The organism is Aureimonas altamirensis (assembly GCF_001463885.1).
In the GTDB taxonomy this organism is placed as follows: domain Bacteria; phylum Pseudomonadota; class Alphaproteobacteria; order Rhizobiales; family Rhizobiaceae; genus Aureimonas; species Aureimonas altamirensis.
The window spans coordinates 1-56404 of sequence record NZ_BBWQ01000002.1; the positions used below are offsets into that span (position 1 = coordinate 1).

Consider the following 56404-nt stretch of genomic DNA (forward strand, 5'->3'; position numbering starts at 1 on the left):
TCCCGCCGTACCGGCGGGTTTTTTGTTTCAGGAGACAGATGGATGAAAATGAGTTCACGGGGCCTCGCCGAGCTTGCGGGGCACGAAGGCATCGTCACGTCGCCCTACAAGGATTGTGCCGGCGTATGGACGGTCGGGGTCGGCCATACCGCGGCAGCCGGGCCGCCTGACCCGAAGGCCCTGGTTTCGGCCCTGAGCGTCGAGGCGGCGCTGGATCTGTTCCGGCACGACGTTGCCCGCTACGAGGCCGAAGTCGACGCCGCGGTGACGGTTCCCCTAAGCCAGCATGAATTCGATGCGCTGGTCAGCTTTCATTACAATACCGGGGCCATCCGCTATGCCGGGCTGACGCGCGCATTGAACCGCGGGGACCGGTTGCGGGCAGCGGAGGGTTTTTCGCCTGGCGCAAGCCCGCCGAAATTCTGCCAAGACGCCGGCTGGAACGGAAGCTGTTCCTGGAAGGCGTCTACGGCCATGGCGGCGTTGCCAATGTCTACACGGCAACACGCGGCGGCGCCGTCCAGTGGGCCAGGGGCCGCTGCGTGGACGTGGCCGCGCTTCTTTCCGCGATGGCTGCATGACGGCCTTTCCCGACATTTTCTTCACAAGCAGCAAGGACCTCGCCATGCCCACACGATCGATCGCTCCGGCCATATCCGCCGCCCTGAAGCAGATTGCCGACAGCCCGTCGCTGTCCTTGACAGCCGCGGACGTGCCCGCCGCTGCCGAGGTGGTGACACGGCACATCCTGCCGGCGCTGGAGCACCTGAACAATGGTGAAAGCTGGTACCGCTCCCGGGTTACCTGGGGCGCCGTCATTTCTGCCATCGCACCTGTGTTGCCGCTTCTCGGCATGGGCGCGGACTGGTTCGACCCGACGGTGGGCGCCGCGCTTCTGGCGGCGACCGGTTCGGCCATAGGGGCGGCGTGCACGCTCTATGGGCGCTGGCGCGCCACACGCCCCATCGGGCGCTGATCCGATGGAAGAGGAAACGACGCGTTTCGCGGCGCTGGACCCTGCGATCCGGGATTACCTCGCGCATCTGACGGAAGAGGATGTCGTCCTGATACGCTCGGGGGTCGAACTCGTCCGCTCGGCCATGACCGTCAGCCGCTTCCTGAGGTGGCTGATCATCTCTCTGGCAGGAGCCTTCCTTGGGGCCGTCATGGTGTGGGATGCGGGAATCAAGCTGTCGGCCTGGATGCGAGGCCTGACCCGATGACGGGCGGCGCGTGCGGGTACGCCCGCACGCGCCCATCCATCGAATCGAATAGGACCATAATCCTTGTCGATGCCGTGGCTCTGGCGGGGATAAGCCTGTTGAAAAGAAACTATAAGTGGCAATTTTGCGCGGTGCGCGGCGAAAAACAATGCGACTCAAAATTCGAAATTGAAAATATGAAGGATATTGGTATCGAGGGTATGACTTCGATACGAGTGGAGTGGACGCATGGCTGAACTGAATGATGGTTACGGCGCCGGTCTTGTCGCCGACATTACGGCCGAGAGGGCGGCAGCGGGCTCGCGGCGTATGCCGGCCACCTTTCTCGACCCCACCCGCAGCCCGGGGCAATGGGCGCTGCAGACGCCATGGTATGTTTTCCTGCGATGGGCCGGCACGGTTGTCGCGCCGAAGGGCGAGCATGCCGCCTGTTGCGCCCTCTTGTCGGAGCAGACGCTCATAGAATTGGCCCGGTTCTGCGAAGGCGGGGCTGCTCCGGCCATGCTGCCGCTGCCTGGTTCCGTCATTGCCGGCCGGCGCTTTATCGGAGGCAATCCCGCCTTGCCGGAAAATTGGCCCTACATGGCCTGAGCCACAGCCTTCGACGCTCCCGACAAGGTGAATGATTCCCTTGCCGGCATCGTGGACAACCGCCCCAACTCACGTCACATTAACCAATGTTACCGAAGTGGATCGCATTCGGAACCTGGAGCGCGCGAGATGGCGGAAGCCGCAGTTGAAACCGCAATCCTTTCCACGCTTGCCGCAGATGCCGCCGTAACGCGGCTTCTGGGAGGGCCGAACGTCTTCGGCCGCTCGGTGCAAGGGCACGACTTCCCCTATGTCACGCTGGGGCGGACGGCTGTCGTGGACTGGACCTGCGGGCGCGACAATGCCGCCGAAGACGTGCTGACGCTGCATGTCTGGACCGGCGGCGGCAGCAAGGCCGCCACGTTCGAGATCATGGATCGGCTTTGCGAGGCCCTTCACGACAAGGCCCTGCCGGTGGCCGATAGCGGCGTCGTGCATCTGAAACTGCAGTTCGCCGAAGCGCGGCGGCAGCCGGAGGAACCCAACTACCACGGGCTGCTTCGCTTCCTGGCCGTCCGGCGGCCGCTGGCATGACGGGCCGCGCCGCTCGTTCATTCGACATTCAAGCTTTCTGCCTTATTCCATAAGGATGGTGGCTTGGCATGGGGCGCTTGCCACGGATTGACGATTGAACCGACGACACGGCCGGAACCTCACATGGGTATATTGAAGGGTCGACTGCGTATCGCCGGCCTGGTCGCCGCGCTGGCGGCGGGCGCTGCCGCAGTCCCGCCAGGCGACGCCATTGCGCAGGGCAGTTGTTCCGCAGCTGCTTCGCAGGCCGCCGCCCAATCGGGCGGGCAGGTTCTGTCGGTCACGACCGCCCAGCAAGGGGGGCGCACGGTTTGCGTCGTCACCGTGCTGGTGCCGGGGCGCGATGGCAGCCGGCCGCGCCGCGTAACGCTCACAATTCCGCAGTAAGGACGCCGCCATGCGTATCCTCGTGGTGGAAGACGACAAAGACCTGAACCGGCAGCTCACGGCTGCGCTGGCCAATTCCGGCTATGTCGTGGACAGCGCAAGCGACGGCGAGGAAGGCCATTTCCTCGGCGATACCGAGCCTTACGACGCCGTGATCCTGGATGTGGGCCTGCCGCTGATGGATGGCATTTCCGTGCTGGAGCGCTGGCGACGCGACGGACGCGCCATGCCCGTGCTGATTCTCACCGCGCGTGACCGGTGGAGCGACAAGGTGGCGGGCATCGATGCCGGCGCCGACGATTATGTCGCCAAACCCTTCCACATCGAGGAGGTGCTGGCGCGTGTCCGCGCCTTGATCCGCCGTGCGGCCGGCCACGCATCGTCGGAAATCCACTGCGGTCCGCTGCGCCTGGATACGCGCGCCTCCCGCGCGACGCTCGATGGCGCGCCGCTGAAACTGACCTCGCACGAATATCGGCTGCTGGCCTACCTGATGCATCATCAGGGCGATGTCGTTTCCCGATCGGAACTGACCGAGCATATGTACGACCAGGATTTCGACCGGGATTCCAACACGATCGAAGTTTTCATCGGCAGGCTTCGGCGCAAGATCGGCAGCGATATGATCGAAACCGTGCGCGGCCTGGGCTACCGCCTGTCCGCGCCGCACGGCTAGCGCATGGGAACCTTGCGCACCCTGCGCACGCGCCTGTCCGACAGTCTGGCCGTGCGCGTCGTCGCGCTGTCCAGCCTGTGGGCCATCGCAGCCTTCATCGTGGTTGGCGGGCTGATCTCCAGCTTCTATCGACAGACGGCCGAGGCCGGCTTCGAGGCCGTCGTGCGCGCCCAGCTCTTCAACCTCGTCAACACCGTCGCCGTTTCGGAGACGGGTGCCTTGTCCGGCTCTCCCGATCTCGGAGATCTCAGCTACTCGCAGCCTTTGTCGGGCTGGTACTGGGAGGTGCTTCCCGCCAGCGACAACACGTCCGGCCGGCTTGCGTCCTTTTCGCTGGGGCCGGGCGAGATCGCTGCCCCGACGACGGCGGAATCGCCGTTCGACGGCCAGTATCGGCGCTCCTACGAAGCGCCCGGTCTCGACGGTGAGACGGTCTATGTCGAAGAGGCCGAAGTCGTGCTGGACGGCGACAACCACGCGGCGCGGTTTCGCGTGATGGGCAATGCCGATGTCGTCGCAGCCGACGTCGCGCGGTTCAACCGCAGCCTGTCGATCTATCTCGGCGGGTTCGGCGCCAGCTCCATCCTGATCAACGCACTGGCCATCCTGTACGGGCTGTCGCCCTTGCGCCGTGTCCGCCAGGCCCTGGGCGAGGTGCGGGCCGGTCGCAGCGAGCGGTTGTCCGGCCGTCTGCCGGTGGAGGTGCAGCCACTTGCCGCCGAGGTGAACGCCCTGATCGACAGCAACAGGCGTATCGTCGAACGGGCACGCACGCAGGTGGGCAACCTTGCGCATTCGTTGAAAACGCCCATCGCGGTCCTGACCAACGAGGCGGCGTCGATCGGTGGCGAGCACGGACGCCTCGTGGCGGAGCAGAGCGAGCGCATGCGCGTTCAGGTGCAGCACTATCTGGACCGCGCGCGCCTTGCCGCGCTGGGGCAGGGCGCCGTCATCCGAACCCCGGTCATGCCGTCGCTGGAGCGCGTGGCCAAGGTTGTCTCGCGGCTGAACCCCGCGCTGGACCTGTCGCTTTCGAGCGATATGGATGGGGCCGTTTTCGCAGGGGAGCGCGAGGATTTCGAAGAGATGATCGGCAATCTCGTCGAGAATGCCGCCAAATGGGCGGCAGGCCGCGTGGAGGTGCGCCTGCATGCCGAGGGGAATGACCGATTCCGCGTCACGATCGACGATGACGGGCCCGGACTGTCGCCGGAGGAGCAGGCAGAGGCAACCAAACGGGGCCGCCGCCTGGATGAGGCGAAGCCCGGCAGCGGGCTCGGCCTTTCGATCGTGGCGGATACAGTTTTGCAATACCGCGGGGAATTTCGTCTCGGCAATGCCCCCATCGGGGGCTTGCGCGCAGAATTGCTCTTGCCACGGGCCGTAGAGGGAACAATGTCTTGAACGGGCGCAATGCCCGATATGTTCAATGTGCGTTCCTCGCCAGAGGTTTTCCATGCAAGGTCTTGCCCAAACCCTCGTTCTCGTGTCCGCCGCGCTCGCCTTGAGCGGCTGCCTTTCGGCGGGCGGTGCAGGCCAGGCCGCCGCGCCATCGATCGCCCAGGGCGCGCTCGGCAGCGAGCTGGTCGGGATGGGTCTCGGCGGGAGTGCGCAGCAGGCGGCACTGAAGGCAGAGTATCAGGCCCTTCAGTTCGGCGCCGTGGGCCAGCCCGTGCCCTGGCAGGATGGTGCCTTTGCGGGGCAGGTCGTGCCGACGCAGCTCTATCGTGTCGGCTCCCAGGATTGCCGTGGCTATACGCATACGGTTACGCGGCAGGGCCGGACGGTGCAGCAGGTCGGCTCGGCCTGCCGCACCGGCGACGTCTGGACGCCGGTAGCCTGAGCGGTCCATACTTCTTCCGTTGCAGATAGGCTCCGTCACTTCCTGATAGGGAAGTGACTGTGTTTTCGCGCAACACTTTGTTAAAGCGTCTGGAACGGTTCCAGGCGTCGGTCGGGCACCGTCAATGGATTCCTGTTTCGGATCGCCGGTCGCATCGGGTTGGAAATGCTGTTCTGGATCATCGCGGGCGCCCTGACGGTCGTTGTCTGTCTGGCTTGCGTCTGGCCCTTGCTACGCCGCGAGGCCGCCCCTGCCGCACACCGCGCCGAACACGACATGGTCGTGTACCGGGCGCAGCTCGACGAGCTGGAGGCCGATGTCCGCCGTGGCGTCATCGCCGCGCCCGAGGCGGCCATCGCCCGTGCCGAAATTGGACGGCGGCTTCTGAAGGCAGCCGATGCCGGCACGGCGCAGCAGGCGCCGCAACGCCGGTCGCGCTCCCGGTCTGTTGCGGCAATGCTGATGGTCGCAATTCCCGTTGCCGCCATCGCGGGCTATCTTTCCTTCGGTTCGCCGGACGCCGGCGACATGCCCTTGGCCGCCCGCGAAGCCACGCCCGATGGCGGCGACGTCGCCGCCCTTGTTGCGATGGCCGAGGCGCGACTGGCAACCAATCCGAACGAGGGCCAGGGGTGGGATGCGCTGGCGCCGATCTATCTGCGCAATGGCGAGGCCACAAAGGCCGTAAATGCGTACCGGCGCGCCATCGACATACTGGGGCCCACCCCCACACGGCTGTCCGGCTTCGGCGAAGCGCAGGTGATGGCGTCGGAAGGGCGTGTCACCGGGCAGGCGGCGGAGGCATTCAGCGCGGCTCTGGCGCTGGACCCGCAGGTGTTGCTGCCGCGCTTTTTCCTTGCCCTGCAGCTCATGCAGCAGGCGCGTTTTGCCGAGGCGGCAGACGCCTGGCAGGCGCTGTTGAACGACAGCCCGGCGGAGGCCCCGTGGCGTAGCTTCGCAGAGCCAGCCCTTGCCGAGGCGCGGGCCCGCTCAGGCACGAACGCCGCTCCAATGCCCGATGCCGCCGCAGCCGAAATCGCAGCCCTGCCGCCGGAAGAGCGGCGCCAGCGCATCGAGGGCATGGTGGCGGGCCTTGCCGCGCGGCTGGAAGCCGCGCCCGCCGATGTCGAGGGATGGAAGCGCCTGATCCGCTCCTATGCCATACTGGGCGACGACGCACGGGCAGGCGATGCCCTGCAGGCGGCCGGCCGGGCGTTCGAACCCGGCACGCCGGAGCGGGGCGACATCGCGGCGCTGGCGCAAGAGCTTGGGCTGGCCGATGCGCTCGGAGGGGAGGGGCAATGACACGCAAGCAGAAGCGGGCCGCCGGCCTGGCGGCGATGGTGGCCGTGGTGGCCGCGGCGGCCGGCCTTGTGCTGACGGCCTTGTCCGACAGTGTCGCCTTCTTCAATTCGCCTACGGACATCGTCGCGCGTGCGCCCGGCGACGGCCAGCGCATCCGCCTGGGCGGCCTGGTGGAGACCGGGTCCGTGGAGCGCGACGGAAACACCGTGCGCTTCCGGGTCACCGATACGGTGGAAAGCGTCGCCGTCACCTATACCGGCCTGCTGCCCGACCTTTTCCGCGAAGGGCAGGGCGTGGTGACCGAGGGTTTGCTAGGGGCCGACCGGGTGTTCGCCGCCGATACCGTGCTGGCCAAGCACGATGAAACCTACATGCCCAAGGAAATCGTCGACGACATGAAGGCGCGCGGCATCTGGCAGGAGGGCGAGCCGTTGCCGCCCGCCTCCACCGTCCGGGGGGCAGGCTCATGACGGTCGAGCTCGGCCATTTCGCGCTGGTTCTGGCGGCCTGCCTGGCGCTGGTGCAGTCCTTTGTTCCGCTGGTGGGCTCGCTGCGCGGCGATGTGCGCCTGATGGAAACCGGCTCGGCGACGTCCATCGGCATCTTCGCGCTTCTGTGCCTGTCCTTCGCGGCTCTCACAACGGCTTATGCGGGGTCCGATTTCTCGGTTCTGAATGTCGTCCAGAATTCGCATTCGCTGAAGCCGATGATCTACAAGATTACCGGAGTCTGGGGCAATCACGAAGGCTCCATGCTGCTGTGGGTGCTGATCCTGGCGCTTTTCGGCGCGCTCGTCGCCAGCTTCGGCCGCGATCTGCCGGCCACGCTGAAGGCCAATGTGCTGGCGGTGCAGGGGTGGATCACGCTGGCGTTCCTGGCCTTCATCCTGTTCACCTCCAACCCCTTCACCCGCATATTCCCCGCGCCGATCGAGGGGCAGGACCTCAACCCGATCCTGCAGGATATCGGCCTCGCCATCCATCCGCCGCTGCTGTATCTGGGCTATGTCGGTTTCTCGGTTTCCTTCTCCTTTGCCGTGGCTGCGCTGATCGACGGTCGCATCGACGCCGCCTGGGCACGCTGGGTGCGGCCGTGGACACTGGCCGCGTGGGTGTTCCTGACGGCCGGCATCGCGATGGGGTCGTACTGGGCCTATTACGAGCTCGGCTGGGGTGGCTGGTGGTTCTGGGACCCGGTGGAGAACGCCTCCTTCATGCCCTGGCTGTCCGGCACGGCGCTGCTGCATTCGGCGCTGGTGATGGAAAAGCGCTCGGCGCTGAAAATCTGGACCGTCCTTCTGGCGATCCTCACCTTCTCGCTATCGCTTCTCGGCACCTTCCTGGTGCGCTCGGGCGTGCTCACCTCCGTCCACTCCTTCGCGGTGGACCCGGAGCGCGGCGTCTTCATCCTTGCCATCCTGTTCGTCTTTATCGGCGGTTCGCTGGCGCTGTTCGCCTTCCGCGCCAGCGAGCTGGAGGGAGGAGGGTTGTTCGCGCCGATCTCGCGCGAGGGGGCGCTCGTCTTCAACAACCTCTTCCTCACCACCGCCACCGCCACGGTGCTGATCGGCACGCTCTACCCGCTCGGCCTCGAAGTCCTGACCGGCGAGAAGATCTCCGTCGGCGAGCCCTTCTTCAGCATGACGTTCGGCCCGTTGATGCTGCCGCTTCTGTTCGCGATGCCCTTCGGGCCGCTGCTGGCCTGGAAGCGGGCCGACCTGGCCGCCGCGGCCCAGCGCCTCTATGCCGTCGCGGGGGCCGCGATGGCCGTCACCATCATCACCCTTGCCCTGACGCACGGCACGCGCATCCTTGCCGCCTTCGGTTTCGGGCTGGCATTCTGGATCATGCTGGGCAGCCTGGCCGATCTCGGCTACCGCGCCGGCCTGCCCAAGGCGCCGTGGCGCGTTGCCCTTGCCCGCCTCAAGGGCCTGCCGCGCTCGGCCTTCGGCACGGCGCTGGCGCATTTCGGCATCGGCGTGACGCTGCTCGGCATCGTGGCCGTCAGCGCCTTCGAAACCGAGACGGTCACCGTGATGGCGCCCGGCGATACGGTGCAGGTGGGCGGCAATACGCTGCGTTTCGAACGGCTGGAACCGCGCAACGGCCCCAACTACCACGACGATGTCGGCATCTTCTCGCTGGTGCGCGATAACCGCCGCACGGTGACCATCGAAAGCGCCAAGCGCTTCTATCCGGCCCGGCAGATGCCGACCACCGAGGCGGGCATCTACACCCACGTCTTCAGCCAGACCTATGTGTCGCTGGGCGACGCGTCGGCCAATGGCGGGGCCAATGTCGTGCGTGTCTGGTACAAGCCGCTGGTGACGCTCATCTGGTACGGCTGCGTGCTGATGGCGCTTGGCGGGGCGGTTTCCCTTGCCGACAGGCGCCTGCGTGTCGGCGCGCCGGCGCGGCGGCGCAAGCCCGCGTCGCTGGAGGCGGGCGCATGAGGCTGCTGTTCGCCCTGATGCTGATGTTTGCGGCGCTGCTCCCCGCCCATGCCGTGCAGCCCGACGAGGTGCTTGCTGATCCGGCGCTGGAGGCCCGCGCCCGGTCGCTGTCGGCCGGGCTCCGTTGCATGGTCTGCCAGAACCAGTCGATAGACGACAGCGATGCGCCCCTGGCGCGGGATCTGCGCCTACTGGTGCGGGAAAGGCTGGAGGCCGGCGACAGCGACCGCCAGGTGATGTCCTATCTCACCGATCGCTATGGCGAATTCGTGCTGCTGCGCCCGCCCTTCCGCCTCGGCACCGCTCTCCTGTGGGGCTTTCCGGTGCTGCTGCTGCTGGCCGGGCTGGTCTTCCTTCTGGTGCGCGCCCGCGGCCGGCATCGCAGCGAGCCACGCCTGACGGAAGAGGAAGAGCGGGAGCTGAAGAACCTTACGAACATTTCATGAGGCGGCAAAGCTACCGTAATTCTGCCGCCACTATACATCGATGCGACAGGGACGGCGCAACGGCTGTCCCGACTGGTTTCAGCACTCTTGAGAGGTCGCTCGATGAAAACGCTCCTGGATACCCGCTTGAAGCGCCGTGTCAGCGCCGCCGCGCTTGCGGCCGGCATTGCCGGCTTTGCCTTCGGTGGCGTTCTGACCAACACCTATCCGTCCAATGCCCAGCCGGTGACGGTCGAGAACCCCAAGGAGCAGTTCGGCTTCGCCGATGTGGTAGACAAGGTTTCCCCGGCGGTCGTGTCGGTACGGGTGCGCGGCGAAACCCGCCCCGTCGCCTCGCGCGGGGAAAGCATGCAGTCGCCCTTCGACAACCTTCCCGAAGATCATCCGCTGCGCCGCTTCTTCGATTTCGGCAATCCGGGCCAGCCGGGCGGCCCGCAGGGCCGGCCGGGGCCGCGTGCGCAGCAGCGGCCGAGCATGGCTCAGGGCTCAGGCTTCTTCATTTCCGATGACGGCTACATCGTCACCAACAACCACGTTGTGGCGGACGGCGACAACTTCACCGTCGTGACCGACAAGGGCAAGGAATACAACGCCGAGCTGGTCGGTACGGACCCGCGCACCGACCTGGCGCTGCTGAAGGTCAACGAGGACGACGTCAAGTTCACCTATGTCGACTTCGCCGACGACACCCGCATGCGCGTCGGTGACTGGGTGGTGGCCGTGGGCAATCCGTTCGGCCTCGGCGGCTCGGTGACCGCCGGCATCATCTCGGCGCGCGGTCGCGACATCGGCGCCGGCCCCTATGACGACTTCCTGCAGATCGACGCGGCGGTCAACCGCGGCAACTCCGGCGGTCCGGCCTTCAACCTCGAAGGCAAGGTCGTGGGCGTCAACACGGCCATCTACTCGCCGTCCGGAGGCAATGTGGGCATCGCCTTCGCCATTCCGGCGTCCACCGCGCAGAACGTCATCAACTCGCTGCGGCAGAACGGCTCGGTCCAGCGCGGCTGGCTGGGCGTGCAGATCGCCCCGGTTTCCCAGGACATTGCCGACGCCGTCGGCCTTTCCGAGGACAAGGGCGCCATCGTCACCCTTCCCGACAACGAGACGCCGGCATCCAAGGCCGGCATCCGCACCGGCGACGTCATCACCGCGGTCAACGGGCAGACGGTGGATACCCCGCGCGAGCTTGCCCGCGACATCGCCAACTTCCGCCCGGGTGCCGAGGTGGACATCACCGTCTGGCGCAACGGCGCGGCGGAAGACCTCAAGGTCACGCTGGGCGATCTGTCATCGCTGGATGAGTCGGCTTCGGCCAACGGCACGCAGCGCAGCGTCCCCACCGATCCTTCGGCGCTGGCGGGCTATGGCCTCAAGCTGACCCCCTCCGACGATGGCGACGGCGTCGTGGTGACGGATATCGATCCGGACTCCGAAGCCGCCACCAGGGGCGTGCAGGTGGGCGATGTCGTCGTTGCGGTCAACGGTACGGAAGTCCGCAGCCAGGGCGATATCGAGTCGGCCATCAAGGCCGCATCCGATGCCGGCCGCAAGGCGGCGCTGTTCCAGATCCGCTCGGGCGATCAGAACCGCTTCGTCGCCCTGCCGATCGACGAGGGTTGATCGCGAAAGCTCAGCCATTGCGGCGCGGGGTTCGTCCCCGCGTCGCTTCGATTTGCACAGAGTGAGGGTCAGGGCGATGCAGATGGCCGGCACGACACAGTTTTCAGAGGCGCCGAACGGCGCTACATCTTCCCCCATGCGAATATTGCTTATCGAAGACGACAATGAAGCGGCGTCCTATCTGGTCAAGGCTCTGCGGGAGGCCGGCCACGTGGCCGACCGTGCCGCCGATGGCGATACCGGATTCAACCTTGCCGACACGCAGGGCTATGATGTCTGGATCGTCGACAGGATGCTGCCGGGGCGCGATGGCCTGTCGCTCATTTCGGGGCTTCGTGCCAAGGGCAACCAGACGCCGGCGCTGATCCTGTCGGCGCTGGGCCAGGTGGATGATCGCGTCACGGGCTTGCGCGCCGGAGGCGACGACTACCTCACCAAGCCGTTCTCATTTTCGGAGCTTCTGGCGCGGGTAGAGGTGCTGGGCCGCCGCCGTGGCGCCAAGGACCAGGAAACCACCTACCGGGTCGGCGATCTTGAGCTGGACCGGCTGTCCCACGAGGTTCGACGCGGCGGCAAGCCCATCATCCTGCAGCCGCGCGAATTCCGGCTTCTCGAATATCTGATGAAGCATGCCGGCCAGGTCGTCACCCGCACCATGCTTCTGGAAAATGTCTGGGATTATCATTTCGACCCGCAGACCAACGTGATCGACGTGCATATCTCTCGCCTGCGATCCAAGATCGAGCGCGAGTTCTCCTCGCCGCTGCTTCATACGGTGCGGGGCTCCGGCTACATCATGCGAACGGATTGACGCCGGTGCGGAAGTTGCGCGCCTTGATGCGGATGACGTCCGTCCGCCTCTCGGCGGTGTTCCTGACGCTGTTCGCCATCTTCGCCATCGTTCTCGTCGTCTATGTCACGGCGACGGCGGCCGGCATCCTGCAGCAGCAGAGCCGCGCGATCATCTCGGACGAAATCCGGGAGCTGGGCGGTGTCTACGGCCGCGGCGGCATCGTCGCGCTGGTGCGGTCCATCGACCAGCGGTCCCGCCAGCCGGGCGCTTCTCTTTACCTCGTCACGGACCCGACCGGGCGTATCCTGTCCGGCAACGTTCAGAGCCTCGATTTCGGCGTTCTCGACAAGACCGGCTTCATCGGCAGCCCATTCGGATACGAACGCTTCACCGAGGACGAATCCGACCGCTACCACATGGCCGTGGCCGAGGTGGTGACGCTTCCCAACGGCATGCGCGTGCTTGTCGGCCGCGATACGACCGACGTCGAACGCATCCGCACCGTCGTACGCGACGCGCTTGTGCTGGCGCTCGGCCTCATGGGCGCCGGCGCGCTGTTTGCCTGGTTGTTCGTCGGCCGTCACGCCCTTCACAGGCTCGACCTCATGTCTCGCTCGTCGCGCCGCATCCTCGCGGGCGATCTCAACGAGAGATTGCCGGTCACGGGCGCCGGGGACGAGTTCGACCGCCTGTCCGAAAACATGAACGCCCTCCTGGCGCGCGTTGCCCTGCTGCAGGAAGGACTGCGCCAGGTATCCGACAATATCGCCCACGACCTGAAGACACCGCTGACCCGTTTGCGCAACCGGGCCGAGGCTGCCCTGGTGGACCGCCAGGCCGAGCCGCGCCAGGCGCTGGAAGCTGCGGTGGCGGAAGCCGACCAGATGATCCGCACCTTCGACGCGCTTTTGATGATCGGGCGGGTGGAGGCGGGGTCTCATCCGGTGGAGAAGGTCAAGGTCGACCTGTCGGCCATGGTGGCCGATGTCGCCGAGCTGTACGAGCCTTTGGCCGAAGAGGCCGGCGCAACCTTGCGGGTAGATACCCCCGGCCCGGTAGAAGCGATGGTGAGCCGCGAGCTGATCGCGCAGACGCTTTCCAACCTGATCGACAATGCGCTGAAATACGGTGTTGCCGCCGGCGGGGCGTCGGAGGTTCTGGTATCCGTGACCAGGCGGGATGGCATCTGCCGCCTGGTGATCGCGGATAATGGGCCGGGTATCCCCGAGGCGCAGCGCGAACGTGTGTTCGAGCGCTTCTATCGGCTGGATTCCAGCCGGACGAAACCCGGCTCCGGGCTGGGCCTGTCGCTGGTGCAGGCCATCGCGCGGCTGCACGGCGGCGCGGTGCATATCGAAGATGGGGCACCCGGCTTGCGGGTTGTGATCGAATTCCCCGACGGGATAAGCTCCCCGGCGTAATGGGGAGGGGCATGGGCGTGACGGACAGTCTGATCGGCGGGCAGGCGGAGCTTGTTCCAATGGATGCGGCGCGGGCAGAGGCCTGGCTTGCCGATCTCGGCGCGGCAGCAGCGGAAGCCGGCTGCGAAAGGCTCGCCCGCTTCCTTGCGCGCGATACGGCAGACCGCCAAAGGCTGGGCGCCGTCATGGACCTGTCGACCTATCTGAACGGGCTGTTGCTCGCCCATCCCGAATGGCTCGAGCGTCTGTTCGCGGAATCGGCCCAGGCCCGTTTGTCGGATATCCTGCGCGAGCTTGCCCAACCGCTGGCTGCGGATGCCGGCGAGAAGGGCGAGATGGCGGCGATGCGCCTTGCCAAGTCCGAATTCAGCCTGCTCGTGGCTTTGCTGGATCTGTTCGGGGTCGAGGACGAGGACTATGTCACCCGCCATCTGTCGGCATTGGCAGAAGCCTGTACCAGCCGTGCGCTGCGCTTCTGCCTGACCGACCTGCACCGTCGCGGGCAACTGCAACTGCCAGACCCGGACAGGCCGGAACTTGGATGCGGGCTGTTCGTGCTGGGCATGGGCAAGCTGGGCGGGCGCGAACTCAACTATTCCAGCGACATCGATCTTATCCTGCTCTTCGATCCGGATGTGCCGGCCATCGTCGACCCGCCCGAATGCGTCGAGATGTTCTCGCGGCTGGCGCGGCGCATGGTCCGCATGATCGGCGAGCGCACCGGCCAGGGCTATGTGTTCCGCACGGATCTTCGGCTGCGGCCCGACCCCTCGGCCATGCCGCTTGCCATCCCGCTTCCGACGGCCCTCGTCTACTATGAAAGCGCCGGCCGCGACTGGGAGCGCGCGGCGATGATCAAGGCGCGCTGCATTGCCGGCGACACGGTCGCCGCGGACGAGTTCCTGGCTGCGATCACGCCCTTCGTCTATCGCCGCTATCTGGATTTCTCGGCCATCCGCGATATCCAGCACATGAAGGACAGGATGGACAGGCATCGCGGTTTCAGCGGTCTCGGCGTTGTCGGCCACAACGTCAAATTGGGGCGCGGCGGCATCCGCGAAATCGAGTTCATTGCCCAGACGCAGCAACTCATCGCCGGCGGGCGCGCCCCGGAGCTGCGCCAGCGGCGCACGGTGGATACGCTGCAGCGTCTGTCCGAAGGCGGCTGGATTTCTTCACAGGACAGCGCCGAACTGATCGAGAGCTACTGGTTTCTGCGGCATGTGGAGCATGTGCTGCAGATGATGGCCGACGAGCAGACCCATACCTTGCCCGACGCACCCCATGAGCTTGCCCGTGTGGCGCTTCTGGCCGGGTTTCCATCGCTCGACCTGTTCTCCCGCACCCTGCTGATGCATCTGGCGCGCGTCGACAAGCGGTTCGCCCGCCTGTTCGCCGGGCGGCAGGAGGCCTGCGACGTGCCGGCCGTGGTGGCCGCGCTCAGCGACGAAACGGACGAGGAAGCGTTGGAGTGGCTGCGGGAGGCCGGCTATCGCCGGCCGCAGGATATCGCCCACATCGTCTCCGGCTGGGGCGCGGCCCGCTATCGTGCGATGCGCTCGGAGGCGGCACGCGAGCAGCTCGCCAGGATGCTGCCCAACATCCTGTCCGCCTTTGCCGAAGGGCGGGATCCCGATGCCGCCATCGCGATCTTCGACCGGTTCCTTGCCGGGTTGCCGGCCGGCCTGCAATTCTTTGCCCTCATCACGTCCAACCCACGCCTGCTGGATCTCATGGCGCTGATCCTCACCTCCGCGCCGGGCCTGACGGAAACCATCGCGCGGCGGCCCCACGTCTTCGACGCCCTCATCGACCCGACCTTCTACGGAGAGCTGCCAACCCGCGCGCTGATGGGCGAAAGGCTGGATGCCTTCCTTGCGGATTCCCCATCGCACGAGGACCGGCTCGACAGGCTGCGCATCTTCGCCAACGAACAGAAGTTCCTGATCGGGGTGCGTCTCCTGTCGGGCGCAATCGAAGGGGAAGAGGCGGGCACCGCGCTGTCCGACCTTGCCGATACGATCATCCCGGCACTGCTGCGCACGGTGGAGGCCGAGTTCGCCCTGCGGCATGGCCGCGTGCGGGGTGGGCGGATCGGCCTTCAGGGGCTTGGCCGGCTCGGCAGCCACGAACTGACGGCATCTTCCGACGTGGACCTGATCCTCTTCTACGATCACGACGAGGATGCCGAGGAATCGGACGGCGAAAAGCCGCTGCCCGTGTCCACTTACTATACGCGGCTGACGCAGCGCCTGATTTCCGCGATGACGTCGCCGATGGCCGAGGGCGTGCTCTACGAGGTGGATTTTCGCCTGCGGCCGTCCGGCAACAAGGGGCCGCTGGCGACACATGTGGACGCCTTCCGCCGCTATCAGCGCGAAGAGGCATGGACCTGGGAGCGCATGTCGCTCACCCGATCGCGTCCGATCGTCGGCGGACAGATGCTCATGGAAGAGGTCGGCACCATCATCCGCGAAGCCATCGACGTGCATCGGCATGATGAGGGGCTTGCCGCCGATGTGGCGGCGATGCGCATGCGGATCGGCCGCGACAAGCCGGCCCGCGGTCCGCTGGACCTGAAGCTCATTCCCGGCGGCCTGATCGACCTGGAATTCATCGCGCAATGGGCGATCCTGTCCGGCACGGTCGCCGACACGCTGATCGGCGCCTCGACGGCCGACATACTCGATGCGCTGCAGAGTGCGCGTCCCGAGCTGATCGATCGCAAGCTGGCAGAGACGATGCGCCTGTTTACCCGGATCGTGCAGTTGAACCGGCTTGGCACAGGCAGTGCGCGCACGGTGGAAGATCTTCCACGGGGCCTTGCCGAGCGTATGGCGCGGGCGATCGGGCAGGAGGAGATTGCCGGCATAGAGCCCGAAATCGCCCGGCGCGCGGAAACGGTGCGCGCGGCCTTCGAAGAGCTGTTACCGCTGGCCGATGCCAAGGCAGGCTGATGGATTGGGCGGCATCGGTGCGCTCAGGCGTCCGTGCCGGCCGGCGACAGAAGCGGCATCCGGAACGAGACCACCGTTCCGCGGCCGACCCGGCTGGAGATGCGCATGGACCCGCCCTGCAACTCCACCAGCGAGCGGGCGATCGCCAGGCCAAGGCCCGTACCCTTGTTCGTGCGGGTCAGTTCGTTCTCGACCTGCTCGAAGGGGAGGCCCAGCTTCGACAGGGCCGACGCCGGAATGCCGATGCCGCTGTCGGCAATGGAGATCAGCGCATGGCCGCCCGCTATGCGCGTGCGCAGCCGTACCGTGCCGCCATCGGGCGTAAACTTCACCGCATTGGACATCAGGTTCAGCAGAACCTGCTTCATCGCCCGCCGGTCGCCTCTCAGGCGCATCTCGGCCGCAAGTTCGCGCTTGAGGGTCAGCTTCTTGGCTGCCGCCTGCACTTCGAGGATGCGGATGGCCTCGCCGGTGACGGCGCCGACATCGATTTGCTCGAGCGCCATGACCATGCGGCCGGCCTCGATCTTCGACATGTCGAGGATGTCGTCGATGAGCTTGAGAAGATAGTGCCCGCTCTGATGAATGTCGGACGCGTATTCGCTGTACTTCTCGTTGCCGATAGGCCCGAAGGCGCAATCGCGCATGATCTCTGAAAAGCCGATGATGGCGTTCAGTGGCGTGCGCAACTCGTGGCTCATATTGGCAAGGAAGGTCGTCTTGGCGCGGTTCGCCCCTTCCGCCCTGTCCTTTTCGACGATGTAGCTTTCGTTCATTTCCGAAAGGGCGCGCGCCTTGGCCTCGGCATCGCGCCGGGCGGCGGACAGGTCGTTGATGGTGGCCATCAGGCGCCGCTCGCTGTCGCTCAGTCTTTCCTGATGCACCTTGAGCTGCGTGACGTCGGTGCCGATGGACACATAGCTGCCGTCGCCCATCCGGCGCTCGGACACCTGCAGCCATCGGCCGTCCGCCAGCAGCGCCTCGGAGGCGCGCTCGCCCGCGACGAAGCTGGGGCTGGTGAGCTTGCGTTCGGCGATCGGCTTGCGCGACCTTGCCGAGATGCTGTCCTTCGTCGCGCCGGATGCGATGTCCCTGTCGGAAAGGCCGAAGACCTCCTGATACTTCGAGTTGCAGAGGACGAGCCGATCCTGGCTGTCCCACAACACGAAGGTTTCCGAGATGTTCTCGATCGCGTTTTGCAGGCGGGTGTTCGCCTCGTTCGTCATGCGCGCCAGCGTCTGGTTTTCGCTGACATCCACCGCCACGCCGATCAGATGGATATCGTTCTGCGCATTGCGCACGACTTCGGCGCGCGCGCGCAGCCAGATGAACTGGCCGTCCGAGCGGCGCATGCGGAAGGAGCGCTCCATATTGACCAGGCGTCCGGATGCGATCTGCCGCGCGATCTCGAAGAAGCTGCCGTCATCCGGATGGATCAGGCGCGATACCTCGCCGAACGAGAGGACGCCTTCCTGCGGTCGCATGCCGAGGATTTCGTACATGGACCGCGACCAGTACATGCGTCCGCGCGCCAGATCCCAGTCCCACAGGCCGCAACGGCCGCGCGACAGGGCGGTGTCGACGCGCTGATGCGCTTCGGCAAGCATGGCGTCCGTCATTGCCACCCGTGCCGACTGGCGAAAATAGGCGAGGAGAATTGTCAGAAGCACGATGCCGGTCAGCGCGAACAAGGTGACGTTGATCGAGGCAATGCGCCGCCAGTCGGCAAACAAAGCGCGCTCCGGCTGGATCAGAACGACGGCACCCAGCGGCGCATTGAGGATGCTTCCGGCGATCAGCGAAACCTCGCCGTCGATATCCGCACGCATGACGCCGGCCTGCTCGCCGAAGACCAGCAGTGCTTCCGCCTGGCCCAAGGATTCCGCTGCGTTCCGGCCTACCAGGGCGTCCGCACCATTGGTGGAGGCAACGATGCGGCCGGAAATATCCGTCACGACAGCCTTTGCGCCGTGGTCGGCGATGCCGAGGGGCAGCGCCTCGGACAGGAGGCGCCGGGCACTGGCCGCCGCCGTGGCGGCTCCCGCGCCGTCTTGCGCGTCGTCCAGCCGCAGCATGGTTGCCGTTATGGCAAGGCGCTCGCGCGCCGCGGTCTCGATCGCGCCGCGATGCTCCATCAGTGAGACGAAACGCACGAATGCCAGGATGATCAGGAACAGCACCGCAAGAAAGGGGATCGCCTTGCGCAGGCCCGGCTCCAGGCCGGCAAGATTGGCTTGCGGGTTGCTGAAAAAGCGCTTCAGCCACGTGCCGGCTTGCGACAGGCCGTCGAGCGTGGCGCGCACCGGCCTGAGGCGGCCTATGCCGCGCCTGGCCGGCACTCCCCCAGCGTCCGCCACCATGGCAATTGCCCCCGCTTGCCGTTGCCGCCGCGCCTACGCCGCCCGGCCCCCGAATCGGCCTCAATGAATCAGAGGCCGAATCACTTGTCCAGTGCGCCAAGGGCTAAAACCCTTGCGAAAGGGTTGATCTTTCAGCGCAGGGTGCGGTCCAGTATGTCGGCCAGGTCGCGCGACAGGCCATCCCGTCCGGCCAGTTCGCTCAAGGCTGCCTGTGCCGCCTCGCGGCGCTTCGGCTCCATCGACCGCCACGAGCGGAAGGCCGTGGCCATGCGCGCCGCGGTCTGGGGGTTCAGCGTATCGAGCTTGCCCAGCATATCCGCCATCCAGCGGTAACCGGCGCCGTCGGCCCGGTGGAAGACGTAGGGGTTCAGCCCTGCCAGGCCGGCCAGCAAAGCGCGGGCCCGGTTGGGGTTGGCAAGGCGAAAGGCGGGGTGCGCGGCCAACGCTACCACCTTGTCCAGCGTGCCGGCGTCCGGCGCGCTCGCCTGGAGCATGAACCATTTGTCCAGGACAAGCTGATCGTCCACGAAGCGTTCGTAAAAGGCGCCAAGCGCCGTCTCTGCGGCGGCGGACCCGGCAAAATGATGGGTCAGGACGGTCAGGGCGGCCAGGCGGTCGCTCATGTTGCGGGCCGTCTCGTATTGCGTCACCGCAACCGACGGATCGCGGGCGGCGGTGGCCAGCGGCGCCAGAAGCGTGTTCCTGAGTGCGCGCCGGCCGGCGGCCTGTGCCGAGGGGGAGAAAGCGCCCGTGTCGGCCAGCTCGCGGCGGAGCGCCTCGAACGTGCCCTGTCCCCGCCGGCCAAGGGCGGCCAGTGTGCTGACGCGCACCGCATGGATGACGTCTGTGTCCACATCCCTGGCAACAAGCCGCGTGAGCTCCGTTTCGCCGGGCAGGCTCACCATTTGGGCACGCAGGGCCGGCTCCAGCGTCTCGTCGGCCGCCGCCGCAACCATGGCGTCGAGGACACTGTCCGGGGCGGCGTCCTGTCCGTTGCGGATGGCCGCCACGAGCGCGTCGCCCACCATGTCGGTCAGGGCGCGCCACCGGCCGAACGGGTTGGGGTCCAGCCGGGCCAGCGCCAGCCTGTCGGCCTCCGCTTCGTTGTAGCGAAGATCCACGGGCGCGCTGAAATCGCGCAGGATGGACAGATAGGGACGTCCGCTGAGACCGTCGAACGTGACCGTCGCCTCTTCGCCGGTCAGGTGGATGAGGTCTCCGTCGACGCGCGCGTCGGTGCTGGCCCCGCTGACGTCGAGATCCTGTCCGTTGGCGCCCACCAGCCCGTAGCGAACCGGAATATGCATCGGCCGGGTGCCCGTGCCTGCCGCGCCCTTGTCGAGGGATTGGCGCAGGCGCAGCGTCAACCGACCCGCCGTCTCGTCGTAGATCTGCGAAACCTCCAGCTTCGGCGTCCCGGCCTGCTGATACCACAGGAAGAACTGGCTGAGGTCGATGCCACCGGCATCCTCGAAGCAGGTCACGAAGTCTTCGATGGTCGCCGCTTCGCCGTCATGGCGCTCGAAATACAGGTCCATCCCGGCCCGGAATTTCTGTTCGCCGAGGATGGTGGCGATCATCCGGACCAGTTCGCTTCCCTTGTCGTAGACCGTCGCCGTGTAGAAATTGTTGATCTCGCGGTACTGCGTCGGGCGCACCGGATGCTGCAGCGGCCCCTGGTCTTCCGGGAACTGGTTCGCCTTCAGCGTATGGACGCTGGCGATCCGCTTGACGGGGCGCGAGCGTTCGTCCGACGAAAACTCCTGGTCCCGGTAGACCGTCAGCCCTTCCTTGAGGCAGAGCTGGAACCAGTCGCGGCAGGTGATGCGGTTGCCCGTCCAGTTATGGAAATACTCGTGTGCGATGACGGTTTCGACGCCGGCGTAGTCGGCATCCGTTGCTGTGTCGGGGTCGAGGAGAACGTATTTGTGGTTGAATACGTTCAGCCCCTTGTTCTCCATCGCGCCCATGTTGAAATCCGAGATGGCGACGATGTTGAAGACATCGAGATCGTATTCGCGGCCGAAACGGCGCTCATCCCATCGCATCGATCGTTTCAGCGCATCCATGGCGTAGCCGGCACGCTCGCTCAATCCGCGCTCGGTATAGATGGTCAGGGCCACCTCGCGTCCGCTGCCGGTCACGAAGGTCTCGCTTACGGCGTCGAGCCGGCCTGCGACGACGGCGAAGAGGTAGGAAGGCTTGGGGTGCGGGTCGAACCATTCGGCGAAATGCCGTAGCTCGCCCAGCGGGCCGCCGCCGACGGGGTTGCCGTTGGCAAGCAGGATAGGGGCAGCCTCGCGGTCGGCCTCCAGCCGCACGCGATAGGTGGCAAGGCAGTCCGGCCTGTCGAGGAAATAGGTGATGCGGCGAAACCCCTCGGCCTCGCATTGCGTGCACCAGACCCCGTTGGACCGATAGAGGCCCATCAGCTTGGTGTTGCGCTCAGGCTCGATCCGCGTTCCGATCGCCAGCCTGAACCGCCCGCTCTGCGGCAGGCCACGCAAGGTGAGCCTGTCTGCGGCAGCCTCGAAGCCTTGGGCCGGCACCGCAACGCCATCCAGCGCCAGCGTCGTCAAGGTGAGTTCGTCGCCGTCGAGGCGCAGCTCCGCATCGGCCGGCGCGCCGGGCCGGCGCTCGAGCTCCAGCGTCGTGTCGATCTCCGCATGTCCTTCGAAAAGCCGGACCGTCATGTCCACATGGTGGATCTGGAAGTCGGCCGGGCGGTAATCCTCGAGCCTGATCGTAACGCCGTCTTCGTCGCGCATCGCGTCCTCGCTGGTCATGCCGCCGTCGCGCTCACGCTATGCCACCGCGACGGTGGGAACTTGATCCGTTTGCACCGCGCCGATGGGTCGACGCAAGCCGGTTGAGATAATAAGACTGGCGTAACATCCGTTACTTTCGTTCCCTCCGCGTCCAGTCCGGCCTCGTTTCCATGCCCAGCCTGCCCAAGCCATCGCATCAGGAGCCGCGCCCGCTCTACGGCATCGGCCTCAAGGTGCTGTCCGTCATGATCTTCGTCGGAATGCAGACCTGCCTGAAGGCGGTGGGCGACGATGTCCCGGCGGGGCAATTGGTATTCTTCCGGTCCTTCTTCGCGCTGATACCGGTGGTCATCTATCTCTGGTGGCTTGGCGATCTCAGGACGGCTCTCGCCACCGACGATGTCGGCGGCCATTTCATTCGCGGCATCGTCGGCGTCACCTCGATGGGGCTGGGTTTCTTCGCGCTGTCCCGGCTGCCCTATCCGGAATGGATATCCCTTTCATACGGGGCGCCGCTCCTGACGGTGGTCTTCGCAGCGATCTTCCTGAAAGAGGTTGTGCGCGCCTATCGCTGGGTTGCCGTGCTTGTTGGCCTGTGCGGCATCGTCATCGTGGCCGCGCCGAATTTCAGCCTGTCTTCGGGCGACATGGATTCGGCCCATGCGGTGGGCGCGCTGGCCTCGCTGGGCGGCGCCGCCATGGCGGCAATCGCGATGATCCAGGTGCGGCGGCTGGTGGCACATGAAAAGACGGCCACGATCGTCGTCTATTTTTCCATGACATGCAGCATCATCGCCCTGGTGACCGTGCCGTTCGGCTGGGTTGTGCCGGACGGGAGGCAGGCGATGCTGCTTGTCGGGGCGGGCCTTTGCGGCGGGGTCGGGCAATTGCTGCTTACGGCCTGCTACCGCTATGCCGACACGTCCACCATCGCGCCCTTCGAATACACGTCCATGATAGCGGCGGTGGTGATCGGCTACTTCGTCTTCAACGAAGAGGTAACGGCAACGACGCTACTGGGTGCCTGCATCGTCATATCCGCGGGCCTCTTCATTATCTTTCGAGAGCACCGGTTGGGGCTGGAGCGGCGGCGCGCCCGCAAGGTCAGCCCGCCGTCTCCCTGACGGTCGGCCCGGCCTCGGGCGGGAAACCCTCTTCGTCGTCGTGCTGCGCCGTGGCGATTTCGTTCGCCACTTCGGCGCGCGGGTCCAGCGCAAAGGTGGCCGGCGTCTGGGTGCGGGCCAGCGGCGTCGACTGGAAGTCGTCGCGGATCTCGGCCGGCAGCGACTGGCGCCGCGTCGTACGATACAGGGTGTAGGCCGCATAGGCCGCGTGGGCCGAGCCGGTGGCCACGAAGATGCCCATGGCGCCGTAGTTTTCCATCAGGAAGGCGGCGAAGAGCGGGCCCCCCATCGTACCGACGCCATAGAGAATCAGCATGCCGCCCGAAATCTTCACGAAATCGGCGGCGTCGGCAAAATCGTTCGCGTGGGCGACGGCCAGCGAATAGGCCGGATAGATCATGCCGCCGAGCAGAAAGGCAAAGAAGAACAGCACCGCCGGCGTGGTGGACGAAATGCCGATGGCCGCCGTCGCCACGACGACACCCATCGCGCCGATGCCCGTCATCACCATGCGTCGGTCGATGCGGTCCGACAGACGGCCCAGCGGATATTGGAAGACCATGCCGCCGGCCATGGTGGCCACCAGCAGCGTTGCGATGCTTGCCGTGGAAAAGCCGAGCTCCGTGCCGAAGACGGGCGCCATGTTGGACCATGCACCGGCCAGCACGCCCGCTAGGAACACGCCGACCGCCGCCGCCGGGGAGTTGCGGAACAAGGCCGGCAGGTCCAGCCGGACCTGGGTCAACGGCTTGGGGCTCTGCGCACGCGACAGGGCGTTGGGGATGACGGCAAGGCAGAAGAAGATCGCGCACAGCATGAACGGTATGGCCAGCAGCGGATTGCTCAACGGCAGAACGTACTGGCCGGACATCATCGCGGCCATCGATATCATCATGTAAAGCGAGAAGATGCGCCCGCGCGATTCATTGGTGACGCGCTCGTTCAGCCAGCTTTCGATGATCATGTACGAGCCGGCCAGCGCAAAACCCGATACGCCGCGCAAGAGGATCCAGCCGATCGGCGAAACGATCATCGCGTGAAGCAGGATCGCGATGGCCAGAAGGGCGGCCAGGCTGCAGAAGGTGCGGACATGCCCGGCGCTGCGCACGACGCGCGGTGCGATCAGGCAGCCGACCGTGAAGAAGATCGCGTAGCCCGTGCCCAGCCAGCCGATCTGATACGGAGACCAGTTCTCCAAAGAGCCGCGAACCGGCAGGAGGATGCCCTGCAGTCCGGCGCCGGCCATCAGGAAGAAAGTCGACGTCAGCAGAGAAATGATAGGCAGAAGTTGAGCGCGCATGTCGGGCCTTGCAGGTGTTCTGTCGATGGGCGCCAAACCGTCCGCCGGGCGCGAGCATCCGCACATGCTCTATTGGCACCGCACCGCCTTCGCCAGTCTCATAGCGACGGATCGTGTCGCCTTTCCGACATTCATCGGCCGAACCGACGCGATCCTGTCAGTCGCGGTGCAGCCTGTCCTTGACGGCCAGCAGGTCGCGCCAGGCCAATCGCTTCTGTGCGGGCTGGCGCAGCAGATAGGCAGGGTGCAGCAGGGCCGTTGCCTGGATCGGCGCCGGAAGGCCCGGCAACGAAAGCTCGTTCCAGCGACCGCGCAGTTTCATGATTCCGTCATTGCTGGACAGGATCGCCTTGGCCGACGGAGAGCCGAGGCACACGACGACCTTGGGTGCCACCAGCTCGATCTGCCGCAGGACGAAGGGCAGGCACATCTCGGTTTCGGCCGGCGTCGGCGAGCGGTTGCCCGGTGGCCGCCATGCGATGATGTTTGTCACGCGGACATCTGTCCGCTCCACGCCGATTGCCGCCAGCATGCGGTTGAGCAATTGCCCGGACCGGCCGACGAACGGCTCTCCGGCAATATCCTCCTCGCGCCCCGGAGCCTCTCCGATCAGCATCAGCGATGCGTTCTCCGCGCCATTGCCGAACACCAGCGATTTGGCCGTCGCCTTGAGCGCGCACCCCTCGAAGGCCGCGTAGGCAGCCTGCAGATCGGCCAGCGACGCGGCGTGCCGCGCCATGTCGCGCGCATCGTCGGCGGCCACGGTGCCGGGCACCGGAACGGTCCATGCGGGAATGGCCGCCGGTGTCGCCTGCCGCGCCTGCGCCTCTACGGGGGGCGGCGCCGCCGGGGCGGCCACGGACCGCGTCTGCGGCGGCCTTGTCGTCGCCTTGCGCGCGGCATTTTCCACCGCCGTTTCCTCGAAGCGGTTGCGCGCGGTTTCGCCGACGAATCCGTCCACGCCCACCATATCGTACCAGCGCAGCAGCGCGGCCAGGGCGGCTGAGGGAATCGGCGTTGCAGGCTCGAAGATCGTCATGATCGCATCATATTGAGCCTCGAACGGCTCTCCAACCGGAAAAAGGCGGTTGCAAAGCCAGGTGGAAACATTCCAAACCTCTTCCGAATGAAGGGTTGGGAGACTTGCATGACCGTTGGAGCCAACGACGCCGAACTGCCCGCGCGCGAAAGCATGGAGTTCGACGTCGTCATCGTGGGCGCTGGCCCGGCCGGATTGTCGGCTGCGATCCGCCTGAAGCAGCTTTCTCCGGACCTGTCCGTCGTCGTTCTGGAAAAGGGCGCGGAAGTCGGCGCGCACATATTGTCCGGTTGCGTCCTCGATCCATCCTCGCTCGACCGCCTGCTGCCGGACTGGCGGCAGGAAGAAACCCCGATCAGGCAGAAGGTTACGGACGACCGGTTCTATCTGTATGGCCCCCAGGGCGCGTTGCGCCTGCCGGGCTTCGGCATGCCCCGCCTTATGCACAATCACGGCAATTTCGTCGTATCGCTCGGCCTCGTGTGCAAATGGCTTGCGGGCAAGGCCGAAGAGCTGGGCGTGGAGATCTATCCAGGCTTCGCCGCCTCCGAACTGATCGTCGACGAAGCCGGTGCCGTGATCGGCGTCGCGACCGGCGATATGGGCATCGAGCGTGACGGCAGCCACGGCCCCAACTATCAGCGCGGCATGGCCCTGATGGGCCGCTATGTGCTGATCGGGGAGGGCGTCCGTGGGTCGCTTGCCAAGGAGCTCATCGAGCGCTTCTCGCTTGAACGGGACAGCGAGCCGCAGAAATTCGGCCTCGGCATCAAGGAATTGTGGGAGATCAAGCCGGAAAAGCACAAGCCGGGCTTGATCCAGCACTCCTTCGGCTGGCCGCTGAAAAGCGATACGGGCGGCGGCTCCTTCATCTATCACCTGCCCGATAATAAGGTCTATGTCGGCTTCGTCACCCACCTCAACTACAAGAACCCGTATCTGTCGCCCTTCGGCGAGTTCCAGCGGTTCAAGACCCATCCGGACGTGGCCGAACTGCTGGAGGGGGGCAAGCGCCTCTCCTATGGTGCGCGGGCCATCAGCGAGGGCGGCTTCCAATCGGTGCCGAAACTCGTCTTCCCGGGTGGTGCGCTGCTGGGATGCTCGGCCGGCTTCGTCAACGTGCCGCGCATCAAGGGCGTCCATAACGCCATCGCTTCCGGAATGCTGGCTGCGGAAGCCGCCGCCGAAGCCTTGGCCGCCGGCCGCTCGCGCGACGAATTATCCGCCTATGAAGATGGCTGGCGGCAATCGAGCATCGGGCGCGATCTTTCTCCCGTGCGCAACGTCAAGCCGCTCTGGTCGCGGTTCGGCACCTATGTCGGTGTCGCCCTGGGCGCGCTCGACATGTGGACCAATTCGCTGTTCCGCCTGTCGCTCTTCGGCACGCTCGGCCATGGCAAGACCGACGCGCAATCGACGGAGCCCGCATCGCGCCACAAGCCGATCGACTACCCCAAGCCCGATGGCGTCCTGACCTTCGACAAGACATCCTCGGTGTTCCTGTCGAACACCAATCACGAGGAAGACCAGCCCGTCCACCTGCGGGTCAGGGACATGGCCCTGCAGAAGACGTCCGAACACGACGTCTATGCCGGCCTTTCGGAGCGATACTGCCCGGCGGCCGTGTATGAATGGGTCGGCGAAGGCCAGGATTTGCGCTACCAGATCAATGCGCAGAACTGCGTCCACTGCAAGACGTGCGACATCAAGGATCCCAATGGCAACATCCGCTGGACGGTGCCACAGGGCGGCGAAGGCCCCGTCTACCAGGAGATGTAGCCGGCCTTACTGGAAGGCCGTCTCGAAAAAGGAGCGCAGCTTGCGCGAATGCAGCTTCTCGTGCGGCATTTCGGCAAGGCTCTGCATGGCGCGGATGCCGATCTCCAGATGCTGGGCAACCTGCCGCTTGTAGAAGTCGGTCGCCATTCCGGGCAGTTTCAGCTCCCCGTGCAGGGGCTTGTCCGAGACGCACAAAAGGGTGCCGTAAGGCACGCGGAACCGATAGCCGTTGGCGGCGATGGTGGCCGATTCCATATCGAGCGCGATCGCGCGCGATTTCGATAGCCGCTCGACCGGCTCTTTCTGGTCGCGCAGTTCCCAGTTGCGGTTGTCGATGGTGGCCACCGTACCCGTCCGCATGATGCGCTTGAGGTCGTAACCCTCCAGCCCGGTCACGTCGGCGACCGCCTTCTCCAGCGCCACCTGCACTTCCGCCAGCGGCGGCACCGGCACCCAGACGGGCAGGTCGGCGTCCAGCACATGGTCTTCCCGGACATAGGCGTGTGCCAGCACATAGTCTCCCAGCGCCTGCGTGTTGCGCAGCCCCGCACAATGGCCCAGCATCAGCCAGGCATGCGGCCGCAGCACCGCAACATGGTCGGTGATCGTCTTGGCGTTGGACGGGCCGACGCCGATATTGACCATGGTGATGCCGCTGCCGTCGGCGCGCGTCAGGTGGTAGGCCGGCATCTGCGGCAGCCGGGCCGGGGCGACGCCACTTCCGGCGACTGTCTCGCCGGCCGGCGTCACGACATTGCCAGGCTCGACGAAGGATGCGTAACCATGGCCGCCTTCGGCCATGAAGCCCCTGGCCATGGCTGCGAATTCGTCGATGTAGAACTGGTAGTTGGTGAACAACACAAAATTCTGGAAATGGCGCGGGCTGGTGGCCGTATAATGCGACAGCCGCGCCAGAGAATAGTCGACGCGCTGCGCGGTAAAGGGTGCGAGCGGCCATGCCTCGCCCGGCGCCGGCTCGAAATTGCCGTTTACGATCCGGTCGTCGGTTGCCGCAAGGTCCGGTACGTCGAAGATGTCGCGCAGCGGCATGCCCAGCCGCTCGGCCTGGGCGCCATCGACATAGGTGCCTTCCGGGAAAGCGAAGTGCAGCGGGATCGGCGTATCCGAATGGCCGATCCGCAGCGGCTGGCCGTGATTGTGGATGAGCTGCTCGATCTGCTTGTGCAGATAGTCTCCGAACAGGTCCGGCCGGGTGATCGTCGTGGCATAGTGGCCCGGGCCCGAGACGAAGCCGAAGGACAGCCGCGAATCGATCCTCGTATGCCCCGTCGTCGTCAAGGCGATCTCGGGGTAGAAGGCCCGGTAACGGCGGTCGGCCGAACCGTCCTTCAACACGGTGTCGAAGCTGTGCAGCAGAAAGTCGACGGAGGTGTCGTACAGCCGCGTCAGAGCGGCGACGGCATCGTCGGCATTGTGGAACAGGCGGCCCTGCTCCACGGGGGGTGTCTCGACGGGCAGCGGTTCGGCAAGGAGAAAACGGTCGCTCATGCGCAAGCCTTTACCTGCGCCGGCCGTTCCTGAAAAGCCGATCGGTTACTAGCGAACCTCTGTCTGCGGCGAGCAGACCACACCCTGGTCGTAGCAGCCCGAGAACGGCGCGAAGGCAAGCCGCTTGGCCTCGTTGTTGCTGTGTACGAGCGTCGAGAACCCGAAGGCGAAAATGGCCAGGAGAAGGGTCAGGACGGCCAGACGAAGCACCATGGCTGTTTCCTTTCTGCGTTGGCATTAACTTTACGGTTTCAACCTTAACCGGAGATGGCTCCAATGTTGACCCCGGATGGCAAACGGGGTTAGCGCCACGTTAATGCCCGCACGGTTTCGCAAGCGGCCTGCGCGTCAGCGCGTCCAGTGCTGCGACCGGCAGAAGACTTTCGCAACGCAACCCTTCAATTCCAGGGCATTGCCGGCGATGGTGGCACTGCCTTCATAGGTCTTGCTGTTGCGCGGGTCCGTCACCGTACCGGTGTAGGCGTTGCCGCTGCCGCTCATGCGGCCGATCTCGCGGCCCTTGAACTCGCCCGTCTGGATGCGCGCGCAATAGGCCCCGCCGCAATCCTGGAAGGCAACGGTGGTTCCGTTCTCCGTTTTCCAGTTGCCGACGATCGGCTCTGCCGCCATCGCGCTCCCGCCTGCCGATGCAAGGCAGATGGCCATTGCCCAGATGCGCAGGTTGCGGCCGGCTGCAAGCGAGGACACCATGTTCATTGCGTTCTCCCAAATTCGGGCCTTCAGGCCGCCTTTTCCCGGGCATTTTCGAGCGCGCCCGCAAGGGCGTTCTCGAACAGCGCCAGCTCTTCGTCCGTGCCCACCGTCACGCGGATCATCCGATCCAGCGGGGCGACACCCGGCATGCGGATGAAGATGCCGCGTTCCAGCACACCCTGCAATATAAGACGGGCGAAATCGCCGTCGCGTCCGCAGTCGATGGCGACGAAGTTGGTGGCGGAGGGAAGTGGCGTCAGTCCATTGCGCCGCGCGATATCAGACAGGGTCTCGCGTGCCGCGACGATCCTGCCGATGGTGGTTTGCAAATATGCCTGGTCTGCCAGTGCGGCGATCGCACCGGCCTGCGCCATGCGCGATACGCCGAAATGGTTTCGCACCTTGTCGAACTCGGCAATCAGCGCCGCCGGCCCAAGCACATAGCCGACGCGGACTCCGGCCATTCCGTAGGCTTTGGAAAACGTGCGGAAGCGCAACACATTGTCCCGGAAGGGCAGGAGCGGGGGCAGCGCATCGGCAGGGGCGAGGTCGCTGTAGGCCTCGTCGAGGATCAGCAGCGTTCCGGCGGGTACGCCATCCATCAGCCGCTCGATTGCCGGTGCATTCCACCACGACCCTGTCGGGTTGTCCGGATTGGCGAAGTAGAGCAGCTTCGGCCGCACGCTGTGCGCGCGCTCCAGAAGGGCTGTCGGATCTTCCCGGTCGTCCGCATAGGGGACGAAATCCAGCCGTCCGCCATGCCCTGCAACATGGTAGTTGAAGGTCGGATAGGCTCCCAGCGACGTCACCACCCGGTCGCCCGGCGCAATCGTCAACTGCACGGTCAGGCCGAGCAGGCCGTCGACGCCTTCACCTACGGCCACATTGGCGATCTCCACACCGTGATGCGCGGCGATGGCGGCCTTGAGCTCGTATTGCTCCGGGTCGCCATAGGCCCAGCTTTCGGCTGCGGCGCGGCTCATCGCTTCGATCACCGCCGGAGAGGGTCCGAACGTGCTTTCGTTTGCGCCGATCCGGGCCTTGAAGCGCAGGCCCAGCCGCCGCTCCAACGCTTCCGGCCCGACAAAGGGCACCGTCGCGGGCAGTCCGCGTGCGATATCGGTTAGAAAATCCTGCATCGATCAATCCTCGGTCGGCTGCAGATCGCGCGAAAAGCGCCGCCAGTTCTGAACATATTTCTGCGCCGACTGGCGCAACGCATCTTCCGCGGCGGCGTCCAGGGTGCGCATCACCTTGGCCGGAGAGCCGACGATAAGGCTGTTGTCGGGAAACTCTTTCTTTTCCGTCACCAGCGCGCCGGCCCCGACGATGCAGTTGTTGCCGATGCGCGCGCCGTTCAGGATGGTGGCTCCCATGCCGATCAGGCAGTTGTCACCGATGGTGCAGCCGTGCACCACGGCGCCGTGGCCGATGGTGCAGCCCTTGCCGATGGTCAGCGGAAAGCCCGGGTCGGTGTGGAGGATGCAGTTTTCCTGTACATTGCTTTCGGCGCCGATCCTGATCCACTCATTGTCGCCGCGCAGGACGCTGCCGAACCAGATTCCGACATCGTCGCCGATGCGTACCCGCCCGATCACATGTGCCCCCGGCGCGATCCAGAACGCGCCCGCCGCCGGCAACTCGGGCGACTGGCCGCCCAAGGCATAAATCGTCATGCTCGAAGCCTCCCCATCATGGGCGGGAAGGTGCGTCACGACGCGCGATGAATCAAGACAATGTCTCAATCATGCGACGTGTGATCGACTGGCGCACGGAGGCGTATTCGGCCCAGGGGTCGGCCTGTTCGATACGCGCGGCCATATCCCCAAGGTGAAACGCCGCGGCGGATGACAGCGCGTCGAGTTCGTCCCAGCTTACCGGCGTCGCCACCGGTGCGTCCTTTCGCGCGCGCGTGGAATAGGGAGCAATCGCCGTCGATCCGCGCTCGTTGCGCAGCCAGTCGATGAAGATGCGCCCCTTGCGCCGGGCCTTGGACATCGTCGCCACGAAACGGTCCGGCTCGTCCCGCGTCACGGCTTCGGCGAAACCGCGTGCGAAATCCTTGAGTGTCGGCCAGTCCTGCCGCCGCACCAGGGGGACAACGATGTGGATGCCCTTGCCGCCGGTTACCATCGGAAAACTCGTCAAGCCGCCATCTGCCAGCCGGTCGCGCATTTCGAGTGCGGCCTGGCGGACATCGGCAAAGCCGAGCGACTCATCGGGGTCGAGGTCGAAGACCAGCCGGTCCGGCTTGTCGACATCGTCATTATGCGCGCCCCAGATGTGAAATTCCATCGTGCCCATCTGCACGGCTGCCAGGATGCTGCCGAGCCCGTCCAGCGACAGGTAGACGGCGTTTTCGCCATCCTTCTCGCGGATATCGACATGGCCCATCTGCGGTGGAAATCCGCCCGTATCGTGCTTCTGGAAAAAGCAGGCCTTCTGGCCACCCTGCGGGCAGCGCACCAGGGACAGCGGCCGTTTGCCCGCATGGACCAGCATCCGGTCGGCCACCATGACATAATATTCGGCAAGGTCGCGCTTGGTGATGCCCTGTCCCTCGAAGACGACGCGCTCCGGCGATGTCAGCCGAACCCCTTCGATATCGCCCGGCTTGCCGTCCGACTTCCTGCGCCCCTTGGCCCTCGGCTTGACCTGGTCCATCGGCTTCTCCTCCACCACCCGCTTGGCCGGCTTGTCTTCGCGCAAACCCTTGAAGACGCCATGGCGGATATGACCCTCGCGGGTGAGTTCGGCGAAATCGATCTCCGCCACCAGCACGGGGTCAAGGTAATGCGCGCCGCGACGGATGTCGGCCGGCACGGTGTCGAATGGGCTGTCTTTTCGCGACAGGGATGCAAAGCGTTCCGCAAGGTCGTCGAGGGCCGTGCCGTCGAAGCCAGAGCCGACGCGGCCGCGATAGACGAACTTCTTTCCCTCGTTCACGCCGACCAGGATGGACGAGAATGGGCGGCCGGGCTTGTCGGAGGTGGAATAGCCGCCGATGACGAATTCCTGCCGGCGGCCGCACTTCGATTTCAGCCAGGCTTTGGACCTGCCTGCCATGTAAGGAGCATCGGCGCGCTTCGAGACGACGCCCTCAAGGCCTTTGCGGCATAGTTCGGCAAGCACATCGCCGCCATGGCCCACGATATGCGGGCTGTAGTGAAGGGCAGATCCGTGCGTGCCTGCCATCAGGCTTTCAAGGGCGGCCTTGCGCTCGATAAGGGGCTTGCCGGTCAGGTCCTGTCCATCATGCTCGAGAAGGTCGAAACAGAAGCACGACAGCGCGCCGCCGTCGGTGAGCGCTTCCTGCAGGGCCGAAAAGTCTGTCCGCCCGGCGCCGTCAAAGGCAACGACTTCTCCATCGATGAGAAAGCTTCTCGCCGGCAAGGCCTCGACGTGCCGGAGCAGGTCACCGAACTTGTCGGTCCAGTCCTTGCCGTTGCGTGTATAAAGCCGAACCTTGTCGCCGCCCCGTGCGATCAGGATGCGGTACCCGTCGTATTTCACCTCATGCAGCCACGCGTCGCTCGTCGGCGCCGTGCTGGAGAGCGTCGCCAACTGGACGGGGCGAAAGGCCGGCAACGCAGCCTGCTTCTGTGTTCGGGCAGAAGGCTGGCGAGCTGAAGGCTGGCGGGCAGACGCCTTCGCTGCGGCAGGCTTGCCGGCGGCGGCACCGGATGCGATCTGGTGGAGGGTGCGTCCCGTCTTTGCACTTCGGTCGAGGCGCAGGATATTGCGGCTGGTGCTGGCCACGTCATCCTTTTCCTTGATCAGCAGCCAGTTGTCGCGTTTTTCGCCCGGCCGCCGCTTCATGCGGATAAGGGCCCACAGGCCCTGCATCTTCGCCCCGTGAAGGTGCATTTTCAGATTACCATCGGCAAATCCCTTGGCCGCGTCTCCGACCGGCTCCCAGGTGCCGGTGTCCCAAAGCATCACCGTTCCGCCGCCATACTGCCCCTTGGGTATGGTCCCTTCGAAATTGCCGTAGTCCATCGGATGGTCTTCCGTCTGGACCGCCAGACGCTTGTCCGCAGGGTCGAGGCTCGGTCCGCGCGTCACGGCCCAACTCTTCAGGACGCCATCCCATTCCAGCCGGAAATCGTAATGCAGCCGGGTGGCATCGTGCTTCTGAACCACGAAGAGTAGGCCATCCGCCGAGGCGGAGCCGCCGGTCGGCTCGCTCGTGTGCTGGAAGTCGCGCTTCTTGCGATAGGGAGAAAGCAGCGAGTCGTTCATCGCCTCAAATCCGTTCGGCCGGTTGAACTGCAGAGGTCCGGACATTACCCCTCATGATGTCCCGCAACCGCAAAAGGTTCCGCATGATTCGGTTTCTGCACACCGCAGACTGGCAGATCGGCAAGCCCTTCGGCGGCTTCGAGCCGGACGTGCGCGCCGAATTGCGGGCAGAGCGGTTTGCCGTGGTGGCGCGCATCGCGGCCTTGGCCCGTGACGAAGGCTGCGCTGCCATACTGGTTGCGGGCGATGCCTTCGACGACAACACGATCGGCGACAGGGACATCGTCCGCACGCTGGACGCCATGGCCGGCTTTCCCGGCCCATGGGTGATGCTGCCGGGCAACCACGATGCCGCCTTGCCGGTGTCCGTATGGACGCGGATACGGGCCGGCGGCGCGTTGCCGGTGGATCTGCGGATCGCCGATACACCGGATATCACCATGCTGGCCGATGGCCGCCTGGCTGTTCTGGCGGCGCCACTGACGCGGCGGCACGAGGGGCAGGATGTAACCGAATGGTTCGACCGGGCCGAGACGCCGGCCGGGGCGGCGCGTGTCGGGCTTGCGCATGGCGCGGTTGCCAACCGGCTTCCGGAGGCTGCGGAAAGCGGCAATCCGATTTCCGACCGGCGGGCGGAGACGGCGCGGCTCGACTATCTGGCCCTCGGCGACTGGCATGGCTTTCTGGAGGTCGCGCCGCGCACCGTCTATAGTGGCACGCCGGAGGCCGATCGCTTCACCTCCAACGCGCCGGGCTATGCCGCCTTGGTGGAGATCGCCCTGCCGGGCGAGGGCGCCAGGGTTCGCCGCCTCGATACCGGGCGGCTGCACTGGGCCTCGCTGGAGGTCTTCGTGGACAACGCGGTCGAGGCCTTGGACGAAGCCATGGCCACTCTTGCCGATCCGCTGCGCAGCCTCGTATCGCTGAAGCTGGCCGGCACGGTGTCCCTGCATGGACGCATGGCGATGCAGGACAGGCTGTCTTACTGGGGCTCGCGTCTCTTCGCCTTGCGCACCGATGAGTCCGGCCTATACGATCGGCCGGAGGCGGCCGATTTCGAGCGGATGGAGATATCCGGCTTCGTGCGCGCCGCCATGGAACGGCTGCGCGCCCGCGCGGAGGATGCGGCCGACCCGCAGCGCGAGGCTGCGGCGCTGGCGTTGCGCCTGGCCTATGTCGAACACCGCCGGCAGCAGGCCGCCACATGACCATGCAGATCAGGTCGGTGCGCATCGACAGCTTCGCCTCCATCCGCCAGATGGAGATTGCCGGCCTGGAGCCGGGTCTCAACATCGTCGTCGGAGATAACGAGGCCGGCAAATCCACGGTCCTCGCCGCCTTGCGCGCGGCGTTCTTCCACCGTCATCGGGCGCAGACGGACGCGGTCCGCGAATTCATGCCCTATGACGGTATCGGACGGCCGGAAGTCGCGGTGGAGTTTCGCCTCGGTTCGGTGGATTACACCTTGACCAAGTCGTTCCTGACGCGGCCGCAGGCGCAGCTTGCCTGGCCGGGCGGCCGGCTGGAGGGCGACGCCGTCGAGGATCGGTTGGCCGAACTCATCGGCTTTTCCCACCCAGCGCGCGGAGCGCCGAAACTGGCCGAGCATCAGGGCGCTTTCGGTCTTCTCTGGATCCAGCAGGGGCGGGCGCCCGAAGGCGTCGATGTCGGCGCCGCCCGGAACATGGTGGCGGCATCGCTTGAAGGCGAGATGGGACATTTCCTCGGCGGCGGTCAGGGAGAGGCCATGCTGGCCGCGGCCCGCTCGCTCCAGGACAGGTTTTTTACCGCGACGCTTCGGGTCCGCACGGATTCGCCGCTGCGGCTGGCCGAGGACGAATTGGCCACATTGCGCCAATCGCTTGCCGAACTGGAGGAATTGCAGCGCCGCTATGAGGCGAAACTCGAGCGGCTCGGAGACCGAAGGCGGCTTTTGGCCCGGTACGAGGCGGAAGATGCCGTCGGCAAGGCCGACAAGGACCTTGCCGTCGCTCAGGACGCCGCCCGGCGTGTGGATGGGCTTCAGGAAGCGCACAGGCTGGCGGAGCGTGCCGTGGAGCAGGCGCGGCAAAGCCGGGCGCGGGCCGTGGAGCTTGTAAAGCGCCGGCTGGCGCTTCAAGCCGATCACGAAGCGGCGGTCGAAGCCGTGCAGGCAGCAGCACGGGAGCAGCAGGACTGTCGCGACAAGCTGTCCCTTGCCAGACAGCAGCTCGAGGCTGCCGACGCGGCCGTGGCAGAGGCGCGCCGTGCCGAGGAGGCCGCGGAAGAGGCCGAACGTCACCGAAGCCGCGATGCCGAGTTGCAGCGGCTGATTGCGGGGCTGGCGGACTTGCGGGAGCGGCGGGAGGCCGTGCTGCGCGCCATGGCCATACAGGCAGGCAGTGAACCGTCCGGCGTCGCCGAACCAATAACCAAAGCTGCCCTGGAGAAAATGGAGACGGCGTTCCTTGCCTTGCGGGAAGCCGAGATTCGCCTTTCGGTGGCATCGGCGCATATTCGCTTCGAGCCGGTCGGTCAGGCAAGCATCCTTGATTCTGCCGGTCGTGCAGTTGCCCCCGAAGCGGACCTGCCGGTGTCCGGCACGGCGCAGTTCAGCATCGAAGGCTTCGGCGACATCGTCGTCAAAGCCGGCGGTGAAACGGAAGAGTTCGTCCGCCGCGCCGAAGAGGCCCGGCGCAACTGGCTTCGGCTCGCCGGGCGCCATGGCGTCGAGAATCTCGACGAGGCCCGGGCATCGTACGACCGCTCGCAGGAGCAGGCAGCGCAACGGCGACAGGCGGCAGCGGATGTTGCCCGTCTGGCGCCCGCCGGGCTTGCGGCGCTGGAGCTGGAGATCGTCACGCTCGAGAAGCGACAGGGCCAGCTTGCCGGCGAGCCCGCGCCCGATCGGCCCGCGCTTGCGCTATCGCGAGAGGAAGTCGCATCTGCGCGTCGCACTGCCGAAGATGCGTTGGCTCAGGTGCGCGGCTTCCTTGCGGCCTTGTCCGAGCAGGCGGTGCGCGCGGACGTTCGGCACGAACATGCCGTCGCACGGGCCGCCCAGGCGGATGCAGCCCTCCAAAGCGCAGCCGGTGCCGAGCCGCTGGAAAAGCTTCAGGACGCCGTCGCCGAAGCCGAGCAGGAGGTGGTCGCCGCAGAGGCTGCGTTGGCGGCCCGGGCGCGGGATGCCGCGACATCGGACCCGGAGGTCGCACGGCTGGAACTGGACCGGGCGGGGCGGGCGCGGGATCAGCTCGTTCGTACGCTTCGCGATCTTTCGCAAGAGGTTCATGGGTTGGAAGGCGAGCTTCGGGTCGAAGGGGCGTCTGCGCTGGAAGAGCGCATCGCACGGCTTGAAGGCGAGATCGAACATGCAGAGCGCCGCGTGGCCCGCCTGTCGGTGGAAGCAGAGGCCTCCCGTCTTCTTTATTCCACACTGGAAGAATGCCGCAGCGATGCACGGGAAAGGTGGCTTGGTCCGCTGAAGGAGAAGGTCGCGCCCTATCTGCGCCTCGTGCAGCCGGGTGGCATCATCGAATTCGACGATGCAACGATGGACGTGCGCAGCATCGTGCGCAACGGCGTAGAAGAGCCGTTCCACCGGCTGTCCCATGGTGCGCGGGAGCAGGTAGCCGTCGTCACCCGGCTCGCCATCGCCGAAATCCTGCGCGAAGCCGGCCATCCGGCCTTCGTCATCCTCGACGATGCGCTCGTCAACACGGACGAAAAGCGCCTGGCGCGCATGCATCTGGCGCTTGGGCGCGCCGCCGCCTCCATGCAGGTGATCGTGCTGACCTGCCGCGAGCGGGACTTTATCGGACTCGGCGCTTCGCTGCATCGTATCTGAGAGCGGGTCCGTCTATCCGGGGCGCAATCCCAGATAGCAAAAGTGGCTGACATGAAACCGCCAGTTTAGGTCGCAGCATCGCCGACGCCGAACCAGCGGATAAACCCTACGTTTCAATTTAACTTTGCATCAACACCTGCGCACACCGCAGGTGGTTGTTTCGTGCTTGCTGCGCAACAAGCGGACGATGCTGTGCCAAGACAACGGCCAAGTGCGTTGTTGGAATGATCTGCAGGTAATAGTTTGCAGGATGAAAGACGGCGGGATGAGCCTGCCACTTTCAAGGGATGGGGCAGGGAAGGCTGTCCTTCGAAACAAGGCCCAACCCAACCTGTAAACTTGACTGGAGGTCAGGAAATGAACATCAAGAGCCTTCTTCTCGGCTCCGCTGCGGCTCTGGTCGCGGTATCGGGTGTGGCCCACGCGGCCGACGCCATCGTCACCGCCGAGCCCGAGCCGGCTGAATATGTCCGCGTCTGCGACGTCTACGGCAAGGGGTTCTTCTATATCCCCGGTACCGAGACCTGCCTGAAGGTCGGCGGCCATGTCCGCTACCAGTACAATTTCGATCAGAACGCCACGATCAAGAACGGCAGCGTCGAGACGGGTGGCGGCTACGCCGGCCTTTCCAAGGTTCGCGCCCGCCTGAACTTCGACGTTCGTGAAGAGACCGAGCTTGGCACGCTGCGCGGCTATGTCCGTCTGCAGGCCCAGAACGCCAATGGCGCCGACAGCGCCACCTACCAGATGAAGTTCGGCTACCTGCAGCTCGGCGGCCTGACCGCCGGCCTGTACGACTCGCTCTGGACGTCGGACATCGGCGGCGCCGAAGACGGCCTCCTCACGGATTCGGATCTGGCAGTCGGCGATCGTACGGCAAACCTGGTCTCCTACACCTATGCGATGGACGGCCTGACCGGCACGCTGAGCCTTGAGAACCCGGTCTTCTCGAAAGCCAGCCGTCATGCCGACAGCGACGACAGCTTCGACGTGGTCGCCAAGGTCGCCTACAGCGCTGGCTGGGGTGGCGCTTACGTTGCCGGCGTCTACGACTCCGAGGCAGACGTCTACTACGCTCCGGGTCTGGCTTCGTCCGACGCCAAGGAAGGCTATGCCGTCAAGCTCGGCGCCTGGGTCGACAACCTGCTGCTGGCCGACTCGACCTTCAAGGTCGAGGGTCACTACGCTCCGGAAAAGACCGACTTCGCTACGCTCGACACTTCCTACGGCTCGCGTGACGGCATCCCGCTGCAGTGGACGGCCGGTGCCGGCTACAGCGTGAAGTTCGGCAAGCTCGGCGTCGGGGTCGCAGGTCGTTACGGCGAGACGTTCGACAGCGTCGTCATTCCGAACGGCAAGGCTCTGGGCGTGGTCGATCTGGTTGGTAACGTCGGATACGACATTACCAAGAACCTGAACCTGCTGACCGAGGTCACCTACCAGAACATCGAGCAGCCTTCTCAGGGCACGCCGGCTTCTGCCAAGATCACGGAAGACAAGCTCGGCGGTTTCGTCCGTCTGCAGCGCAACTTCTAAGCCGCGCGGGGCTTCCACGCCCCACCCGCTTCAAGAGCATAAGGCCCCCGGTTTACGCCGGGGGCCTTTTTGTTGTGTCGCGCCAACAAGGGTCGCGATCCCGTAATCGCTCCATAACGACGAAGGCCGCCGGTGCGCACCGGCGGCCTTATTGTTTACTTGGACTTTCCGGTTTTCCGCCGAAATTGGACGTTTCCAACTCAAGCTGCCGTCAAATTGCCCGAATTATTAACAGGCGGTAAACGCAATCGTGGCGAAACGGCAACAGGGGTGTGACCAAGCAGCGTCAGCACTGACAACTAGAGGTTTTACAGATTGCGTCCCAACCACTGGTAGCTATGTTGGGATTCGAAAGCGGCGGGGGGACGAACCTGCCTCTTTCAAGGGGAAGGGGCAGGGAAGGCTGTCCTTCGTATCAAGGCCCTCCCTATACCTTGTGAACTTGACTGGAGGTCAGGAAATGAACATCAAGAGCCTTCTTCTCGGCTCCGCTGCGGCCCTCGTCGCAGTATCCGGCGCTCGCGCTGCCGACGCCATTGTCATGGTCGAGCCCGAGCCGGTCGAATACGTCCGCGTTTGCGACGTTTACGGCACGGGCTTCTACTACATCCCGGGAACGGAAACCTGCATCAAGACCAGCGGTTACTTGCGTTTCCAGTACAACGTCGCGGGTAGCCCGGCTGGCAACTCCGAGGGTGACGACTACCAGGCTCTGTCCTCGGTTCGTGCCCGTCTGAACCTCGACGTTCGCGAAGAGACCGAACTCGGCACCCTGCGCGCCTACTTCCGTCTGCAGGCTCAGAACACCGGCGCTTCGCCGGAAGACGAGTTCGCGATGGAGCAGGGCTACCTGCAGCTCGGCGGCTTCCTCGCTGGTTACCGCGACACGCTGTGGTCCTCGGACATCGGCGGCATCGAAGACGGTCTGCCGACCGACGACGATCTCCCGATCGGCGACTTCAACACCAACCAGATCTCCTACACCTTTGCGACGGGCGGCTTCGCTGCCACGCTGGGCCTGGAAGACGACGGCACGGGTGACATCGCTCCCGACGTTCACGGCAAGCTCTCCTACACGGGTGCCTGGGGTGGCGTGTTCCTCTCCGCCGTGTACGACGAGACCTTCAACGCCGAAGACGTCGCCGATCTGTTCGGCATCGACGACCTCGACCTGCCGGCCTTCTTCCCGTTCGTTCCGGCTCGTGACGTCGACGGCAGCAACGATGCCTTCGCCCTCAAGGCCGGCCTGACGCTGCAGGATCTTCTGGTTGCCGACTCGACCCTCAAGGTCGACGGTCACTGGGCTTCCGACCCGACGAGCTACGCTGTCATCAGCGGCTTCACGTCGGCCGGCGGCATCCTGCCGAGCAACGCGACGCTCGAGAACCCGACCCCGGGTGCCTTCCCGCTCGTCCTCGAGTGGTCGGTCGGTGCTGGTTACTCGCAGAAGTTCAACCGTCTGACGGCTGGCGTGTCGGGCCGCTACGGCGAGACCTTCGACTACGCCTTCGTCGCTCCGGAAGTTCCGGGTGGCTTCGTGTTCTCGTCGGCTGACTACTGGGCCGTCGTCGGCGACATCGGTTACGACCTGACCGCCAACATGAACGTCCTGGCCGAAGTGAAGTACCAGAACATCGACTTCGGTGGCGTTGCCTCCGACGACCAGACCTCTGGCTTCCTCCGCTTCCAGCGCAACTTCTAATCGAGTTCACTCGATACGAAGTGAAGGGGTCCGGCTTTGCCGGGCCCCTTTTTGCGTCTGGCATCTGATTGGCCCCCTCCTGCAAGAGCGGCGACCGCCATACGAAAAAGCCCCTCTCGCCAACCGGCGGTAGGGGCTTTCGTGCTACGAGGTGATCGCCGGGGGCTGGCCAGCGCCTGTTGGTTAGTTCGCTTGCGATGGGGAAGCGCCCACATCAGGCCTGGTCTTGTGACGGCAATCGTCTTCGCTCAGTGCCGGAAGTGCAGCGGCCGCCATACAAAAAAGCCCCTTCCACCAATCGCGGAAGGGGCTTTCGTATCGCGCGAAGCGATTGCCGGGGGCTAGCCCCGGCGGCCGTTGGTCAAATCGCTCTCGATGGAGAAGCCGGCGCCAAGCCTGATCTTGTAGACCTGATAATTCTCCATCACGCGCTGCACGTAGTTGCGCGTTTCGGTGAAGGGAATCATCTCCACCCAGTCCACCACCTCGTCGATGGGCTGGCCGCGCGGATCGCCGAACCGCTGGATCCACTCGCGCGCCCGGCGTGGCCCCGCATTGTATGCCGCGAAAGTCAGGACGTAGGAGCCGTTGAAGGCATCGATCTGCTGGCCGAGATATTGCGAGCCAAGCTGGGCATTGTAGGACACGTCGCTCAGAAGCCGCGCTTCGGAATAGGACATGCCGTTCTGCTGTGCCAGCGAGCGGGCCGTGGCCGGCATGAGCTGTAGCAGCCCAAGCGCACCCGCCGGTGAGCGTGCGCCGGGGTTGAAGGCGCTTTCCTGCCTGGCGATGGCGTAGGCGAGCGCCTTTCCAGCGGCTGAAATGCGCGCGCTGTCAGGGATCACGCCCACGGGGAAGGCCAGCGCCGGGGCGTCGACGCCGCGGGAATATGCGCGCTTGCCGACATCGAGCGACATGGAGTGATCTCCACGCTTTTCGGCCAGGGATGCGAGCATTGCGAGCTCGCCCGGACTGTCCAGCTCGTCGGCCAGAGAACGATAGAGCTGCGCGGCGCGCCAGTCGGAACCGATCTCGTGCATGCGGACGAGCGCGCGCACCGCATCTCGATTCTGAAAGCGCTGGCGGTCGGAGTTGCTCGGCCTCGGATAGGCGATGTCGCCCGGCGTGCGGCCAAGCTTGGCCGCGGCAAGCTGGCCATAATAGGTAGCGCCGTAGCGCGCGGCCTGTGCGTAATAGTTGCGCGCGTTGCCGGGGCCGCCCGCTTCGGCGGCGCGGCCAAGCCAGTAATAGGCGCGGGATTGGGTAAGCGGGCGGGTCGACGCCTCGGCCACGCGGGCAAAGTGGCGGCTGGCGGTTGCCGGGTCGCCAAGAGCGCGCAACGCGTACCATCCAGCATGGAAGTCGGCCTCGACGCGCGCGACGACGCCCTGCGCCGAGTGGCGCGCCGCCAGTTGATAGGCCTCCTTGCGGGCGCCTTGCTCCAGCAGCATGCGGGATATGATTCGCTGCTCGTTCCACCAGCTGTCCGGATCGACAAGCTGCACCGGATCGCGCGGTGCGTTCATCATGATGCGCGCCGCCTCGCGCACCTTGTTCTGCTTGCGCAGGTTCTCGGCGAGGGTGAACATATAGCTGGGGTCGGAATGCTGGTTCTGCGGCACGGCGGCCAGCAGGCGGTCCGCATTGGCGTCGCCCCGGATGGACGCGGCACGCGCCTTAAACAGGGTTTCCGAGTTTGCAAGCCCGGCCATGCGCTGCGCGTCATTGACCTTGTTGGCATAGAGCAGCATGTCCATGCGATGCTTGTGGTCGGCCTTCGTCAGCAGCGTCCCGAACGTGCCGAGAACCTTCTGCTCGGTGCCGCGATCCAGCGTCTCGGTGCGCCACAGGGTCTGGATGAGCTGCTTTGCGCGCCCGGCCTGGCCGGTTTCGATATTGGCCCGTGCCAGGGCCATCGTGCCTTCCGGCGTCTGCGGCGTACTGTTGCCGAAGGCGGCCAGTATGTCGCGGGCAGGGCGGTTTTCACGGTAGAGCGCCCGTTCCGAATTCTGCCGCAGGGTCTGCATGCCCGGCCAGCCCGCCAATTCCTGCATTGCGGCGGCGATATCGGCCGCCGGTACGTCACCGCCGCCCTTCAGGGCGATAGCCCAGGTCATGATCTTGTGGTCGAGCGAGTTCGGCGCCATCCCCGCACGGATCGCGCGGGCGCGCGCCATGTTGTTGTGCGTGGCGTCCAGCCCCTCCTTGAGGCTGCCGCTCGCCGGGCGCACCGAAGCGCTGCGCGATGTCGCCGCGATGGACGAGGTGAAGGCGGCAGCAGCGGCCGGAGCGGAAGCAGCCGGCGCGGCGGGCGCCGCCCCCGGAAAGCTCGGGGCCGGCCGTGGCACCGGGGCGCCGAAACGGCTGTCGTCCACGGGCGCTGAAGGCATCGGCGCCGACGGCGCCGAGCGCAGCGTCGGCATCGGCACGCCCGAGGGCATGGCCGACTGGGCCGCCGCCCCGGTGGCAAACAGGCCGGCAAGCGCGGTTTGAAGGGCGAGTTGGCGGACACGGGAATGCGCGCTCATCGGAACCTTTCGGGTCGGCCGCGTGGCCCGTGGCCGCGCAGACAGATAATGGTTAAGCGCCTGAAAACTCTCATGACAAGGTGAAAAGAGAGTAAAGCATGGCATCACGATGGCATCACGCCCCAATCACGCCGGGCGTGACGCTTGTTTAGGCTGTTGCCCTTTACTATGGTGCGCCCAATCGCAACGCATAGGGCTTGGGACCGCCGGTTTCCGCCCTGCGCCGGCGCCCGGCATCGGGCGAGCCGGCAGAGGAAATGACAGTCATGTTCAAGGGGTCGATGACGGCGCTCGTAACGCCGTTCAACGAAGATGGAAGCCTCGACGAGGCGGGGTTCCGCACGCTCGTCGAATGGCAGATCGCCGAAGGCAGCCACGGGCTGGTGCCCGTCGGCACGACCGGCGAAAGCCCCACGCTGACCCATGCCGAACACAAGCGCGTCGTGGAAATCTGTGTCGAAGTTGCCGCCGGCCGGGTGCCGGTGATGGCCGGCGCAGGCTCCAACAACACGGTCGAGGCGGTCGATCTTGCGCGCTTCGCGCAAGGGGCCGGGGCCGATGGCGTGCTCGTCGTCACCCCCTATTACAACAAGCCAAACCAGCGCGGCCTCTATGCCCATTATGCCGCCATTGCGCGCGCCATCGACCTGCCTATCGTGATCTACAACATTCCACCGCGCTCCATCATCGACATGAGCGTGGAGACGATGGCGCGCCTGGCGCAGGAGTTTCCCAACATCGTCGGCGTCAAGGATGCGACGGCAAAGCTCGACCGCGTCTCCGAGCAGCGGCAGGCGATCGGGGCGGACTTCATCCAGCTTTCCGGCGAGGACGCGACGGCACTCGGCTTCAATGCCCATGGCGGCCATGGCTGCATTTCGGTGACGGCCAATGTTGCCCCGCGGCTCTGCGCCGAGTTCCAGAATGCCTGCCTGGCAGGGGACTATGCCAAGGCGTTGACCTACCAGGACAAGCTGATGCCGCTGCACAAGGCGATGTTCATCGAGCCGAACCCCGGCGGCCCCAAATATGCGCTGGAGCGCCTGGGCAAGATCCGCAACAATCTGCGTTCCCCGCTTCTGCCAATCGAGCGGCAGACGGAAGAGGCCATCGACGCGGCGTTGCGCCATGCCGGGCTGATCAACTGATTTGACCCGCCGGGGCCCGAACCCCATTTGATTACGAGACCAGACATGCACAGGGCCGGCATTGCCGGCCCTTTTCAAGACTGAAGCGAGATATGGCCAAGGCGAAGGATCAGAAATCGAATATCGTTGCGGAAAACCGCAAGGCTCGGTTTCACTACGAAATCATGGATACGCTGGAGGCCGGACTCGTCCTGACGGGGACGGAGGTCAAGTCGCTGCGGCTGGGCAAGGCCACCATAGCGGAGTCCTACGCGACGGAGGAGGGCGGTGAGATATGGCTCATCAACTCGTTCGTGCCCGAATATCTGCAGGCCAACCGCTTCAACCACGAGCCCAAGCGACGCCGCAAGCTGCTGGTCCACAAGACGCAGCGCAACCGGCTGGCCGGCGCGGTGCAGCGCGACGGCATGACGCTGGTGCCCCTGCGAATCTACTTCAACGACCGCGGCATGGCGAAGCTGGAGCTGGCCGTCGCGCGGGGCAAGAACGCGCCCGACAAGCGTGAGACCATCAAGGAGCGCGACTGGAACCGCCAGAAGCAGCGCCTGATGAAACAGGCCCGCGCGGATTGACCCTGCAAGCCTTAGCCGAGCGCGGACCGCGCCTTGGCGAAGACGGCGTGGAACATCTCTTCCGTAAGGCGGCCGGTATTGGTGTTGTACCGGGAGCAATGGTAACTCGAGACGATCGTATAGCCGGCCACGTCCGCTGATCCGCAATGCGAAAAGGGCGCTTCCGCCAGCCGCACGCCCAGCGCCCGAAGGGTCGTTTCGTGTGCGATGCGGCCCAGCGTCACGATAACCCGCAGATTGGGCATTGCCGACACCACCGGCGTCAGGAAGCGGCGGCAATTGTTGATTTCCGGCCCGGTCGGCTTGTTCTGCGGCGGAACGCAGCGCACCCCATTCGCGATCGCGGCTTCCACCAGCTCAAGCGTGTCGTCCGGCCGCGCCTCGAAGGTGCCGCGCGCAAAACCGAATGTCTTCAAGGTGGAATAGAGCAGGTCGCCGGCATAGTCGCCGGTGAAGGGACGCCCGGTCCGGTTGGCGCCCCTGAGGCCCGGCGCAAGGCCGGAGATCAACAGGCGAACGGATGCAGCCCCGTCCACCGGCATGAATGGTGGAACCGGCGCGTTGAACCACGACGGTTCACGCGCCTGCCATTCGTGCCGAAAGGCGGCAAGGCGCGGGCAGATGGGGCAGTCCGGCGCCGGATGCGCGGCGGCGGGCAGGTCGTCAAGCTGCATGAAGCGCTCAGACGGCGTCGTCGTCGACGTCGGCTTCCGCCTCGGCACGACGCGCCAGCCGCGCTTCGCGCTCGGCAGGGTTGCGGCCCACTTCGGCGCGGAGGGAGTTCAGGTCGATGAAGTGGTCGGCGTGGCGGCGCAGATCGTCCGACACCATCGGCGGATTGGAAACCAGCGTCGATACGACCGAGACCTTGCGCCCCTTGCGCTGCAATGCCGCCACCAGCGAACGGAAGTCCCCGTCGCCGGAAAACAGCACGAAATGATCCACCGTCTCGACCAGCTCCATGGCGTTGAGCGCAAGCTCGATGTCCATGTTGCCCTTGATCTTGCGACGGCCGGTGGAATCGGTGAATTCGCGCGCCGGCTTGGTTACGACCTTGTAGCCATTGTAGTCGAGCCAATCGACCAGAGGCCGGATGGATGAATATTCCTGATCTTCCACCAGCGCCGTATAGTAATAGGCGCGGAGCAGGTATCCCCGCTTCTGGAAGGCGACTAGAAGCTTCTTGTAATCGATATCGAAGCCGAGGTTGCGCGACGTGGCGTAAAGGTTGGCGCCATCGATGAAAAGAGCGATCTTTTCGCGGGAGTCGAATACGTGCATAAGCCCTTCGTCATGAAAATGTCTTGGTTGAAATCTTGTCTGCATCCCGACATCCACGCGTTGCATGACTTGCCGGAAGCGCTTGGACGATAGCCGTAAATGCGTGGCTTGCCAACTGCATCGTTGACTTGTCAACAAGCGCGGAACGGCGGGGTTTTCGCGCGCGGCCGTCGCATGCCCTTGTATTGCCTTTGTCAAGTCGTTAAAGGGTGCAACTTCAACCCGTAAATCCCCTTGATCGAGGAGACAGGCATGGCCCGCGTCACCGTAGAAGATTGCGTCGACAAGGTCGAGAACCGCTTCGAACTCGTCCTGCTCGCCAGTCACCGCGCACGCCAGATTTCGCAGGGTCAGCCGATCACGGTCGACCGCGACAACGACAAGAACCCGGTTGTCGCCCTGCGCGAGATCGCCGACGAGACCTTGTCGCCCGGCGACCTGAAGGAAGACCTCATCCACTCGCTGCAGAAGCATGTCGAGGTGGACGAGCCGGAAGCCGCCGCCCCCGCGCCGGGCACGCAGGCCCAGCCGGTCATCGCCGAGGCCGATGCTGACGAAGTCGAGACGATTACGTTCGACCGCATGTCCGAGGACGATCTCCTGGCCGGTATCGAAGGTCTTGTCCCGCCCGAGAAGAACGACGACTACTGATAGGGTTCCGGCGCCGGATTACGCTCGATTGGGGCTTTCGGTGCACCCCTTGGAGAACCTATATGAAGGAGGGCGCGGCCGGCATGTCCGGCGCGCCCTCTTTGTCGTCGTCAGCTTCACGGAAATGCGCCTGCCATGATGCGTCAGTATGAACTCGTCGAACGTGTCGCGGCCTACAAGCCGGATCTCGACGAGGCGTTGCTGAACAGGGCTTATGTCTATGCCATGCAGAAGCATGGATCGCAGAAGCGCGCCAGCGGCGACCCCTATTTCTCGCATCCGCTGGAAGTGGCGGCCATCCTCACGGATCTGCATCTCGACGAAGCCACCATCGCTGTGGCCCTGCTGCACGACACGATCGAGGATACCGACGCCACCCGCAAGGAAATCGACCAGCTTTTCGGCTCCAAGATCGGCCAGCTCGTCGAGGGGCTGACCAAGCTCAAGCGGCTGGAGCTGGTCAGCAAGAAGGCCGAGCAGGCCGAAAACCTGCGCAAGCTGCTGCTGGCCATCGCGGACGATATTCGCGTGCTGCTGGTCAAGCTTGCCGACCGTCTCCACAACATGCGCACGCTCGGCGTCATGCGGCCCGAGAAGCGGGCCCGCATCGCGCAGGAGACGATGGACATCTATGCGGCGCTGGCGGGCCGCATGGGCATGCAGGACATGCGCGAGGAACTGGAGAACCTGTCCTTCAAGCACCTCAATCTCGAAGCCTACGAGACGGTGACCGCGCGGCTCGACGAGCTGAAGGAAAAACACGCCGGGACCATCGACGAGATCGAGCGCGTTTTGTCCGACAAGCTGGCGGAAAACGGCATCGAGGCCGATGTGTCCGGCCGGCAGAAGAAGCCCTATTCGGTCTTCTCCAAGATGCAGCGCAAGGCGCTGTCGCTGGAGCAGTTGTCCGACATATTCGGCTTCCGCGTGCTGGTCGAGACGGAAGAGGATTGCTACCGCACCCTCGGTATCGTCCATCGCACCTGGCCGATGGTGCCCGGCCGCTTCAAGGATTACATCTCGATCCCCAAGCAGAACGGCTACCGCTCCCTGCATACGACCATCGTCGGTCCTTCGCGCCAGCGCGTGGAACTTCAGATCCGCACGCGCGCCATGCACGACATCGCCGAATACGGCATCGCCGCGCATGAACTCTACAAGGACGGGATCGACGGCGACGAGCAGGACATGCGGCTGTCGAACGAGTCCAGCGCTTATGCCTGGTTGCGCCGCACGATCGAGCTTCTCAATCAGGGCGACACTCCGGAAGAGTTTCTGGAAAACACCAAGCTCGAGCTTTTCCAGGATCAGGTCTTCTGCTTCACCCCGAAGGGGCGGCTCATCTCGCTGCCACGCGGCGCGACGCCCATCGACTTCGCCTATGCCGTGCACACCGATGTCGGGGATACCTGCGTCGGCTGCAAGATCGACGGCCGTATCATGCCGCTCGTCACCGAACTGGCCAACGGCGACGAGGTGGAGATCATCCGCTCCAAGGCCGCGACGCCGCCGCAGGCCTGGGAATCGATCGCCGTCACCGGCAAGGCGCGCGCCGCCATCCGCCGCGCCACCCGGCTGGCCATCCGCAAGCAATATTCCGGCCTCGGCCAGCAGATCCTGGAGCGCAGCTTTCAGCGCGCCGGCAAGAGCTTCTCCCGCGATGGGCTGAAACCCTATCTCGGCAAGCTGGGGCACAAGGATGTCGAGGATGCGCTTGCGGCGGTGGGGCGCGGCGAGATCGCCTCGGCGGACGTGCTGCGCGCGGTGCATCCCGATTTTCAGGATACCCGCGCCGTGCGCCATGGCGTCAAGTCCGACGAACGCGGATGGTTCAGCCTTCGCAGCGCCACCGGCATGATCTTCCGCATTCCCGGCGAGGGGGGCGAGGGCGAGGCCAATGGCGGGGCGCTTCCCATTCGCGGCGTCGGCGACGACATGCCCGTGCATTTCGGTACGGATGGGGCCGTGCCGGGAGACCGTATCATCGGCATCATGGAGCCGGGCAAGGGCATCACCATCTATCCCATCCAGTCTCCGGCGCTGGCCGCCTTCGAGGACGAGCCGGAACGCTGGGTGGACATTCGCTGGGATCTCGACGCCGAGATGACCATGCGCTTTCCGGCGCGCATCCGCATATCGGCGCTGAACGAGCCGGGCGCGCTTGCCGAGATCGCCGAGACGACGGCGTTGAACGACGCCAATATCAGCGGGCTCGAAACGGTGTCCTCCGCGCCGGATATCGCTGTCATGCTGATCGACCTTGAGGTATGGAACCTCCAGCATCTCAACCGTACGCTGAACCAGTTGCGCGGCAAGGCCTGCGTGACGGATGTCGTCCGCGTGAACGGGTGAGAAGGCAACAGGAACAGGCAGGAACTCCCGTGGACCAGTCCGAAGTCATCGAAATCTTCCGCAAGGCGGGCGCCTATCTGGAGGGTCATTTCATTTTGACCTCCGGCTTGCGGAGCCCGATCTTCCTGCAGAAGGCGCGCGTCTTCATGCATCCGGACCTGACGGAGCGCCTCTGCCGGGCGCTGGCCGACAAGATCCGCGCTGCCGTGCCCGGAAAGATCGACTACATCGTCGGCCCCGCCGTTGGCGGCTTGATCCCGGCCTACGAGACATCGCGCCATCTTGGCCCGCCCGCCATCTATGTCGAGCGCGAGAACGGCCGTTTCCGGCTGCGCCGCTTCGAGGTGGCCGCTGGCGCCCGCGTCGTCATCGTGGAGGATATCGTTTCCACCGGGCTGTCGATCCGCGAAACCATCGAGGCCCTGCAGGAAATCGGCGTCGAGGTGGTTGCCGCCGCCTGCGTCATCGACCGGTCGGCCGGCAAGGTGGATGTCGGCGTACCGTTGATCGCGCTGGCGCAATACGAGGTGCCGGCCTATCCGGCCGACGCCCTACCGCCCGAGCTTGCCGCGATCCCGGCGGTCAAGCCCGGCAGCCGGTCTCTTTAGGTCGCCCGTCCGTGCTGTTCCGCCGTCGCAAGCCCGAAACGCTCCGGGGCAGGGTCAGGCTCTTCCTCTGGCCACGGCGCTCGTGGGGGCGGTCGTTCAGCTATTTCAAGAAGCGCGTGCTGCGTCTGAAGGCGACGCCGCATGCCATCGCGGCAGGCTTCTCGGCCGGCGTCTTCGCCGCGTTCAGCCCGATTCTGGGTGGGCATATCCTGATGGCCCTTGCCATCGCCTACTGCATCTCCGGCAACATGGCGGCGGCGGCGTTGGGCACGGCGATCGCCAATCCGCTGACATTTCCCATGATCTGGGCCGGCACCTACGAGGTCGGCCGGCTGCTGATCGGTACGCACAGCGCCGAGGGGGGGCGCAAGGGCATCGGCGAAGCCCTGTCCTCGATGGATGTCGCGGCGATCTGGAAGCCTTATCTGGAGCCCATGCTGATCGGGTCCCTGATCCTCGGAGCGCTGTTCGGGGTTCTGGCCTATTTCATTCTCTACACGGCGGTGAAAGGCTATCAGGCGAACCGTCGCAAGGGAGGGACGAGGCAGGCATGATCATCGGCATCGGCAGCGACCTGATCGATATCCGCCGCGTCGCGGCGACGCTCGAGCGCCATGGCACGCGGTTCGAAGCGCGCGTCTTCACCGATGTCGAGCGGCGCAAATCCAACGCGCGCACCCTGCGGGCGGCCTCCTACGCCAAGCGCTTCGCCGCCAAGGAGGCCTGCGCCAAGGCGCTGGGTACGGGGCTGTCCCAAGGCGTCTTCTGGCGAGACATGGGCGTCGTCAACGCGCCATCCGGCAAGCCGACGATGCAGTTGACGGGCGGCGCGGCCAAACGGCTGGCCAACCTTCTACCGGACGGCATGGAAGCCGCCATCCACCTGACCATCACGGACGATTATCCGCTGGCGCAAGCCTTCGTCATCATCGAGGCGCTGCCGACGCGATGAATGCCAGCCGATTGCCCTGAAACCGACAACACTTTAGATCATGGAAAAATTCTGCAACACGGCGGAAGTTTCCGCCCCCTGCACACGATGTATCGAGGAAAACCGAGATGGCTGAACGGGCCGCAAAAAAGGAATCGTCCAGCTTCGTCGAGGTGGTCATCGCCGTGGTCCAGGCGGTGGCGCTGGCGCTCGTCATCCGCACGGTGCTGCTGCAGCCATTTTCGATTCCATCCGGCTCCATGATCCCGACGCTTCTGGTGGGCGATTACGTGCTCGTCACCAAATGGAGCTACGGCTACTCGAAATACTCGCTTCCCTTGTCGCCCGACCTGTTCGACGGCCGTATCCTGGCATCCGAGCCGGAGCGCGGCGACGTCATCGTGTTCCGCAAGCCGTCGGATACGGATGTCGATTTCATCAAGCGCCTGATCGGCCTGCCGGGCGATACGGTGCAGATGCGCGATGGCGTGCTCTACATCAACGGCACCGCCGTACCCAAGGAGCCGGCGGGCTTCTTCACCGAGGCAAACGGCATCGAGGTGCCCCAGTACCGCGAGACGCTGCCCAATGGCGTCAGCTACATGACCTTGGACAAGACAACCACGATGGCCGACAACACCCGTGAATTCGTGGTGCCCGCCGGCCATTACTTCATGATGGGCGACAACCGGGACAATTCCGACGACAGCCGCGGCAGCGTCGGTTACGTGCCCTTCGAAAACCTCGTCGGCAAGGCGCAGATCATCTTCTTCTCGCTCGATGGCGACTGGGCCCTGAAGTTCTGGCGCTGGCCGTCCGACCTGCGGATCGAACGTTTCTTCACATGGTTGAGCTGACCAAAAGCCTCGACGGGCTGGAAAAGCTGATCGGGCTGTCGTTCAAGGACAGCCATCGGCTTGAACTTGCCCTGACGCATTCGAGCCTGAAGCAGGGGCGCGACGCCGCCAATTACGAGCGTATGGAATTTCTGGGCGACAGGGTGCTCGGCCTCGCCATCGCGGAGCGCCTCTTCGTCGAGTTTCCGACCGCACCGGAAGGCGAGCTTTCGGTACGCCTGAACATGCTCGTCTCGGCGGAAACATGCGCCGCCATTGCCGACGAACTGGGCCTCGGACGGTATATCCGCCATGGCGGCGAGTTGACCAAGCTGGCGGCGCAGCGCACGCGCAACATCCGTGCCGACGTGGTGGAGGCGTTGATCGCCGCCATCTACCTGGAGCATGGCTACGGCGCGGCACGCGATTTCGTGATGAAGCATTGGGGCAGCCGCCTCACCGCGCCCGCCTCGGCACGGCGCGATCCGAAGACCGAATTGCAGGAATGGGCCCACCAGAAGGTCGGCCGGCCGCCGGCCTACGCGCTGATCGACCGGAGCGGGCCGGACCATGAGCCGCTTTTCACGGTGTCCGCCAACATCGACGGCATTGCCCCGGCAACCGGCAAGGGGCGGTCCAAGCGGCAGGCCGAGACGGCAGCCGCCGAAACGATTTTGCGCCGCGAAGGCATCTGGCCGAAGGGCTGATCGCAGCCCCTATGCCGGCATGCCGAAGCGGGATATCCTTCCCCGAATAGTGATTGATCGAAAGAGAACTTCTGAATTGACTGAGGACCAGACCTCGGGCGGCGACGCCACACTTGAAACGGCGCCCACGCGCTCGGGCTTCGTGGCGCTGATCGGCGCGCCGAACGCCGGCAAGTCGACCCTCGTGAACCAGCTTGTCGGCACCAAGGTGTCGATCGTCACCCACAAGGTCCAGACGACGCGCGCCCTCGTGCGCGGCATCGCCATCCGCAACCGCACGCAGATCGTCTTCGTCGATACGCCCGGCGTATTCCAGCCGCGGCGTCGGTTGGACAGGGCCATGGTGCGCACGGCATGGGGCGGCGCCAAGGATGCGGATGTGGTGCTGGCCATCGTCGATGCGGAGCGCGGCGTTTCGCCCGATGTCGAGACGATCGTCGAACGCCTCAAGGAAACCCGGCGCCCGGTCGTGCTTCTGCTCAACAAGGTGGATCGCATCAAGCGCGAAAAGCTGCTGGCGCTGACGCAGGATCTCAGCTCCCGCGTCGAGTTCGAGCGCGTCTTCATGATCTCGGCCTTGACCGGCTCCGGCTGCGACGACCTGATGAACTGGCTTGCCGAACGTCTGCCCGAAGGGCCCTGGTACTATCCGGAAGATCAGATCTCCGACCTGCCGTTGCGCCAGCTTGCCGCCGAAATCACGCGCGAGAAACTGTTCCTGCGGCTGCATCAGGAAATCCCCTACGCCTCCACGGTGGAGACGGAATTGTGGGAGCAGAAGCCCAACGGCTCCGTGCGGATCGAGCAGACCATCTATGTCGAGCGCGATAGCCAGAAGGCCATCGTGCTGGGCCGCAAGGGCGAGACGATCAAGGCGATCGGGCAGGCTGCCCGCACCGAAATCGCCGAGGCGGCCGACCAGAAGGTTCACCTGTTCCTGTTCGTCAAGGTGCGCGAGCACTGGAGCGACGATCCGGAGCGCTACCGCGAGATGGGGCTGGACTTCTCGTCCTGAGCCGCCCACCCCGCCATCGGACCGAACGCTTATGGAATGGCGCGAAGAGGCGATCATACTGGGGGTGCGCCGCCACGGCGAAACCAGCGTCGTCGCCGAACTGATGACGCGAACGCGCGGCCGGCATCTGGGTCTGGTCCGCGGCGGCCGGTCTCGGCGCCAGCAGCCGGTGCTGCAGCCGGGTAACCGGGTGGAGGCCAATTGGCGCGCCCGCCTGGACGAGCATCTCGGCACGCTGACCGTCGAGCCGGTGGAAATGCGCGCCGCCGCCTTCATGGAAAGCGCATTGGCGTTGCAGGGCGTGCAACTGCTTGCCGCCCATATCCGCCTGCTTGCGGAACGCGATCCGCACGAGCGCCTGTACGAGGCATGCCTGACCATGCTTCCGAACCTTCAGGATTGTCGCCTTGCCGGCGGCATGATGCTGGGGTTCGAAATGGCCCTGCTGGACGAGCTGGGCCTCGGCCTCGATCTTTCGGCCTGTGCGTTGACGGGGGCCGTCGAGGGCCTTGCCTATGTATCGCCGCGCACCGGCCGGGCGGTGACGCAGGCGGCAGGGGCGCCCTGGGCAGACCGGCTGCTGCCGCTGCCGCGATGCCTTGTCACCGACGAAGCACCGAACTGGGCCGAACTGGTCGACGGCTTCGCGCTGACCGGCCATTTTCTGGGGCGCAACATCTGGGTGCCCCGCGGCCAGGACGAGCCGCAATCGCGCGGGGCATTCATTGCAGCGCTGGAGCGTGCGCTTCGAGCTGCAGCGGAAGGATAAAGGGCGTTCCGGAAAAGGCATCGGCGCCGCGACCGATCCTGCGGATGGCCTCAACCATGCGGCCCTGCCGGCCAAGCTTGCGGTCGGCCATGGCGATCAGCAGCGCATTCGGCGTCGCGGACGGCGCCCGACGCCGCAATTCCAGCGCCAGGGCTTCCTCGTCCAGATCCTCGTTGATCGCGATCGCCAGGATGTAGGCGGCGGCGGTGGAGCGAGAGATTCCGGCCCAGCAATGCACGGCCAGCGGTGTGCGCCTGTCCCATCGATGCCCGAACTCCAGCAGGGCGTCGAGATGGTCTTCTCCCGGCAGGATCATGCCGTCCAGCGGCGCCGCGATATCGTTCATCCCCAGAAACAGATGGCGCTCCGGCGCGATTTCGGCAGGGCGGGGCACATCGGTGTCCGCGTTGATCAGCGTCACGAGGTCCAGCGCGCCATGTTCCGCGACTGTGGCGGACAGGTCCCGGAGAGAGGATACGACGAGATAGGACATCGGTCTTTACCTTCGGCGGCGTTCCCGTCAGCTTGAAACTGGAACAGCAGCGCCCTTCGCCAAGGTGTCGAGGGCTGAAAAGCGGTCGATATAGAGGGCTTCCACCTCGGCCGCCGGAAGCGGTCGCAACAGATACGGATCCACGGTCGCGCCGTCGGGACGGCAGAACAGGGCTTCCGCTTCCTGCACGGTAAAACCGGCCAGAAGTGTCGCCTCGAAATAGGCCGACAGCTTGTCTGCCCGCTTCACCAGCCTTGCGGTCGCGGGCGGCAGGTCCGCCGGCAGGCCGAACCGCAGGTGGATCGCCCGTTGCAAGCGGTTTTCGATTGTCTTGTACCCCGCCCCGAGGACGCTTTTGAACGGCGAGATCATATCGCCGATGACGTATTCGGGCGCGTCATGCAGCAGTGCCGCCAATTGCCAGCGCGCATCCTTGCTGGTGGCTGCAACGAGTTGCTCCACGACAAGAGAATGCTGCGCAACGGAGAAGGCATGTTCGCCGGTTGTCTGCCCGTTCCAGCGGGCCACCCGCGCCAAACCGTGCGCGATGTCGGCCAACTCGATATCGAGGGGCGAGGGGTCCATCAGGTCCAGACGCCGGCCCGACAGCATGCGCTGCCAGACACGGGGTGCGCGGCCGCTCACGCTTCTTCGCTCCCGCCCGCTTCCGGCAGTGCGTAGCCAGCCCAGGCGGGCACCTCCGCGCTCACCGCAACGCCGTCCGCAGTGGGTTGCAGGTCGGCGCGCAGGGCATCGGCCAGACGGTCGATGCGGATCATGGCCATGGCCACCGTATCGGCGGACGAAAGCACCGTTCCGATCGTCTTCCCGCCGGCCTCCACATTGGCGCCGGGAGTAATGTGCGAGTCGGCCCGCAGCACCATGATGCGCCGTCGCGCCGTACCGCGATGCTGCATCCGCGAGACGACCTCCTGTCCGACGAAGCATCCCTTGCGGAACGAGACGCCGCCATTCTGGTCCAGCAGCACATCATGGGGGAACACGTCGCCGGACGGAAAATCCACCTCCGCTTCCGCGACCCCGTCGGCGATGCGGATGGCCCGGTAGGCGCCGGCCTCGTCGTCCGCGCCTTCGGCTTCCGGCCCGTAGAGCCGCAGAACGGTCCTGTCCGGAAAGCGCATGTCGCGCAGGCCGGGCACATCCGTATCCCAGGCGGCCGCGACGGCCTCTTCGGATGGGGCGATCTCCACCTTGGCGCGCAGGCGATAGAGCTGCAGCCGCTTGGCAAACGCGTCACGGGCCGATGCGGCGATGTCCAGCCGGATGCCGTCGGAAAGATTGGACACCAGAAAGTCGAACAGGATCTTGCCCTGCGGGGTCAGCAATGCGCCGGGGCGCGCCTCGGCGTCGGGCATGCCGTCCAGCTCGGTCGTGATCAGGTTCTGCAGGAAGTGCCGGGCGTCGGGACCGGTTACATGAAGGGTCGCTCGGTCGGGCTGGCGGGCAGAGGGCATGGCGGCATCCAGGGGCTGGTTCGTCCGCCAGATATGGCCGGGCCGGGGCGGTTGCGCAACCGCTCCAGGCCCTGTATCGCCCAGATCATGGTTGGACGAAAAGGTGAGGGCGCGATGATGGCCGAGCGGTTCGAAACGGTGTTGAAGGGTGGCACGGTCGTCAATCAGGACGGCGAGGGCCTGCGCGATATCGGCATCAACGACGGCCGCATCGCCCATATCGGAAGCATTTCGGCGGAGGCCGCAGGCGAGGTCGTCGACTGCACCGGGCTGCATATCCTGCCGGGCGTCATCGACAGCCAGGTGCATTTCCGCGAGCCGGGCCCCACCCATAAGGAAGATCTGGAGACGGGGTCGCGGGCGGCCGTGCTGGGCGGCGTCACGACCGTTTTCGAGATGCCCAACACCGATCCGCTGACCACGAGCGAGGCGGCCCTGGCCGACAAGGTGGCGCGCGGGCATCATCGCATGCATTGCGACTTCGCCTTCTGGGTCGGCGGCACGCGCGAAAACGCCGGCGACGTCGCCGAACTGGAGCGGCTGCCCGGCGCAGCCGGCATCAAGGTGTTCATGGGCTCTTCGACAGGCTCGCTCCTTGTGGAAGACGATGACGGCGTGCGGGATATCCTGCGCAATACGCGCCGCCGCGCGGCCTTCCACTCGGAAGACGAGTATCGCCTGCGCGAGCGCCTGGCCGAGCGCATCGAGGGCGACCCGTCATCGCACCCCGTCTGGCGCGATGAAGTCGCTGCCATGGAGTGCACGCGGCGGCTTGTCCGGATCGCCCGCGAAACCGGTGCGCGCATCCACGTCCTTCATATCTCGACGGCCGAGGAAATCCTTTTTCTGGCGGAGCATAAGGAGCATGCGACCTGCGAGGCGACGCCC

Annotated in this window: 50 protein-coding genes and 1 pseudogene (1 of these 51 cut by a window edge); 35 read left to right on the forward strand and 16 right to left on the reverse strand. The window is 65.4% G+C overall.

The genetic code is table 11. The features are described 5' to 3' along the window. Positions 1 to 48: 48 nt before the first annotated feature. The 17 genes and pseudogenes from AUL31_RS20850 to AUL31_RS02000 form a co-directional block, all read left to right on the forward strand. Positions 49 to 384 (forward strand): annotated as a pseudogene (locus AUL31_RS20850) (lysozyme); the annotation flags it as partial. A gap of 241 nt (positions 385 to 625) precedes the next feature. Continuing rightward, positions 626 to 976, forward strand: a complete 351-nt coding sequence (locus tag AUL31_RS20180) for a hypothetical protein (RefSeq protein ID WP_073468968.1) — start codon at positions 626 to 628, stop codon at positions 974 to 976. Positions 977 to 980: 4 nt separating this feature from the next. Beyond that, entirely contained in the window at positions 981 to 1223 is a 243-nt protein-coding gene (locus AUL31_RS01925; RefSeq protein WP_060600521.1) for a hypothetical protein, read from the forward strand. Between the two features lie 228 nt (positions 1224 to 1451). Then, positions 1452 to 1814 carry a hypothetical protein gene (locus AUL31_RS01935; protein WP_060600523.1) on the forward strand — a complete coding sequence of 121 codons (363 nt, stop codon included), beginning with the start codon at positions 1452 to 1454 and terminating at the stop codon, positions 1812 to 1814. 129 nt (positions 1815 to 1943) lie between these two features. Next, positions 1944 to 2348 carry a DUF3168 domain-containing protein gene (locus tag AUL31_RS01940; protein ID WP_060600525.1) on the forward strand — a complete coding sequence of 135 codons (405 nt, stop codon included), beginning with the start codon at positions 1944 to 1946 and terminating at the stop codon, positions 2346 to 2348. A 123-nt stretch (positions 2349 to 2471) separates the two neighbouring features. Further along, positions 2472 to 2735 carry a hypothetical protein gene (locus tag AUL31_RS01945; protein ID WP_060600527.1) on the forward strand — a complete coding sequence of 88 codons (264 nt, stop codon included), beginning with the start codon at positions 2472 to 2474 and terminating at the stop codon, positions 2733 to 2735. Between the two features lie 10 nt (positions 2736 to 2745). Further along, positions 2746 to 3411: a response regulator gene (locus AUL31_RS01950; RefSeq protein WP_060600529.1), complete on the forward strand. Its 666-nt coding sequence runs from the start codon at positions 2746 to 2748 to the stop codon at positions 3409 to 3411. 3 nt (positions 3412 to 3414) lie between these two features. Next, complete coding sequence (locus AUL31_RS01955) at positions 3415 to 4815, forward strand: ATP-binding protein (RefSeq protein ID WP_060600531.1); 1401 nt, start codon at positions 3415 to 3417, stop codon at positions 4813 to 4815. Positions 4816 to 4867: 52 nt separating this feature from the next. Next, on the forward strand, positions 4868 to 5254 hold the full coding sequence (locus AUL31_RS01960) for a hypothetical protein (protein ID WP_060600533.1): 387 nt from the start codon (positions 4868 to 4870) through the stop codon (positions 5252 to 5254). 165 nt (positions 5255 to 5419) lie between these two features. Further along, positions 5420 to 6559: a c-type cytochrome biogenesis protein CcmI gene (gene ccmI / locus AUL31_RS01965; RefSeq protein ID WP_060600535.1), complete on the forward strand. Its 1140-nt coding sequence runs from the start codon at positions 5420 to 5422 to the stop codon at positions 6557 to 6559. Then, a complete protein-coding gene (gene ccmE / locus AUL31_RS01970) occupies positions 6556 to 7029 on the forward strand; it encodes a cytochrome c maturation protein CcmE (RefSeq protein ID WP_060600536.1) in 474 nt (157 codons plus the stop codon). The genes ccmI and ccmE overlap by 4 nt, the downstream gene beginning before the upstream one ends. Continuing rightward, on the forward strand, positions 7026 to 9011 hold the full coding sequence (locus AUL31_RS01975) for a heme lyase CcmF/NrfE family subunit (RefSeq protein ID WP_060600538.1): 1986 nt from the start codon (positions 7026 to 7028) through the stop codon (positions 9009 to 9011). Before ccmE ends, AUL31_RS01975 begins: the two co-directional genes overlap by 4 nt. After that, positions 9008 to 9457: a cytochrome c-type biogenesis protein gene (locus AUL31_RS01980; protein ID WP_060600540.1), complete on the forward strand. Its 450-nt coding sequence runs from the start codon at positions 9008 to 9010 to the stop codon at positions 9455 to 9457. The genes AUL31_RS01975 and AUL31_RS01980 overlap by 4 nt, the downstream gene beginning before the upstream one ends. Before the next feature lie 102 nt (positions 9458 to 9559). Further along, entirely contained in the window at positions 9560 to 11080 is a 1521-nt protein-coding gene (locus AUL31_RS01985) for a Do family serine endopeptidase (RefSeq protein WP_060600542.1), read from the forward strand. Positions 11081 to 11216: 136 nt separating this feature from the next. Next, the gene (locus tag AUL31_RS01990; protein WP_060600545.1) at positions 11217 to 11891 is read left to right on the forward strand and encodes a response regulator transcription factor; all 675 of its coding nucleotides are present in this window, start codon (positions 11217 to 11219) and stop codon (positions 11889 to 11891) included. Between the two features lie 26 nt (positions 11892 to 11917). Then, positions 11918 to 13294, forward strand: coding sequence for a sensor histidine kinase (locus AUL31_RS01995; RefSeq protein WP_082646736.1), 1377 nt, complete (start codon positions 11918 to 11920; stop codon positions 13292 to 13294). A 17-nt stretch (positions 13295 to 13311) separates the two neighbouring features. Further along, entirely contained in the window at positions 13312 to 16251 is a 2940-nt protein-coding gene (locus AUL31_RS02000; RefSeq protein WP_244489294.1) for a bifunctional [glutamine synthetase] adenylyltransferase/[glutamine synthetase]-adenylyl-L-tyrosine phosphorylase, read from the forward strand. Between the two features lie 23 nt (positions 16252 to 16274). Here the strand turns inward: AUL31_RS02000 and AUL31_RS02005 are convergent, their stop codons facing one another. Further along, entirely contained in the window at positions 16275 to 18590 is a 2316-nt protein-coding gene (locus AUL31_RS02005; protein ID WP_244489295.1) for a PAS domain-containing sensor histidine kinase, read from the reverse strand. 152 nt (positions 18591 to 18742) lie between these two features. After that, positions 18743 to 21397: an aminopeptidase N gene (gene pepN, locus AUL31_RS02010; protein WP_244489296.1), complete on the reverse strand. Its 2655-nt coding sequence runs from the start codon at positions 21395 to 21397 to the stop codon at positions 18743 to 18745. 152 nt (positions 21398 to 21549) lie between these two features. On the opposite strand from pepN, the gene AUL31_RS02015 reads away from it, so the two are divergent. Then, on the forward strand, positions 21550 to 22503 hold the full coding sequence (locus tag AUL31_RS02015) for a DMT family transporter (protein ID WP_060600551.1): 954 nt from the start codon (positions 21550 to 21552) through the stop codon (positions 22501 to 22503). On the opposite strand, the gene AUL31_RS02020 is transcribed toward AUL31_RS02015, so the two are convergent. Next, on the reverse strand, positions 22484 to 23803 hold the full coding sequence (locus AUL31_RS02020; RefSeq protein WP_073468969.1) for an MFS transporter: 1320 nt from the start codon (positions 23801 to 23803) through the stop codon (positions 22484 to 22486). The two genes, AUL31_RS02015 and AUL31_RS02020, sit on opposite strands and share 20 nt — an antisense overlap. 157 nt (positions 23804 to 23960) lie before the next feature. After that, the gene (locus tag AUL31_RS02025) at positions 23961 to 24842 is read right to left on the reverse strand and encodes a uracil-DNA glycosylase (protein WP_060600553.1); all 882 of its coding nucleotides are present in this window, start codon (positions 24840 to 24842) and stop codon (positions 23961 to 23963) included. Between the two features lie 108 nt (positions 24843 to 24950). Between AUL31_RS02025 and AUL31_RS02030 the strand changes: the two genes are divergently transcribed. After that, positions 24951 to 26621 carry an electron transfer flavoprotein-ubiquinone oxidoreductase gene (locus tag AUL31_RS02030; RefSeq protein ID WP_060600556.1) on the forward strand — a complete coding sequence of 557 codons (1671 nt, stop codon included), beginning with the start codon at positions 24951 to 24953 and terminating at the stop codon, positions 26619 to 26621. A gap of 6 nt (positions 26622 to 26627) precedes the next feature. On the opposite strand, the gene AUL31_RS02035 is transcribed toward AUL31_RS02030, so the two are convergent. The 6 genes from AUL31_RS02035 to ligD all read right to left on the reverse strand — a co-directional run bounded on the left by AUL31_RS02035 (position 26628) and on the right by ligD (position 33086). Beyond that, a complete protein-coding gene (locus AUL31_RS02035) occupies positions 26628 to 28130 on the reverse strand; it encodes an AMP nucleosidase (protein WP_060600560.1) in 1503 nt (500 codons plus the stop codon). 48 nt (positions 28131 to 28178) lie between these two features. Beyond that, on the reverse strand, positions 28179 to 28343 hold the full coding sequence (locus tag AUL31_RS20185) for a hypothetical protein (protein ID WP_156417280.1): 165 nt from the start codon (positions 28341 to 28343) through the stop codon (positions 28179 to 28181). Positions 28344 to 28478: 135 nt separating this feature from the next. Further along, positions 28479 to 28847, reverse strand: coding sequence for a DUF2147 domain-containing protein (locus AUL31_RS02040; protein WP_409359930.1), 369 nt, complete (start codon positions 28845 to 28847; stop codon positions 28479 to 28481). A 23-nt stretch (positions 28848 to 28870) separates the two neighbouring features. Further along, on the reverse strand, positions 28871 to 29983 hold the full coding sequence (locus AUL31_RS02045) for a pyridoxal phosphate-dependent aminotransferase (RefSeq protein WP_060600564.1): 1113 nt from the start codon (positions 29981 to 29983) through the stop codon (positions 28871 to 28873). A gap of 3 nt (positions 29984 to 29986) precedes the next feature. Next, positions 29987 to 30520: a gamma carbonic anhydrase family protein gene (locus AUL31_RS02050; protein WP_060600567.1), complete on the reverse strand. Its 534-nt coding sequence runs from the start codon at positions 30518 to 30520 to the stop codon at positions 29987 to 29989. Positions 30521 to 30572: 52 nt separating this feature from the next. Further along, positions 30573 to 33086 carry a DNA ligase D gene (gene ligD / locus AUL31_RS02055; RefSeq protein WP_060600929.1) on the reverse strand — a complete coding sequence of 838 codons (2514 nt, stop codon included), beginning with the start codon at positions 33084 to 33086 and terminating at the stop codon, positions 30573 to 30575. 83 nt (positions 33087 to 33169) lie between these two features. On the opposite strand from ligD, the gene AUL31_RS02060 reads away from it, so the two are divergent. The 4 genes from AUL31_RS02060 to AUL31_RS02075 all read left to right on the forward strand — a co-directional run bounded on the left by AUL31_RS02060 (position 33170) and on the right by AUL31_RS02075 (position 40150). Next, a complete protein-coding gene (locus AUL31_RS02060; RefSeq protein WP_060600932.1) occupies positions 33170 to 34294 on the forward strand; it encodes a metallophosphoesterase family protein in 1125 nt (374 codons plus the stop codon). After that, a complete protein-coding gene (locus AUL31_RS02065; RefSeq protein ID WP_060600570.1) occupies positions 34291 to 36912 on the forward strand; it encodes an AAA family ATPase in 2622 nt (873 codons plus the stop codon). The genes AUL31_RS02060 and AUL31_RS02065 overlap by 4 nt, the downstream gene beginning before the upstream one ends. A gap of 357 nt (positions 36913 to 37269) precedes the next feature. After that, the gene (locus AUL31_RS02070; protein ID WP_060600573.1) at positions 37270 to 38448 is read left to right on the forward strand and encodes a porin; all 1179 of its coding nucleotides are present in this window, start codon (positions 37270 to 37272) and stop codon (positions 38446 to 38448) included. Between the two features lie 460 nt (positions 38449 to 38908). After that, complete coding sequence (locus tag AUL31_RS02075) at positions 38909 to 40150, forward strand: porin (protein ID WP_060600577.1); 1242 nt, start codon at positions 38909 to 38911, stop codon at positions 40148 to 40150. A 341-nt stretch (positions 40151 to 40491) separates the two neighbouring features. Here the strand turns inward: AUL31_RS02075 and AUL31_RS02080 are convergent, their stop codons facing one another. Beyond that, complete coding sequence (locus tag AUL31_RS02080; RefSeq protein ID WP_409359931.1) at positions 40492 to 42678, reverse strand: lytic transglycosylase domain-containing protein; 2187 nt, start codon at positions 42676 to 42678, stop codon at positions 40492 to 40494. Between the two features lie 266 nt (positions 42679 to 42944). Here AUL31_RS02080 and dapA point away from each other — a divergent pair, with 266 nt between their 5' ends. Both dapA and smpB read left to right on the forward strand, forming a co-directional pair. Then, positions 42945 to 43826 (forward strand): 4-hydroxy-tetrahydrodipicolinate synthase, encoded by an 882-nt coding sequence (gene dapA, locus AUL31_RS02085; protein ID WP_060600580.1) that lies wholly within the window; start codon positions 42945 to 42947, stop codon positions 43824 to 43826. A 92-nt stretch (positions 43827 to 43918) separates the two neighbouring features. Then, a complete protein-coding gene (gene smpB, locus AUL31_RS02090) occupies positions 43919 to 44398 on the forward strand; it encodes an SsrA-binding protein SmpB (protein WP_060600583.1) in 480 nt (159 codons plus the stop codon). Positions 44399 to 44409: 11 nt separating this feature from the next. On the opposite strand, the gene AUL31_RS02095 is transcribed toward smpB, so the two are convergent. Both AUL31_RS02095 and AUL31_RS02100 read right to left on the reverse strand, forming a co-directional pair. Further along, positions 44410 to 45072, reverse strand: a complete 663-nt coding sequence (locus AUL31_RS02095) for a uracil-DNA glycosylase (RefSeq protein ID WP_060600591.1) — start codon at positions 45070 to 45072, stop codon at positions 44410 to 44412. Between the two features lie 7 nt (positions 45073 to 45079). Further along, the gene (locus AUL31_RS02100; RefSeq protein ID WP_060600595.1) at positions 45080 to 45679 is read right to left on the reverse strand and encodes a LabA-like NYN domain-containing protein; all 600 of its coding nucleotides are present in this window, start codon (positions 45677 to 45679) and stop codon (positions 45080 to 45082) included. Between the two features lie 252 nt (positions 45680 to 45931). Between AUL31_RS02100 and rpoZ the strand changes: the two genes are divergently transcribed. The 9 genes from rpoZ (at position 45932) to recO (ending at position 53548) form a co-directional block, all read left to right on the forward strand. Further along, a complete protein-coding gene (gene rpoZ / locus AUL31_RS02105) occupies positions 45932 to 46330 on the forward strand; it encodes a DNA-directed RNA polymerase subunit omega (protein WP_060600598.1) in 399 nt (132 codons plus the stop codon). Positions 46331 to 46465: 135 nt separating this feature from the next. Then, positions 46466 to 48682 carry a RelA/SpoT family protein gene (locus AUL31_RS02110; RefSeq protein ID WP_060600601.1) on the forward strand — a complete coding sequence of 739 codons (2217 nt, stop codon included), beginning with the start codon at positions 46466 to 46468 and terminating at the stop codon, positions 48680 to 48682. A 29-nt stretch (positions 48683 to 48711) separates the two neighbouring features. Continuing rightward, positions 48712 to 49290, forward strand: a complete 579-nt coding sequence (gene pyrE, locus AUL31_RS02115; RefSeq protein WP_060600604.1) for an orotate phosphoribosyltransferase — start codon at positions 48712 to 48714, stop codon at positions 49288 to 49290. Positions 49291 to 49301: 11 nt separating this feature from the next. Beyond that, positions 49302 to 49844 carry a DUF2062 domain-containing protein gene (locus tag AUL31_RS02120; RefSeq protein WP_073468970.1) on the forward strand — a complete coding sequence of 181 codons (543 nt, stop codon included), beginning with the start codon at positions 49302 to 49304 and terminating at the stop codon, positions 49842 to 49844. After that, entirely contained in the window at positions 49841 to 50242 is a 402-nt protein-coding gene (gene acpS, locus AUL31_RS02125; RefSeq protein WP_060600607.1) for a holo-ACP synthase, read from the forward strand. The genes AUL31_RS02120 and acpS overlap by 4 nt, the downstream gene beginning before the upstream one ends. Positions 50243 to 50349: 107 nt before the next feature. Next, positions 50350 to 51078, forward strand: a complete 729-nt coding sequence (lepB, locus tag AUL31_RS02130) for a signal peptidase I (protein WP_060600610.1) — start codon at positions 50350 to 50352, stop codon at positions 51076 to 51078. After that, positions 51066 to 51764 carry a ribonuclease III gene (rnc, locus tag AUL31_RS02135; RefSeq protein WP_060600614.1) on the forward strand — a complete coding sequence of 233 codons (699 nt, stop codon included), beginning with the start codon at positions 51066 to 51068 and terminating at the stop codon, positions 51762 to 51764. The genes lepB and rnc overlap by 13 nt, the downstream gene beginning before the upstream one ends. A 76-nt stretch (positions 51765 to 51840) precedes the next feature. Beyond that, on the forward strand, positions 51841 to 52779 hold the full coding sequence (gene era, locus AUL31_RS02140; protein ID WP_060600616.1) for a GTPase Era: 939 nt from the start codon (positions 51841 to 51843) through the stop codon (positions 52777 to 52779). 31 nt (positions 52780 to 52810) lie between these two features. Next, positions 52811 to 53548, forward strand: coding sequence for a DNA repair protein RecO (recO, locus tag AUL31_RS02145; protein WP_060600617.1), 738 nt, complete (start codon positions 52811 to 52813; stop codon positions 53546 to 53548). Here the strand turns inward: recO and AUL31_RS02150 are convergent. The 3 genes from AUL31_RS02150 to ygfZ are packed head-to-tail and all read right to left on the reverse strand — an operon-like array spanning position 53502 to position 55516. After that, positions 53502 to 54041 carry a tyrosine phosphatase family protein gene (locus AUL31_RS02150; protein ID WP_060600623.1) on the reverse strand — a complete coding sequence of 180 codons (540 nt, stop codon included), beginning with the start codon at positions 54039 to 54041 and terminating at the stop codon, positions 53502 to 53504. The genes recO and AUL31_RS02150 overlap by 47 nt on opposite strands. A 27-nt stretch (positions 54042 to 54068) precedes the next feature. Beyond that, the gene (locus tag AUL31_RS02155) at positions 54069 to 54653 is read right to left on the reverse strand and encodes a YfbR-like 5'-deoxynucleotidase (protein WP_082646751.1); all 585 of its coding nucleotides are present in this window, start codon (positions 54651 to 54653) and stop codon (positions 54069 to 54071) included. A 29-nt stretch (positions 54654 to 54682) separates the two neighbouring features. Continuing rightward, a complete protein-coding gene (ygfZ, locus tag AUL31_RS02160; RefSeq protein WP_060600629.1) occupies positions 54683 to 55516 on the reverse strand; it encodes a CAF17-like 4Fe-4S cluster assembly/insertion protein YgfZ in 834 nt (277 codons plus the stop codon). Positions 55517 to 55633: 117 nt separating this feature from the next. On the opposite strand from ygfZ, the gene AUL31_RS02165 reads away from it, so the two are divergent. Next, positions 55634 to 56404, forward strand: partial view of a dihydroorotase gene (locus AUL31_RS02165; protein WP_060600941.1) — the 5' portion only. 561 nt of this gene lie beyond the right edge of the window; 771 of the gene's 1332 nt are visible here — the first part of the coding sequence; the start codon lies at positions 55634 to 55636; its stop codon lies beyond the right edge, outside the window.

Excerpts from the sequence above, each read along its gene's own strand:
- AUL31_RS01995 (WP_082646736.1), top strand. The coding sequence starts at position 11,918 with ATGCGGATGACGTCCGTCCGCCTCTCGGCGGTGTTCCTGACGCTGTTC.
- AUL31_RS01980 (WP_060600540.1), top strand. The coding sequence starts at position 9,008 with ATGAGGCTGCTGTTCGCCCTGATGCTGATGTTTGCGGCGCTGCTCCCC.
- AUL31_RS01935 (WP_060600523.1), top strand. The coding sequence starts at position 1,452 with ATGGCTGAACTGAATGATGGTTACGGCGCCGGTCTTGTCGCCGACATT.
- AUL31_RS01945 (WP_060600527.1), top strand. The coding sequence starts at position 2,472 with ATGGGTATATTGAAGGGTCGACTGCGTATCGCCGGCCTGGTCGCCGCG.
- pepN (WP_244489296.1), bottom strand. The coding sequence starts at position 21,397 with ATGACCAGCGAGGACGCGATGCGCGACGAAGACGGCGTTACGATCAGG.
- AUL31_RS02110 (WP_060600601.1), top strand. The coding sequence starts at position 46,466 with ATGATGCGTCAGTATGAACTCGTCGAACGTGTCGCGGCCTACAAGCCG.
- AUL31_RS01955 (WP_060600531.1), top strand. The coding sequence starts at position 3,415 with ATGGGAACCTTGCGCACCCTGCGCACGCGCCTGTCCGACAGTCTGGCC.
- rpoZ (WP_060600598.1), top strand. The coding sequence starts at position 45,932 with ATGGCCCGCGTCACCGTAGAAGATTGCGTCGACAAGGTCGAGAACCGC.
- smpB (WP_060600583.1), top strand. The coding sequence starts at position 43,919 with ATGGCCAAGGCGAAGGATCAGAAATCGAATATCGTTGCGGAAAACCGC.
- AUL31_RS01985 (WP_060600542.1), top strand. The coding sequence starts at position 9,560 with ATGAAAACGCTCCTGGATACCCGCTTGAAGCGCCGTGTCAGCGCCGCC.
- ccmI (WP_060600535.1), top strand. The coding sequence starts at position 5,420 with ATGCTGTTCTGGATCATCGCGGGCGCCCTGACGGTCGTTGTCTGTCTG.
- AUL31_RS02050 (WP_060600567.1), bottom strand. The coding sequence starts at position 30,520 with ATGACGATTTATGCCTTGGGCGGCCAGTCGCCCGAGTTGCCGGCGGCG.
- AUL31_RS02155 (WP_082646751.1), bottom strand. The coding sequence starts at position 54,653 with ATGCTGTCGGGCCGGCGTCTGGACCTGATGGACCCCTCGCCCCTCGAT.
- ygfZ (WP_060600629.1), bottom strand. The coding sequence starts at position 55,516 with ATGCCCTCTGCCCGCCAGCCCGACCGAGCGACCCTTCATGTAACCGGT.
- AUL31_RS02045 (WP_060600564.1), bottom strand. The coding sequence starts at position 29,983 with ATGCAGGATTTTCTAACCGATATCGCACGCGGACTGCCCGCGACGGTG.
- AUL31_RS02025 (WP_060600553.1), bottom strand. The coding sequence starts at position 24,842 with ATGACGATCTTCGAGCCTGCAACGCCGATTCCCTCAGCCGCCCTGGCC.
- AUL31_RS02035 (WP_060600560.1), bottom strand. The coding sequence starts at position 28,130 with ATGAGCGACCGTTTTCTCCTTGCCGAACCGCTGCCCGTCGAGACACCC.
- AUL31_RS01925 (WP_060600521.1), top strand. The coding sequence starts at position 981 with ATGGAAGAGGAAACGACGCGTTTCGCGGCGCTGGACCCTGCGATCCGG.
- AUL31_RS01990 (WP_060600545.1), top strand. The coding sequence starts at position 11,217 with ATGCGAATATTGCTTATCGAAGACGACAATGAAGCGGCGTCCTATCTG.
- AUL31_RS02040 (WP_409359930.1), bottom strand. The coding sequence starts at position 28,847 with ATGAACATGGTGTCCTCGCTTGCAGCCGGCCGCAACCTGCGCATCTGG.
- AUL31_RS02020 (WP_073468969.1), bottom strand. The coding sequence starts at position 23,803 with ATGCGCGCTCAACTTCTGCCTATCATTTCTCTGCTGACGTCGACTTTC.
- AUL31_RS02070 (WP_060600573.1), top strand. The coding sequence starts at position 37,270 with ATGAACATCAAGAGCCTTCTTCTCGGCTCCGCTGCGGCTCTGGTCGCG.
- AUL31_RS20185 (WP_156417280.1), bottom strand. The coding sequence starts at position 28,343 with ATGGTGCTTCGTCTGGCCGTCCTGACCCTTCTCCTGGCCATTTTCGCC.
- AUL31_RS01940 (WP_060600525.1), top strand. The coding sequence starts at position 1,944 with ATGGCGGAAGCCGCAGTTGAAACCGCAATCCTTTCCACGCTTGCCGCA.
- acpS (WP_060600607.1), top strand. The coding sequence starts at position 49,841 with ATGATCATCGGCATCGGCAGCGACCTGATCGATATCCGCCGCGTCGCG.
- AUL31_RS02095 (WP_060600591.1), bottom strand. The coding sequence starts at position 45,072 with ATGCAGCTTGACGACCTGCCCGCCGCCGCGCATCCGGCGCCGGACTGC.
- AUL31_RS02100 (WP_060600595.1), bottom strand. The coding sequence starts at position 45,679 with ATGCACGTATTCGACTCCCGCGAAAAGATCGCTCTTTTCATCGATGGC.
- AUL31_RS02060 (WP_060600932.1), top strand. The coding sequence starts at position 33,170 with ATGATTCGGTTTCTGCACACCGCAGACTGGCAGATCGGCAAGCCCTTC.
- AUL31_RS02030 (WP_060600556.1), top strand. The coding sequence starts at position 24,951 with ATGACCGTTGGAGCCAACGACGCCGAACTGCCCGCGCGCGAAAGCATG.
- ligD (WP_060600929.1), bottom strand. The coding sequence starts at position 33,086 with ATGAACGACTCGCTGCTTTCTCCCTATCGCAAGAAGCGCGACTTCCAG.
- ccmE (WP_060600536.1), top strand. The coding sequence starts at position 6,556 with ATGACACGCAAGCAGAAGCGGGCCGCCGGCCTGGCGGCGATGGTGGCC.
- AUL31_RS01975 (WP_060600538.1), top strand. The coding sequence starts at position 7,026 with ATGACGGTCGAGCTCGGCCATTTCGCGCTGGTTCTGGCGGCCTGCCTG.
- AUL31_RS02080 (WP_409359931.1), bottom strand. The coding sequence starts at position 42,678 with ATGAGCGCGCATTCCCGTGTCCGCCAACTCGCCCTTCAAACCGCGCTT.
- AUL31_RS20180 (WP_073468968.1), top strand. The coding sequence starts at position 626 with ATGCCCACACGATCGATCGCTCCGGCCATATCCGCCGCCCTGAAGCAG.
- recO (WP_060600617.1), top strand. The coding sequence starts at position 52,811 with ATGGAATGGCGCGAAGAGGCGATCATACTGGGGGTGCGCCGCCACGGC.
- AUL31_RS02150 (WP_060600623.1), bottom strand. The coding sequence starts at position 54,041 with ATGTCCTATCTCGTCGTATCCTCTCTCCGGGACCTGTCCGCCACAGTC.
- lepB (WP_060600610.1), top strand. The coding sequence starts at position 50,350 with ATGGCTGAACGGGCCGCAAAAAAGGAATCGTCCAGCTTCGTCGAGGTG.
- AUL31_RS02015 (WP_060600551.1), top strand. The coding sequence starts at position 21,550 with ATGCCCAGCCTGCCCAAGCCATCGCATCAGGAGCCGCGCCCGCTCTAC.
- AUL31_RS02065 (WP_060600570.1), top strand. The coding sequence starts at position 34,291 with ATGACCATGCAGATCAGGTCGGTGCGCATCGACAGCTTCGCCTCCATC.
- dapA (WP_060600580.1), top strand. The coding sequence starts at position 42,945 with ATGTTCAAGGGGTCGATGACGGCGCTCGTAACGCCGTTCAACGAAGAT.
- AUL31_RS01960 (WP_060600533.1), top strand. The coding sequence starts at position 4,868 with ATGCAAGGTCTTGCCCAAACCCTCGTTCTCGTGTCCGCCGCGCTCGCC.
- AUL31_RS02075 (WP_060600577.1), top strand. The coding sequence starts at position 38,909 with ATGAACATCAAGAGCCTTCTTCTCGGCTCCGCTGCGGCCCTCGTCGCA.
- AUL31_RS01950 (WP_060600529.1), top strand. The coding sequence starts at position 2,746 with ATGCGTATCCTCGTGGTGGAAGACGACAAAGACCTGAACCGGCAGCTC.
- rnc (WP_060600614.1), top strand. The coding sequence starts at position 51,066 with ATGGTTGAGCTGACCAAAAGCCTCGACGGGCTGGAAAAGCTGATCGGG.